This window comes from Promicromonospora sp. AC04, assembly GCF_003058225.1.
GTDB lineage: Bacteria > Actinomycetota > Actinomycetes > Actinomycetales > Cellulomonadaceae > Promicromonospora.
Genome location: NZ_QBUG01000002.1, coordinates 400,455 through 457,826, shown reverse-complemented (window position 1 = coordinate 457,826; position 57,372 = coordinate 400,455). Strand labels below are relative to the sequence as shown.

General features: G+C 71.2%; 49 protein-coding genes (2 of these 49 running past the window's edge). 27 read left to right on the top strand and 22 right to left on the bottom strand.

Annotated elements, in window-relative coordinates; all coding sequences use genetic code 11:
* The 6 genes from alr to C8K30_RS07490 all read left to right on the top strand — a co-directional run.
* Positions 1–993: the 3' portion of an alanine racemase gene (gene alr, locus C8K30_RS07515; protein ID WP_108492261.1), read on the top strand. 243 nt of this gene lie to the left of the window's left edge; only the last 993 of its 1,236 coding nucleotides appear in the window; the start codon falls outside the window, past its left edge; it ends in the stop codon at positions 991–993.
* On the top strand, positions 990–1,562 hold the full coding sequence (gene tsaE, locus C8K30_RS07510; RefSeq protein ID WP_108492260.1) for a tRNA (adenosine(37)-N6)-threonylcarbamoyltransferase complex ATPase subunit type 1 TsaE: 573 nt from the start codon (positions 990–992) through the stop codon (positions 1,560–1,562). Before alr ends, tsaE begins: the two co-directional genes overlap by 4 nt.
* A 53-nt stretch (positions 1,563–1,615) precedes the next feature.
* The gene (tsaB, locus tag C8K30_RS07505; protein ID WP_108492259.1) at positions 1,616–2,386 is read left to right on the top strand and encodes a tRNA (adenosine(37)-N6)-threonylcarbamoyltransferase complex dimerization subunit type 1 TsaB; all 771 of its coding nucleotides are present in this window, start codon (positions 1,616–1,618) and stop codon (positions 2,384–2,386) included.
* Positions 2,383–2,934: a ribosomal protein S18-alanine N-acetyltransferase gene (gene rimI / locus C8K30_RS07500; RefSeq protein ID WP_108492258.1), complete on the top strand. Its 552-nt coding sequence runs from the start codon at positions 2,383–2,385 to the stop codon at positions 2,932–2,934. The genes tsaB and rimI overlap by 4 nt, the downstream gene beginning before the upstream one ends.
* Before the next feature lie 90 nt (positions 2,935–3,024).
* Entirely contained in the window at positions 3,025–4,083 is a 1,059-nt protein-coding gene (locus C8K30_RS07495) for a Fic family protein (protein WP_108492257.1), read from the top strand.
* A gap of 12 nt (positions 4,084–4,095) precedes the next feature.
* Positions 4,096–4,971, top strand: coding sequence for a sulfurtransferase (locus C8K30_RS07490; RefSeq protein WP_108492256.1), 876 nt, complete (start codon positions 4,096–4,098; stop codon positions 4,969–4,971).
* 15 nt (positions 4,972–4,986) lie between these two features.
* Here the strand turns inward: C8K30_RS07490 and tsaD are convergent, their stop codons facing one another.
* Positions 4,987–6,030 (bottom strand): tRNA (adenosine(37)-N6)-threonylcarbamoyltransferase complex transferase subunit TsaD, encoded by a 1,044-nt coding sequence (gene tsaD / locus C8K30_RS07485; protein WP_108492255.1) that lies wholly within the window; start codon positions 6,028–6,030, stop codon positions 4,987–4,989.
* Between the two features lie 120 nt (positions 6,031–6,150).
* Between tsaD and C8K30_RS07480 the strand changes: the two genes are divergently transcribed.
* Positions 6,151–6,768 (top strand): malonic semialdehyde reductase, encoded by a 618-nt coding sequence (locus C8K30_RS07480; protein ID WP_108492254.1) that lies wholly within the window; start codon positions 6,151–6,153, stop codon positions 6,766–6,768.
* 10 nt (positions 6,769–6,778) lie between these two features.
* On the opposite strand, the gene C8K30_RS07475 is transcribed toward C8K30_RS07480, so the two are convergent.
* Together C8K30_RS07475 and C8K30_RS07470 are read right to left on the bottom strand one after the other, a co-directional pair.
* The gene (locus C8K30_RS07475) at positions 6,779–7,963 is read right to left on the bottom strand and encodes a glutamate--cysteine ligase (protein ID WP_108492253.1); all 1,185 of its coding nucleotides are present in this window, start codon (positions 7,961–7,963) and stop codon (positions 6,779–6,781) included.
* Complete coding sequence (locus C8K30_RS07470; protein ID WP_108492252.1) at positions 7,960–9,228, bottom strand: class I SAM-dependent methyltransferase; 1,269 nt, start codon at positions 9,226–9,228, stop codon at positions 7,960–7,962. The genes C8K30_RS07475 and C8K30_RS07470 overlap by 4 nt, the downstream gene beginning before the upstream one ends.
* 333 nt (positions 9,229–9,561) lie before the next feature.
* On the opposite strand from C8K30_RS07470, the gene groES reads away from it, so the two are divergent.
* Entirely contained in the window at positions 9,562–9,858 is a 297-nt protein-coding gene (gene groES, locus C8K30_RS07465; RefSeq protein WP_020016178.1) for a co-chaperone GroES, read from the top strand.
* Positions 9,859–9,981: 123 nt separating this feature from the next.
* Here the strand turns inward: groES and C8K30_RS07460 are convergent, their stop codons facing one another.
* Positions 9,982–10,269: a WhiB family transcriptional regulator gene (locus C8K30_RS07460; RefSeq protein ID WP_020016179.1), complete on the bottom strand. Its 288-nt coding sequence runs from the start codon at positions 10,267–10,269 to the stop codon at positions 9,982–9,984.
* A 191-nt stretch (positions 10,270–10,460) separates the two neighbouring features.
* On the opposite strand from C8K30_RS07460, the gene C8K30_RS07455 reads away from it, so the two are divergent.
* Both C8K30_RS07455 and guaB read left to right on the top strand, forming a co-directional pair.
* Positions 10,461–11,681 (top strand): MerR family transcriptional regulator, encoded by a 1,221-nt coding sequence (locus tag C8K30_RS07455; RefSeq protein ID WP_108492251.1) that lies wholly within the window; start codon positions 10,461–10,463, stop codon positions 11,679–11,681.
* Positions 11,682–11,748: 67 nt separating this feature from the next.
* Positions 11,749–13,263: an IMP dehydrogenase gene (guaB, locus tag C8K30_RS07450; RefSeq protein ID WP_108492250.1), complete on the top strand. Its 1,515-nt coding sequence runs from the start codon at positions 11,749–11,751 to the stop codon at positions 13,261–13,263.
* A gap of 149 nt (positions 13,264–13,412) precedes the next feature.
* Here the strand turns inward: guaB and C8K30_RS07445 are convergent, their stop codons facing one another.
* A complete protein-coding gene (locus C8K30_RS07445; RefSeq protein ID WP_108492249.1) occupies positions 13,413–15,026 on the bottom strand; it encodes an FAD-dependent oxidoreductase in 1,614 nt (537 codons plus the stop codon).
* Positions 15,027–15,380: 354 nt separating this feature from the next.
* On the opposite strand from C8K30_RS07445, the gene C8K30_RS07440 reads away from it, so the two are divergent.
* On the top strand, positions 15,381–16,019 hold the full coding sequence (locus C8K30_RS07440) for a Rid family hydrolase (protein ID WP_108492248.1): 639 nt from the start codon (positions 15,381–15,383) through the stop codon (positions 16,017–16,019).
* A gap of 72 nt (positions 16,020–16,091) precedes the next feature.
* On the opposite strand, the gene C8K30_RS07435 is transcribed toward C8K30_RS07440, so the two are convergent.
* Positions 16,092–16,814, bottom strand: a complete 723-nt coding sequence (locus C8K30_RS07435; RefSeq protein WP_108492247.1) for an exonuclease domain-containing protein — start codon at positions 16,812–16,814, stop codon at positions 16,092–16,094.
* A gap of 171 nt (positions 16,815–16,985) precedes the next feature.
* On the opposite strand from C8K30_RS07435, the gene C8K30_RS07430 reads away from it, so the two are divergent.
* The 4 genes from C8K30_RS07430 (at position 16,986) to C8K30_RS07415 (ending at position 20,879) form a co-directional block, all read left to right on the top strand.
* A complete protein-coding gene (locus C8K30_RS07430; RefSeq protein WP_108492246.1) occupies positions 16,986–18,110 on the top strand; it encodes a GuaB3 family IMP dehydrogenase-related protein in 1,125 nt (374 codons plus the stop codon).
* Positions 18,107–18,586, top strand: a complete 480-nt coding sequence (locus C8K30_RS07425) for a GNAT family acetyltransferase (RefSeq protein WP_108492245.1) — start codon at positions 18,107–18,109, stop codon at positions 18,584–18,586. The genes C8K30_RS07430 and C8K30_RS07425 overlap by 4 nt, the downstream gene beginning before the upstream one ends.
* A 114-nt stretch (positions 18,587–18,700) precedes the next feature.
* On the top strand, positions 18,701–20,335 hold the full coding sequence (locus C8K30_RS07420; RefSeq protein ID WP_108492244.1) for a succinic semialdehyde dehydrogenase: 1,635 nt from the start codon (positions 18,701–18,703) through the stop codon (positions 20,333–20,335).
* Between the two features lie 61 nt (positions 20,336–20,396).
* Positions 20,397–20,879 carry a hotdog fold domain-containing protein gene (locus C8K30_RS07415; RefSeq protein WP_108492243.1) on the top strand — a complete coding sequence of 161 codons (483 nt, stop codon included), beginning with the start codon at positions 20,397–20,399 and terminating at the stop codon, positions 20,877–20,879.
* Positions 20,880–20,883: 4 nt separating this feature from the next.
* Here C8K30_RS07415 and C8K30_RS07410 read toward each other — a convergent pair whose 3' ends face one another.
* The 3 genes from C8K30_RS07410 to C8K30_RS07400 are packed head-to-tail and all read right to left on the bottom strand — an operon-like array spanning position 20,884 to position 22,969.
* A complete protein-coding gene (locus C8K30_RS07410; RefSeq protein WP_108492242.1) occupies positions 20,884–21,372 on the bottom strand; it encodes a hypothetical protein in 489 nt (162 codons plus the stop codon).
* 13 nt (positions 21,373–21,385) lie between these two features.
* Positions 21,386–22,009 carry a vancomycin high temperature exclusion protein gene (locus tag C8K30_RS07405; RefSeq protein WP_108492241.1) on the bottom strand — a complete coding sequence of 208 codons (624 nt, stop codon included), beginning with the start codon at positions 22,007–22,009 and terminating at the stop codon, positions 21,386–21,388.
* Positions 22,010–22,057: 48 nt separating this feature from the next.
* Positions 22,058–22,969 (bottom strand): DUF4031 domain-containing protein, encoded by a 912-nt coding sequence (locus C8K30_RS07400; protein WP_108492240.1) that lies wholly within the window; start codon positions 22,967–22,969, stop codon positions 22,058–22,060.
* A 1,059-nt stretch (positions 22,970–24,028) separates the two neighbouring features.
* Between C8K30_RS07400 and C8K30_RS07395 the strand changes: the two genes are divergently transcribed.
* Entirely contained in the window at positions 24,029–24,457 is a 429-nt protein-coding gene (locus C8K30_RS07395) for a hypothetical protein (protein ID WP_108492239.1), read from the top strand.
* A 94-nt stretch (positions 24,458–24,551) separates the two neighbouring features.
* Here the strand turns inward: C8K30_RS07395 and C8K30_RS07390 are convergent, their stop codons facing one another.
* The 4 genes from C8K30_RS07390 to C8K30_RS07375 form a co-directional block, all read right to left on the bottom strand.
* A complete protein-coding gene (locus tag C8K30_RS07390) occupies positions 24,552–27,833 on the bottom strand; it encodes an RICIN domain-containing protein (protein WP_146197377.1) in 3,282 nt (1,093 codons plus the stop codon).
* 179 nt (positions 27,834–28,012) lie between these two features.
* Entirely contained in the window at positions 28,013–29,245 is a 1,233-nt protein-coding gene (locus tag C8K30_RS07385) for an acetate/propionate family kinase (RefSeq protein ID WP_108492237.1), read from the bottom strand.
* Positions 29,242–31,359, bottom strand: coding sequence for a phosphate acetyltransferase (gene pta / locus C8K30_RS07380; RefSeq protein WP_108492236.1), 2,118 nt, complete (start codon positions 31,357–31,359; stop codon positions 29,242–29,244). Before pta ends, C8K30_RS07385 begins: the two co-directional genes overlap by 4 nt.
* Before the next feature lie 16 nt (positions 31,360–31,375).
* Positions 31,376–33,868 carry a phosphoketolase gene (locus C8K30_RS07375; RefSeq protein ID WP_199230390.1) on the bottom strand — a complete coding sequence of 831 codons (2,493 nt, stop codon included), beginning with the start codon at positions 33,866–33,868 and terminating at the stop codon, positions 31,376–31,378.
* Between the two features lie 177 nt (positions 33,869–34,045).
* On the opposite strand from C8K30_RS07375, the gene C8K30_RS07370 reads away from it, so the two are divergent.
* Positions 34,046–34,948, top strand: coding sequence for an SURF1 family protein (locus tag C8K30_RS07370; RefSeq protein ID WP_233257041.1), 903 nt, complete (start codon positions 34,046–34,048; stop codon positions 34,946–34,948).
* A gap of 3 nt (positions 34,949–34,951) precedes the next feature.
* On the opposite strand, the gene C8K30_RS07365 is transcribed toward C8K30_RS07370, so the two are convergent.
* Entirely contained in the window at positions 34,952–36,121 is a 1,170-nt protein-coding gene (locus C8K30_RS07365; RefSeq protein WP_108492234.1) for a MalY/PatB family protein, read from the bottom strand.
* A 91-nt stretch (positions 36,122–36,212) separates the two neighbouring features.
* On the opposite strand from C8K30_RS07365, the gene C8K30_RS07360 reads away from it, so the two are divergent.
* Positions 36,213–37,028, top strand: a complete 816-nt coding sequence (locus C8K30_RS07360; protein ID WP_108492233.1) for a hypothetical protein — start codon at positions 36,213–36,215, stop codon at positions 37,026–37,028.
* A gap of 27 nt (positions 37,029–37,055) precedes the next feature.
* Here the strand turns inward: C8K30_RS07360 and C8K30_RS07355 are convergent, their stop codons facing one another.
* The gene (locus C8K30_RS07355; protein ID WP_108492232.1) at positions 37,056–37,463 is read right to left on the bottom strand and encodes a DUF3817 domain-containing protein; all 408 of its coding nucleotides are present in this window, start codon (positions 37,461–37,463) and stop codon (positions 37,056–37,058) included.
* 60 nt (positions 37,464–37,523) lie between these two features.
* Here C8K30_RS07355 and C8K30_RS07350 point away from each other — a divergent pair, with 60 nt between their 5' ends.
* The 3 genes from C8K30_RS07350 (at position 37,524) to C8K30_RS07340 (ending at position 41,846) form a co-directional block, all read left to right on the top strand.
* Positions 37,524–39,368 carry an ABC transporter ATP-binding protein gene (locus C8K30_RS07350; protein WP_233257040.1) on the top strand — a complete coding sequence of 615 codons (1,845 nt, stop codon included), beginning with the start codon at positions 37,524–37,526 and terminating at the stop codon, positions 39,366–39,368.
* Positions 39,365–41,110 carry an ABC transporter ATP-binding protein gene (locus tag C8K30_RS07345; protein WP_108492231.1) on the top strand — a complete coding sequence of 582 codons (1,746 nt, stop codon included), beginning with the start codon at positions 39,365–39,367 and terminating at the stop codon, positions 41,108–41,110. The genes C8K30_RS07350 and C8K30_RS07345 overlap by 4 nt, the downstream gene beginning before the upstream one ends.
* 127 nt (positions 41,111–41,237) lie before the next feature.
* Complete coding sequence (locus C8K30_RS07340; RefSeq protein ID WP_108492230.1) at positions 41,238–41,846, top strand: hypothetical protein; 609 nt, start codon at positions 41,238–41,240, stop codon at positions 41,844–41,846.
* A gap of 151 nt (positions 41,847–41,997) precedes the next feature.
* Here the strand turns inward: C8K30_RS07340 and C8K30_RS07335 are convergent, their stop codons facing one another.
* Entirely contained in the window at positions 41,998–42,846 is an 849-nt protein-coding gene (locus C8K30_RS07335; protein ID WP_233257039.1) for an IclR family transcriptional regulator, read from the bottom strand.
* Between the two features lie 69 nt (positions 42,847–42,915).
* Here C8K30_RS07335 and C8K30_RS07330 point away from each other — a divergent pair, with 69 nt between their 5' ends.
* The 4 genes from C8K30_RS07330 to guaA all read left to right on the top strand — a co-directional run bounded on the left by C8K30_RS07330 (position 42,916) and on the right by guaA (position 47,488).
* On the top strand, positions 42,916–43,932 hold the full coding sequence (locus C8K30_RS07330; protein ID WP_108492229.1) for a 2-dehydro-3-deoxygalactonokinase: 1,017 nt from the start codon (positions 42,916–42,918) through the stop codon (positions 43,930–43,932).
* Positions 43,929–44,531 (top strand): 2-dehydro-3-deoxy-6-phosphogalactonate aldolase, encoded by a 603-nt coding sequence (locus C8K30_RS07325; protein ID WP_108492228.1) that lies wholly within the window; start codon positions 43,929–43,931, stop codon positions 44,529–44,531. Before C8K30_RS07330 ends, C8K30_RS07325 begins: the two co-directional genes overlap by 4 nt.
* A 97-nt stretch (positions 44,532–44,628) precedes the next feature.
* Positions 44,629–45,777 carry a galactonate dehydratase gene (gene dgoD, locus C8K30_RS07320; protein ID WP_108492227.1) on the top strand — a complete coding sequence of 383 codons (1,149 nt, stop codon included), beginning with the start codon at positions 44,629–44,631 and terminating at the stop codon, positions 45,775–45,777.
* A 118-nt stretch (positions 45,778–45,895) separates the two neighbouring features.
* On the top strand, positions 45,896–47,488 hold the full coding sequence (gene guaA / locus C8K30_RS07315) for a glutamine-hydrolyzing GMP synthase (protein ID WP_108492226.1): 1,593 nt from the start codon (positions 45,896–45,898) through the stop codon (positions 47,486–47,488).
* Positions 47,489–47,555: 67 nt separating this feature from the next.
* Here guaA and C8K30_RS07310 read toward each other — a convergent pair whose 3' ends face one another.
* From C8K30_RS07310 to C8K30_RS07295, 4 genes are all read right to left on the bottom strand, one after another.
* Positions 47,556–48,119 (bottom strand): hypothetical protein, encoded by a 564-nt coding sequence (locus C8K30_RS07310; RefSeq protein ID WP_108492225.1) that lies wholly within the window; start codon positions 48,117–48,119, stop codon positions 47,556–47,558.
* A 179-nt stretch (positions 48,120–48,298) separates the two neighbouring features.
* A complete protein-coding gene (locus C8K30_RS07305) occupies positions 48,299–48,925 on the bottom strand; it encodes an A24 family peptidase (RefSeq protein ID WP_108492224.1) in 627 nt (208 codons plus the stop codon).
* A gap of 159 nt (positions 48,926–49,084) precedes the next feature.
* Positions 49,085–52,225 (bottom strand): M14 family metallopeptidase, encoded by a 3,141-nt coding sequence (locus C8K30_RS07300; RefSeq protein ID WP_199230389.1) that lies wholly within the window; start codon positions 52,223–52,225, stop codon positions 49,085–49,087.
* A gap of 104 nt (positions 52,226–52,329) precedes the next feature.
* Positions 52,330–53,493 (bottom strand): glycosyltransferase family 4 protein, encoded by a 1,164-nt coding sequence (locus C8K30_RS07295; protein WP_108492573.1) that lies wholly within the window; start codon positions 53,491–53,493, stop codon positions 52,330–52,332.
* Between the two features lie 80 nt (positions 53,494–53,573).
* On the opposite strand from C8K30_RS07295, the gene C8K30_RS07290 reads away from it, so the two are divergent.
* Positions 53,574–54,017: an aromatic ring-opening dioxygenase LigA gene (locus C8K30_RS07290; protein WP_108492222.1), complete on the top strand. Its 444-nt coding sequence runs from the start codon at positions 53,574–53,576 to the stop codon at positions 54,015–54,017.
* On the opposite strand, the gene C8K30_RS07285 is transcribed toward C8K30_RS07290, so the two are convergent.
* Positions 54,014–54,652, bottom strand: a complete 639-nt coding sequence (locus C8K30_RS07285; RefSeq protein WP_108492221.1) for a DUF308 domain-containing protein — start codon at positions 54,650–54,652, stop codon at positions 54,014–54,016. The genes C8K30_RS07290 and C8K30_RS07285 overlap by 4 nt on opposite strands.
* Positions 54,649–56,301 (bottom strand): PspC domain-containing protein, encoded by a 1,653-nt coding sequence (locus C8K30_RS07280; RefSeq protein ID WP_158280955.1) that lies wholly within the window; start codon positions 56,299–56,301, stop codon positions 54,649–54,651. The genes C8K30_RS07285 and C8K30_RS07280 overlap by 4 nt, the downstream gene beginning before the upstream one ends.
* Positions 56,302–56,437: 136 nt before the next feature.
* On the opposite strand from C8K30_RS07280, the gene C8K30_RS07275 reads away from it, so the two are divergent.
* Positions 56,438–57,372 carry the 5' portion of an ATP-binding protein gene (locus C8K30_RS07275; RefSeq protein ID WP_108492219.1) on the top strand. It continues 475 nt past the right edge of the window, so the window shows 935 of its 1,410 coding nt (coding positions 1–935); it begins with the start codon at positions 56,438–56,440; the stop codon falls past the right edge of the window.

The following is a 57,372-nucleotide window of genomic DNA, read 5'->3' as shown; positions in this document are numbered from 1 at the left end:
CGCATCCTGACCTGGCTCTACGCGCCCGGGGCACCCTTCGCCGACCTGGTCCGGGACGACATTGACGTCGCCGTCGCCGCGGCCTGGGCCCTCGACGAGGTGGCCGACGGCGCCCGCGTGGCCGGCCGCGCCGCCCGGGTGCACCTCAAGGTCGACACCGGGCTGGGCCGCAACGGGATCATGCCCGAGGACCTGCCCGCCGTCCTCGACCGGGCGGCGGCGCTGCAGGCCGAGGGCGCGCTCGCGATCGTCGGCCTCATGTCGCACTTCGCGCTCGCGGACGAGCCCGACGACCCGTCGGTGAAGATGCAGACCCACGTCTTCGACGACGCCATCCGGACCGTCGAGGCCGCCGGGATCGACCTCGAGGTGCGGCACATCGCCAACTCCGCGGCGACCCTGACCAACCCGTCGGTGCACTACGACCTGGTGCGCCCGGGAATCGCCGTCTTCGGGCTGTCGCCGGTTCCGCACCTTGGTGTGCCGGGCGACTTCGGGCTGCGGCCGGCGATGACGCTGGAGGCGCGGCTCGCCACCGTGAAACGGGTGCCCGCCGGGCACGGCGTCTCCTACGGCCACTTCTACACGACGGAGCAGGACACGGTGCTCGGCGTCATCCCCCTCGGGTACGCGGACGGGATCCCGCGGCACGCCTCCGGCGGCTCGCTCGGCCCGGGCGGACCCGTGCTGGTGGGCGGCAGCGTGGACGACGTCCCCGCACCCGACGCCGGTCACGGCACCACCCGCGTGGTGCGCGTCGCGGGCCGAGTGTGCATGGACCAGATAATGCTCGACCTCGGCCCGTACGCGTCCGAGCAGGCCGGCGACGTCGTGACCCTCTTCGGGGCTTCGGACGGGCTGACGCGCGCCGGCGCACCCAATGCCGAGGACTGGGCCCAGGCCGCCGGCACCATCAGCTACGAGATCGTGACGCGCCTCGGGGCTCGCGTGCCCCGCGTGTACGCGGGCACGGCAGGAAGGGAGACCGCGTGAGCGGGGCAGCGAGCGGACCGGGTAACACCACGACTTCGGAGGCAGTGATCCTGGAGCTGCCCGACGCCGACACGACACGCGCCCTCGGCGCCGCCCTCGCCGGGGTGCTGCACGCCGGGGACCTGGTGATCCTCACCGGCGACCTCGGCGCGGGCAAGACGACCCTGACCCAGGGCATCGGAGCGGCGCTGAACGTGCGCGGCCAGGTGGCATCGCCCACCTTCATCGTGGCGCGCGAGCACCCGGCTCTGCCGCGCCCGGACGGCACGCGCGGACCCGGGCTGGTGCACGTCGACGCCTACCGGCTCGGCGGGCTGGGCGAGCTGGACGCGCTCGACCTGGACTCGTCGCTCGAGGACTCCGTGACCGTCGTCGAGTGGGGGCGCGGCCTCGCCGAGACGCTCGCCGACGACCGGCTGGAGATCGACCTGGAGCGCCCGCGCGGTGCGCCGTCGTTCGACCCCGGCGTCACCGCTGAGGAGGACCCCGAGGCGGGGACGCGCAGGGTGACGATCCGCGCCGTCGGGCAGCGGTGGGCCGGGGTGGACCTCGGGGGACTGCTGGGCTGAGGTTCGTCGTCGCGACGAGGAACCTGCGTGGACCGCCGTAATAGGCTGGTCACGTGGCCGTTCTCGCTCTCGATACCTCAGCAGCCGTCGCCGTCTCGCTCGTCGACGAGGACGGCGCGCGCCTCGCGTCCCGCACCTCGGACGAGCGTCGCCGGCACGCCGAGTCGCTCGCGCCCCTGATCACCGAGGTCCTCGACGAAGCGGGGATCGAGCGGACCGACCTGACTGCCGTCGTCGCCGGAACTGGCCCCGCCCCGTTCACGGGGCTGCGCGTCGGGCTGGTGACGGCCCGGACGCTCGCGCTCACGCTCGGTGTCCCCGTGCTGGGCGTGCCCAGCCTCGACGCGCTGGCCGTGCAGGCCGTCAGCGACCTCGGGCTTCGGCCCGGCACCGAGATCCTCGCCACCTCCGACGCCCGCCGCAAGGAGGTCTACTGGGCGCGCTACCGCGTGGTCGCGCACGAGGGCCCGCACGGCTTCCCGGTCGTGGAGCGGATCGCGGGGCCCGACGTCGACCGGGCCGGCTTCGTCGCCCAGGCTCAGCTCTCCCCGACCGACGCGGGAGAGGGGCAGCCACCCGTGGTGATCGGCGAGGGCGCGATGCTCTACCCGGAATTCCTTCCCGTGGCCGACGACGCCCCCCTGGTCCCCGATGCGACGGTCCTGGCCCGGCTGGCGCTCGTACGCCGCGCCGCCGGCGAGGAGCAGCCCACCGAGCCCCTGTACCTGCGGCGTCCGGACGTGCACGAACCGACGCGGGCCCCGACCGGCTCGACCACCGGGACCGGCTCGACCACTGCTGCTGCCACTGGAGGCGTCGCATGATCACCGAGGTACGGCTCCGGCCGCTGCGCAATGCCGACTTCGACCGCGTGCTGGAGCTGGAGCGTCAGCTCTTCGGCCGGGGCGCCTGGTCCTACGGGATGCTCGCCGACGAGCTCGGCGCGCTGGGCCGCTGGTACATCGTGGCGGAGCCGGAGCGCCTAGACCGCGCGGGTGACCAGCCCGTCGTCGGCTACGGCGGACTGTGGTTCGACGGTGACGTCACGCAGATCATGACCATCGGCGTCGACCCGGCGGTCCAGCGGCACGGCGTGGGGCGGCAGCTCCTGACCGCGCTCATCGAGCGGTCGCGCAAGCTCAAGGCCGAGGCGGTGCTGCTGGAGGTGCGGGTCGACAACATGCCCGCCATCGAGATGTACCGGGACTTCGGGTTCCAGGTCCTGGGCGTCCGCAAGCGGTACTACCAGCCGGAGAACAAGGACGCGTACACGATGCGCCTCGAGCTGGCCGAGGCCGCGGGCACCGCGGCGGACGCTCCCGTGGACGCCCCCGTGGACGCCCCTGACGACGAGGCGGGGGACGCCGCCTGACACCGACGGCGGAACTACCTACCCGAACCCGCTAAACGTACTAATCTGAGCCTTGGATTAGTGCGTTTAGCAGGTTCAATGGGAGGTTGTATGCGTTCGTTCGTGGATCTTGATGCGCTTATCGGGCGCGTGCCCTTCGACGTCGTCAGTGATCTGAGAATCATCGACACCGGTCGTGGCAGTGAGGCGTTGTATCGCGACAAGCTCCCCGCTCTGCTGACGAGCCTCGCGCAGCGTGCCCGGGTGGCAAGCATCGAAGCGTCTTCTGCGATCGAGGGGATCGTGGTCGAGAGCCGCGAACGCGCAGATGTGATCCTGAGCGGGGAGCCGGTGACCCTCCGGGACCGGAGCGAGAAGGAGCTGGCCGGGTACCGGGCGGCGCTGGACTATCTCTACCAGGAGGACTGGCGGCCGCTGAATATGGGCCTTGTCCTGCACCTGCATCGGCTCCTCTTCTCCTTCACGGATGTACCAGGCGGCGGTTTCAAGACCTCGGAGAACGTCGTGGTCGACAGGCTTCCGGACGGAACACAGGTGAAGAGGTTCACCCCGGTCTCGGCGGCGAAGACACCGCAGTTCGTGGAGGAGCTCGTATGGAGGTACTCCGCGGCGATGCGGGAAGATCGGCACCACCCCGTCCTTCTCGTGGGGCTCTTCGTGCTGGACCTGTTGACCATCCACCCCTTCCTTGACGGCAACGGGCGGATCACGCGTGCCCTGACGAACGCGTTGTTGGAGGACAGCGGATACGAGGTGACGCGGTACGTGTCGCTGGAGTCGTCGATCGCGGCATCTGCGGACGAGTACTACGACGCACTTCAGGGTTCAACCGCGGGGTGGCACGACGGTAACCATGAGCCGTGGCACTGGCTCCGATACTTCGTGCGCGTGGTGCGCGGCGCCTACGACGAATTCCAGCGTGCGACGGAAGTAGCCCGAGCGGCTGGGAGCAAAAAAGAACGCGTCCAGCTGTACGTCCTGGACCACGCCCCGGCGTCGTTCAGGATGGCTGACATCCGGGCCTCGCTTCCGGGGGTCAGCGATGCGACGATCAGGAACGCACTGGAGGCGCTGCGTGCGGACGGCTTCGTCGAGGTCGACGGTACCGGACGTAACGCGGCCTGGAACCGGATAAGCAGCCGACGATGAGGAGCACCACGGATGAGGGAACGAGTACTGGTCGATGCCGCGACGCTGGCAGCAGACCTGAGGGTCGGCGGGGGAGCTGACCCGGCCGACGGGCGCCCCGTCGTCCTCGACGTCCGCTGGGCGCTCGGCATGACCGACGGCCACGACCAGTACCGCGCAGGCCACCTCCCGGGCGCCGCGTACGTGGACCTCGAGACCGAGCTCGCCGCGCACGCAACGCCGGCCGAGGGTCGGCACCCGCTGCCGTCGGCGTCGGCGTTCCAGGAGGCCGCGCGCCGGTGGGGTGTCTCGGACGACTCCCGTGTGGTCGTCTACGACTCCGTCGGCGGCACGTCCGCCGCCCGCGCGTGGTGGCTCCTGCGGTACTTCGGCGTCCAGGACGTGCGCATCCTCGACGGCGGCCTCGCCGCCTGGACCGCGCAGGGGCGCGCCCTCGAACCGGGCGACGTCACGCCCGAGCCGGGCGACGTCGTCGTGCGGCCGGGTGGGATGCCCGTCATCGACGCGGACGAGGCGGCGGCCCTGGCCGACGGCGAAGGTGTGCTTCTCGACGCGCGTGCCGCCGAGCGCTACCGCGGCGAGGTGGAGCCCGTCGACCCGCAGGCCGGGCACGTGCCGGGGGCGGCCAGCGCGCCGACCACCGAGAACCTGGGCGCGGACGGCCGGTTCCTGTCGACAGCGAACCTCAAGCGGCGCTTCGGTGACCTGGGGATATCCGGCGCGGACCCGACGACCGACGGAAAGGTCGGCGTGTACTGCGGGTCGGGCGTCACGGCGGCGCACGAGGTGGCCGCGCTCGCCGTCGTCGGCGTGGACGCGGCGCTGTACCCGGGCTCGTGGTCGCAGTGGTCGAACGACCCGGCGCGCCACGTGGCGGTCGGGGCGTGACCGCCCTGCCGCGACTCAGACGGTGATCGTCGTGAGCGGCATCGACGAGTCCACCGGGATGTCCAGGCTGCTCGGGGCGACGCCGGCACGCACGACCGCGGAGCCCAGCGCCGCGATCATCGCGCCGTTGTCCGTGCAGTAGCGGATCGGCGGGATGCGCAGGTCGATCCCGGCCTCGGCGCAGCGCTTGGCCGCCATCTCCCGCAGCTGGCTGTTGGCGGAGAACCCGCCGCCGACCACCAGCGTGTCGACGCCGTGCGCGTGGCACGCGGCGATCGTCTTGGCGGTGAGGACGTCGGCGACGGCCTCGGCGAACGACGCCGCGACGTCGTGCACCGGGATCTCCTGCCCGACGTCGGTGCGGGCCTCGACCCAGCGGGCCACCGCCGTCTTGAGGCCGGAGAACGAGAAGTCGTAGGCGTGCTTGGCCTGGTCCTTCGCTGCGGTGAGGCCGCGCGGGAACCGGATGGCGGTCGGGTCGCCCTCGCGCGCGAGGCGGTCGATGTGCGGGCCGCCGGGGTAGGGCAGGCCGAGCAGGCGGCCGACCTTGTCGAACGCCTCGCCCGCGGCGTCGTCCAGGGTGGAGCCGAGCTCCGTGACGTCGGTGGCGATGTCGTCCACCAGCAGCAGCGAGCTGTGGCCGCCGCTCACCACGAGCGCCATCGCGCGTTCCGGGAGGGGTCCGTCCACGAGCTGGTCCACGCACGCGTGGCCGATCACGTGGTTCACGCCGTACAGCGGCTTGTTCAGGCCGATGGACAGGGCCTTCGCGGCGGACGCGCCGATCGTGAGCGGCCCGACGAGGCCGGGGCCGGCGGTGACCGCGATGGCGTCGACCTCGGACAGGTCGACGTCGGCCTCGCCGAGGGCCTTCTGGATCGTGGGGATCATCGCCTCGAGGTGGGCGCGGCTGGCGACCTCGGGGATGATGCCGCCGTAGCGGGCATGCTCCTCCATCGAGCTGGCGACGGCGTCGACCAGCAGCTCGTTTCCGCGGACCAGGGCGACGCCGGTCTCGTCGCAGGAGGTCTCGATGCCGAGCACCAGGGGTTCTGCCATGGGCTCCAGCCTAGTTCCCTGTCTCCGTTGAGTGTGATCCGCGGGGTTGTGACCCACGGACGTGGCAGGAGTCACGGTTGAAACCGGAACTATCGCTTGGAGCAACTTGTTCCAGTCGGCATGACACAAGCACTTGAGGCCACCGCACCGCTCGCGATCGACGACGCCACGGCCGACCGTCTGTTCCGCACCGCACGCACCGTGACGACCTTCGCCGAGTCCGAGGTGACCGACGAGCAGCTCGCCGCGGTGTACGACCTCATCAAGTGGGGCCCCACCTCGATGAACGTGAGCCCGCTGCGCGTGCTGGTGGTCCGCACGCCGGAGGCGCGGCAGCGTCTCGTCGCCAACATGCCCGAGGGCAACCAGGAGCGCGTCGCGACCGCGCCCGTCACCCTCGTGCTCGCGTACGACCCCGAGTTCCACGAGCGCCTCGACGTCCTGATCCCGCACATGCCGGGCGCGCGCGAGATGTTCGCGGGCGACGACGAGGCACGGGCCGCCGCCGCGCGCACCAACGCCCTGCTCCAGGCGGGCTACCTGATCGTCGGCCTGCGCGCCGCTGGCCTGGCGGCCGGCCCGATGCACGGGATCTACGACGCCATCGACGCCGAGTTCTTCGCCGAGAACGGCTGGAAGAGCATGCTGGTGATCAACGTCAGCGCGGCCGAGGGCGCCGACACCACCCGCCCCCGCGCCCCGCGCCTGAGCTTCGACGACGCCGCGCAGGTCATCTGAGCCGCGCGGGTCAGCCGACGAGCGGGCGGCCCGTCCGCATCTCCTCGATCATCGCGCGCACGACGGGGACCAGGTCGCCGTCGTGCGCCGCGGCCACCGCCTGCTGCCGCTGGTAGGACGCCCCGGTGCGGACGATGTCCCGGATCCCGGCCAGCTCCGCGGCGCAGCCGAGGCGATGCGCGACGGGCTCGAGCTCGACCAGCAGCTTGGCGATCGCGTCGAGGATCGACCCCTGGTTGCCCTCGGCATCGAGGATCACCGTGGCGTCCAGGCCGTAGCGCGCCGAGCGGAACTTGTTCTCCTCGACGAACCACGGCGGCAGCACCGGCAGGGTGCGGCCCTGGTCCAGCTGCGTGGAGAGGTGCTCCACGAGGCAGTGCACGAGCGCGGCCAGCGTGAGGGCCTCCGTCAGGTTCGTCGGGCCGTCGCAGACCCGGACCTCGAGCGTGCCGAACCGCGGCGAGGGGCGGACGTCCCAGTGGACCTCGTTGAATGCCTCGACCGCGCCGACGTGCAGCATGTCGCCCGCGTACGCCTCGAGCTCCGGCCAGGTCTCGAAGGCGATGGGCAGCCCGGAGCTCGGGATCTGCTGGAACAGCATCGACCGGTTCGAGGCGTATCCGGTGTGCTCGCCGGCCCAGTACGGCGACCCGGCCGACAGCGCCTGCAGGTGCGGGAAATAGGTGAGCATCGCGCGCATCAGCGGCAGCGCCTTCTCCCGGTGCTCGACCCCGACGTGGACGTGCAGCCCCCAGATGATCAGCTGGGCGCCCCACGCCCCCGTGCGTTCGCGGATGCGGGCGTAGCGCTCCTTCTCGCCGACCACCTGGTCGGCGGCCCGGGCGAACGGGTGCGTGCCGCCGCCCATGAGGTCGAGGCCGAGCGGGTCGGTGACCTTCCGCACGCGTTCGATAGTGCGGGTCAGGTCCGCCCCGGCGTCGGCGACGGTCCGACAGACGCCGGTGACCAGCTCGATCGTGTTGTTCATGAACTCGCCGGTGACGTGCGGGGCGTAGACGACCGAGTCGTCCCGTTGGTCGGCCCACCTGCCGCCGTCGCGCGCGAGGGCGTCGAGCACCTCGGGCCCGGCCTGGGACAGGTTCGCGGTGCCGGGCTCGACGAGCCCGATCTCCCACTCGAGACCCACGGTCGAGCGCGGGGACTCACCGAACCCGAGCCGCGCCGGCGAGCTCATGCGGCTCCCAGCGGTTCGACGAGGAGCACCTGTTGGTTGCCTGCCACGCGTGTGAGCACGATCGTCGCCTCCTCGGTCCCGGTGAGCACGAGCTGCTTGCGAAGTTGTTCGGGCACGACGGCGGTGCCCCGCTTCTTGATCGTGATGCGCCCGACGTTGCGGTCGCGCAGGTAGGACTTGAGCCGCTTCAGGCCGAACGGCATCGTGTCCAGCACCCGGTATCCGGTGGCGATCGGGGCCAGCGCCCCCGCGGCCTCGTCGGGCCGCGCCGGCGGCAGGTCGGCCGGGTCGTCGGTCGTGATGTACGCGATGGTCGGGTCGACGAGGCGTCCGCCCAGCTCGGCGGCAGCCTGGCCCACGAGCCCGGCGCGGATGACGGCCCCATCGGGTTCGTAGAGGTACTGCCCGACGCCGCCGACGTCCGGCTCGACGTCGTCGCCCCGCACCGTGCGGCTCAGGGTGTGCTCCTTGCCGTCGTCGTCCGTGAACGCGCGCAGCACGAGCGCCGAGCGGCCGGGACCGTCGGGTGCGAGCGGGCCGAACCAGAGCCCGGCCTCGACCACGTCGCCGTTGACGGACACCCACTGCGTCTCGGCGTCGTCGGGCAGCCCCTCGTGCGGGATGCCCGGGCCCACCTTGATGCCGACGGCGGGCACCGTCTCACGCAGCGCCCAGACGGAGTCGAGCGGAGGCTCGTAGGCCCGCGGGTCGAAGACGCGGCGGCTGCGCGCCCCCGAGCCGCCGCGCACCCGGCGGGCCGGGTCGGCGTACACGCCCTCGACGCCCTCGGCGCGCAGGTCGAGCGTGAGGCCGTCGGTGTGCCGCACGTCCGCCTCGGGGAAATGGCGCAGGTTCCACTGCGCGATGGCGGCGGTGCACTCGTCCAGGTCGGTCGCGACGACGCGGAGCCCGGTCCCGGCGAACGCTAGGGAATCCGCACCGATGCCGCAGGTCAGGTCCGCGACGGCGGTGATGCCGGCGGAGAGGTAGCGTCGGGCGTGCAGCGCCGCGACGACGAGCCGGGTGGCCTGCTCCAGGCCGTCCGCGGTGAACAGCATGCCGTCCGCGAAGTCACCGAACTTGACCCGCGCCCGGGCGCGCAGCCGGGACTGGGTCACCACGGCGGCCGCGAGGTCCGCCGCGACGCCCTTGGCGCGCAGGGTCGTGACCGTCTTCATCGCGTCGCGCTCGTCGTAGGGCGGAAGGGCGCCAAGCAGGGCCCAGCCGTCGGAGCTGAGGAGTTTGCTCAGAATCGCCGCATCCATGGGAAGATCTTTCCATGTTTGTCCTGGTCGTGACGAGTGCCACGACGCAACCTTTTCATGGAGATGGCGAGATCCCGGTGTGCGGGCGGCCCGCCGGCCGCTCAGGGTGTGAGCCGTTCCACCCGATTGGCACTCGCCTTGACCGAGTGCTAGCGCCGACCTAGATTTGGGGTTGTTCACCGCCGTGGAACCCGGTATCCGGGAGCCACGGCGGAGGATCCAGACGTTCGTGCCCGCCGGCACCCGCGACGACGGCGGACCGTCGAACGTTCGAGCCACTCAGTCAACCACGCAGCTGATCTCTCGATCCGCTCACGAAAGAGGAGGTCCGACGTGTCGGTCCCCATCAAGCCGCTCGAGGACCGGATCGTCGTCAAGGCTCTCGAAGCCGAGACCACGACCGCTTCCGGCCTGGTCATCCCGGACACCGCCAAGGAGAAGCCCCAGGAGGGCGAGGTCCTGGCCGTTGGTCAGGGCCGCATCGACGACAACGGCAACCGTGTGCCGCTGGACGTCGCCGTCGGTGACAAGGTGATCTACTCCAAGTACGGCGGCACCGAGGTCAAGTACGCGGGCGAGGAGTACCTGGTGCTCTCGACCCGCGACGTCCTCGCGGTGGTCGTGGGCTGATCTCAGCCCACGTCAGGTAGAAGACAGGGCCCCGCACCGAAAGGTGCGGGGCCCTTGTCGCGCCCGGCTGACTGCTTCGGCAGCGCGGGCGATCAGGCTGTGGACGATCAGGCTGCAGGTGATTCAGGCCGAGACCGACTTGCCGGCGAGGATCGCCGACCGCTCGTCCTCGCTGAGCCCGCCCCACACGCCGTACGGCTCGCGTACGCGGAGCGACTGCTCGCGGCACTGCATCATCACGGGGCAGGAGCGGCAGATCGCCTTGGCGGCCTCGGCGCGTCGGCGCCGAGTTGAGCCACGCTCGCCCTCGGGGTGGAAGAACAGGGTGTCGTCCGCATCGCGGCACGCTCCCTGGTACTGCCATTCCCAAAGTTCCATTACCGGACCGGGAAGCCTCGAGATCTCCGTCATGGCGAACAACCTACAAGTTGTGCAGAAGTTGTTCAAGGGGCAGTTTTTCGGCATGCGACTCGAATCGTGTCAGGTCGAAGCGCGTCAGGACTGACCGGATTTGTTCATATGTGAACCGAAATCCACCGAGATCGGCGGCACGCCGGGTTTCGCAGTGGCGCAGAGAGGGTCCGGTCGGCAGAATCGAGTCCATGACATCTTCGCGACCCGCCCAGAACTCGGGCGGGTCACGTACATCCAGCCCCGGACTGGCCGTCGCTGCGGTAGCCAGACGCCTCGGGGTTGCCCCCGCGACCCTGCGCACCTGGGACCGCAGGTACGGGCTCGGCCCATCAGGCCGCACCGCTGGATCACACCGCCGCTACACACCGGACGACGTCGCCCGGCTGCTCGTGATGCGTCGGCTGACGCTCGAGGGCGTGGCGCCGGTGGACGCCGCCCGCGCCGCCGTCGAGGCGGGGGACGCAGAGCTGGAGGTCGCCACCCGGTCCGCGCCGGCGCTCCCCACCGTGCGGGTCGAGGGCGAGCCCGATTCCGAGACCGAGCCCGACTTCGCGGAGAAGTTTCTCGGTACGGTCGAGGCGCCGACCGAGGCACGGAAGGGCGCCGGCGGAGCCGCGCCGGCTTCGGGCAGCGAGCAGGCGGACGAGCCGCGCGGCCGTGCGCGCCTGCGGGCCCTGCCCGGTGGCGCGACGGGCGGCGGTGCCTCGGCCCCGGCCGGGGGTGGGCCTCGGTCGGCCGCGTCCCCCGCGCCGACGTCGGGCCGGGTGTCCGCCCTGGTCGACGCCGCTCTGGCCTACAGCCGGACCGCCTGCGACAACCTCCTCTTGCTGGGCCCGGACGGCGACCCGGCTACCTGGTGGACCGAGCTCGTGGAGCCCGCGTGGCTGCGGCTGTCCGAGCGGACGGTCCTGGCCGGCCCCGGTGAGATGCCCGAGGTGGTGCTCGCGACGTCCGCGCTGCGCGCGCTGCGCAACTACACCGAGGAGTTCGAGCGGGTGATGGTCGAGGCGGGCGGCCCGCCGGCCAACCACCCGAGCCGGATGCGCAAGATCGTCCTGGTGTTCGCCGCCCCCGACGAGGTGGTGCCGCTCTCCGCGCACGCGCTCGCCGCAGCGCTGGCCGCGCAGGGTTCGATGGCGCGCATCGTGACGGGTCCCGCGAGCACCCACCGCTCGGTCGAGCTGGTGACCATGGTCCGTCCGACGGCGGTGGTGCTGGCCACCACGCAGAACAAGCCGGACCTCGACGTCGTGCACGCGGTCAACGAGAGCTACCCGGAGCTGCCGATCTTCGTCGGCCTGCGGGCCGACGCCGCCGCGACGGACCTGCCGTTCGGGCCGACGGTGCAGCGGGTGCGCTCGTTCACCGGGCTGCTGCACGAGGTGCTCGCCGTCATCAAGGCGAGGTGACGCACGCCTCGGGCTGGTATCACCGCCCGGCCAGGATCCGCGGCCGCTCCGGCCGTAGACTTGCTGCATGACGGACCAGACCTCGCCGGCCGACCCGTTCGGTTTCCTCGGGCTCACCTACGACGACGTCCTGCTGCTACCGGGTTACTCCGACCTGGCGCCGTCGGACATCGACACGACGTCTCGCCTGACGCGCGAGATCTCGCTCAAGATCCCGCTGCTCTCCGCGGCGATGGATACGGTCACCGAGTCGGCCATGGCCATCGCCATGGCGCGCCAGGGCGGCCTCGGTGTGCTGCACCGCAACCTCTCCATCGAGGACCAGGCCTACCAGGTCGACCTCGTGAAGCGGACGCAGACCGGCATCATCACCAACCCCGTCACGATCGGCCCGGACGCCACGCTCGAGGAGCTCGACACCCTCGCGGGCCAGTTCCGGATCTCCGGCTTCCCGGTGGTCGACGCCGAGAACAAGCTGATCGGCATGGTCACCAACCGCGACCTGCGCTTCACGCCCGTCGCCGAGTGGGCCACCACCAAGGTGGACGAGGTGATGACGCCGCAGCCGCTGATCACCGGCCCGGCCGGCATCTCTCGGGACGACGCCACGCTGCTGCTGCGCAAGCACAAGCTGGAGCGGCTCCCCCTGATCGACCCCGACGGCCGCATCACGGGGCTCATCACCGTCAAGGACTTCGTGAAGTCGGAGCAGTTCCCGAACTCGTCCAAGGACGGCCAGGGGCGCCTCATGGTCGGCGCGGCGATCGGCTACTTCGGCGACGCGTGGCAGCGCGCCACCGCCCTGATCGACGCCGGCGTGGACGTGCTCGTGGCCGACACCGCGCACGGCAACGTGCGCATGCTGATCGACATGGTCAAGCGCCTCAAGACCGACCCCGCCACCAAGGACGTGCAGGTGATCGGCGGGAACGTCGCCACGCGCCAGGGCGCGCAGGCGTTCGTAGACGCCGGGGCCGACGCCGTGAAGGTCGGCGTGGGACCGGGCTCGATCTGCACCACCCGCGTCGTGACCGGCGTGGGCGTGCCGCAGATCACCGCCGTCTACGAGGCGTCGCTGGCCTGCAAGCCGGCGGGCGTGCCCGTCATCGCCGACGGCGGCCTCAAGCACTCGGGCGAGATCGGCAAGGCCATCGTGGCCGGCGCCGACACCGTGATGCTGGGCTCGCTGTTCGCAGGCTGCGAGGAGACGCCGGGCGACCTGGTGCTCGTCAACGGCAAGCAGTTCAAGACCTACCGCGGCATGGGCTCGATGGGTGCCATGTCCTCGCGGGGCAAGAAGTCCTACTCCAAGGACCGGTACTTCCAGGCCGAGGTCACGAGCGACGACAAGATCGTGCCCGAGGGCATCGAGGGCCAGGTCGCGTACAAGGGGCCGCTGTCCACAGTGGCGCACCAGCTCATCGGTGGCCTGCACCAGACGATGTTCTACACCGGCTCGCGGACCGTCCCGGAGCTGCAGACCGACGGCCGGTTCATCCGCATCACGTCGGCGTCGCTCAAGGAGAGCCACCCGCACGACGTGCAGATGACCGTCGAGTCGCCGAACTACAGCGGCTTCTGACCGACCCAAACCTCTCCTTGTTGATGAGTGCCTCAAAATGCCGGGGTAGTCGTCTGGCGAGGTAGTCACGTACACGACTACCTCGCCAGACGACTACCCCGGCATTTTGAGGCACTCTCGGGTCCGGTCGAGCCGCCCGGGCTAGCTCGTCAGCTCGACATGACGCGCTCGTGCAGGGTCTGTACCGCGTACCGGGCGGACCAGAAGGCGCCGTGCTGCCACGCGGAGACCTCCGACATCCAGTCGCCCGCGAAGTAGACGTTGCCCGCACCCTGCTGCAGCAGCTTGAAGCCGGCAGAGGTGGTGTTCGGGAAGGCCCAGGCGCCCTCGATGTAGGGCATCTTGTGCCAGGCCATGGAGAAGGAGCTGTCCAGCTCGGTGCGGTACTTCTCCCCGTGGATCTTCACGCCCTGCTCGACGGCCCGCAGCTCGCGCTGCCTCGGGGTCATGTCGGCGTACGCGCGGGCGTTGGCGCCGGTGTTGTAGTAGCCGACGATCAGTCCCTTCCGCTCGCCGTAGCCGTAGGACGGGTACCACAGGTGGGCGAGGTCCATGTCGGTCTCGGTGATCCCGCCGAAGATCCGGTGGTCGTCCTCCCACCACCGCGACCGATACTGCAGGCCGATCTTTCCGGCGGGGGAGCCGACGGCGAACTCGCCGAGCGCCGCGTCGATCGCGGGCCCCCAGTTGGTGTCCCACCGCCGCATGATGCCCGCGGGCGCGGCGACGACCACGAAGTCCGCCTCGATCTGACGCTCACTGCCGCCCGGGGCGGTGTAGGTGACCTTTGCCCCGCCGCTGGTGTTCTCGACACCGGTGACGGGGGACCTGAACTTCACGTTGTGCTGGCCGATTGCCCGGACGAAGTACTGGTAGATCGTGTCCATGCCGCCCTTCGGCTGGAACATGAGCATCGACTGCTCCCAGTTGATCTCGAACGGGAAGTACTGGCCCACCTTCGAGGCCAGCACCTCGGAGACCGTGCCGGGTCCGGGTAGTGGCGTGCCGTGCTCGTTCCATGCCGACGGATAGACCTCGAAGCCGCGGTTGCTGCCGCCGGCGTACGCGCCGTCGGACCCGAGCGAGCCCCAGCTGCGCAGGTAAGAACGCAGGTTCTCCTTGTCCTCTTCCGTCAGCTTCTGGTCCAGGGCGCCCTGGTCGGTGGCGTAGTGCAGCAGCTCGGAGGTGTAGCCGTGGACGTCCGCCTTGGCGGTCCGGTAGCGCACCGGGTTGCCCGGTGTCGCGCCGGACCGCTCGTTGTAGATATAGGCGTCGGCGTTCGCGTTCGTGAAGACCTCGTACGGCACGCCCAGCTCGCGCAGGTAGTCCATGGTGACCATCCACTGTGCGATGCGGGCGGCGCCGGCGTTCATGTAGATGCCGTCGGCGAACCGCGCGGTCTGCGTGACGCCGTCGACGTCGGTCTCGGAGTCGCCGCCGCGGATCGTCAGAGTCCGACCGCCGGGCCGGTGCCTTGCCTCGAGCACAGTCACCCGGTAGCCGGCCTTCTGCAGCTCGTAGGCGGTTGCGAGGCCGGCCGGGCCGGCCCCGACCACTACTACCTTCTTCGCGGAGCGGCCGGTCAGCGTGAAGTCGCTGCCGCGCGGCGGGACCCAGGACTCGGCCCTCGGCTGGGCGGCGGCCGTCGGCGCCAGCCCCATGGCGCCCATGGTCGCGAACATGACGCCGGCGCTGGAGCCCGCGCCGACAGCCTGCAGGAAGTTGCGGCGGGAGACGCCGGGGGTGCTCTCTTCGGTGACCACGGTCCCTACCTCTCGTTACGACGGGCCTGACGGGCGGAAGGACCCGGCCTGGACGCCAGAAGCCGCCGTCAGCACCACGCTGGACGCTATGCACGGCAGGTCACGGGGCCGGGTCTGCGCGGTTTCTATGCAATTGCCCGCAGTAACCATGTTGTTTCGGGGCTTTCGCGCAGATCGCCGTCTTTCCAGGGAAGGGCCGGTCACCGCCGTCGGACGTGTTCCTGGCGCGACCCGCGACGGTCATCCTCCGGAAATGCTCCCCGGCTAACGTCACCCGCCACCCAGTGCACGCCCAGCCGGGTCGCAGCATCCGGGCGCCGTCGGGGCGCCCGGCGGGCCAACTCGAGGAGCGCCATGAAGAACCGCACGAAGCTCATCGCCGCTATCGTCGTCACCGCCGCGGTCGCCGTTCCGAGCACCGCCTTCGCCGCCGGCCACGTCTTCCGGCCCGATCCCTACCGAGCCCACTCCTTCGTTACCGGAGACACCCCGCTCATCGCCGACGGCGTGGCGATCGGCAAGAACGTCTCCTGGTACAAGTCCTCCGGCCTTGGCCCTGCCGCGAGCAACACCGCGCCGGGCGCGTCCCCGGAGGAGCGCTACATCCCTACTGACGTCTTCCCGGGCGGCGAGCTGTCCGACGGTGTGACCATCACCGAGGCGCAGGGCATCAACGCCCTCACGCGAATCGGCGCGAACCTGGAGAGTGCCGGCCTCGACTACGACGACGTCATCTCCATGCGCGTGTTCCTGCAGAACCCCGCGGGCGAGGAGAAGATGGACTTTGCCGGGTGGAACCGGGCCTACCGCCAGTTCTTCGCCAACACGAACCTCGCGACCGGCGAGGTGCTCGACGTGCAGCTCGGTTCGTCGACGACCGAGCCGATGGTCGTCAACGGCGCTCGCCCGTCGCGCTTCGCCCTGGAGGTCGAGAACCTTCCGGTGGACGGGTGGCTCGTCGAGGTCGAGGTCGACGCCGTGTATCCCCGCTGAGCCGCCGGTCTGTCCGGCTGAGCCCGGCCACGCCTCGATATCCGGGGCGTGGCCGGCGTGCAAGGTGCCCCGTCAGGCGCCGGCGGCGTGCTGTACCGGCCACGCCCCGGAGGCGCCGGGGCCCTCGAGGCCCTGCTCGCGGCGCCACTCGTTGAAGCTCACCGCCCACTGGCGGTGCGCGCCGATCTGCTGCTGGTGCAGGTCCGCCAGGGACATGCGGGCCAGATGCGGGAACCGGAGGGCCAGGGCCTCCAGCACGTCGAGCGTGGCGAGCACGTCGACCTCCGCGGTGTGCAGGTCGCCGTCCGACGTGACGCCGTACCACTCCGACAGGTCGCCGAGGCGGCGCTTGCCGGGGCGGTACCGGTCCAGCCAGCGGTCGATGACCAGCGGGTCCACGACCGGCTCGACCGGGCGGCCCAGGCGCTGGGGGAGGGTCTTGAGCCCGTGGCGCAGCAACTCGGAGTCGAGCAGCGAGAGGTCGAAGGCCGCGTTGTAGGCGACCACGGGGACGCCGTCGGCCAGGTGGGCGGCGAGCTCGGCGGCGATCTCTTCGAGCGCCTCCAGGGGCTGCACGCCGTGGGCGCGCGCGTGCTCGGTGGAGATGCCGTGGATGGCGGCGGCCTCCTCCGGTATCTCCACACCCGGGTCCATCAGCCAGGTGCGGACCTCGGTGCCCGCTCCGGGCGTGCGCAGCACCAGGGCTGCCGTGACGATGCGGTCGCCCGCGACGTCGACCCCTGTGGTCTCGGTGTCGAAGCCCAGCAGCGGCCTGTGGATCCAGGTCTCGTTCATGGTGTCCTCCCTGCTCGTCCGGGTTTCCGCCGCTGTGCCGTCCAACGGTGCGCGGCCTCCCGGTGCGTCCACGGAGAACCTTGCCACCGGTCACTGACACTCAGGCTCATCACACCCCGCACATCACCGGATGCTGCGCGCTTTGTCAGGTCGGATGGGTAGGCTTGGCGGGTGAGCAACGAGATCGAGATCGGACGCGGCAAGCGCGGGCGGCGCGCCTATTCCTTCGACGACATCGCGGTGGTGCCGTCCCGGCGTACGCGCGACCCGAAGGACGTCTCGGTCGGCTGGCAGATCGACGCCTACCACTTCGACCTGCCGATCCTCGCGGCACCGATGGACTCCGTGATGACCCCGGACAGCGCCGTCGCGCTGGGCCGGTTCGGTGGCCTCGGGGTGCTCGACCTCGAGGGCCTGTGGACCCGCTACGAGTCGCCCGAGCCGCTGCTCGCCGAGATCGCGGCCCTGCCCGCTGACGAGGCGACCCGCCGCATGCAGGCGATCTACTCGGAGCCCATCAAGCCGGAGCTCATCACGCAGCGTCTCAAGGAGATCCGGGCCGCGGGCGTCACGGTCGCCGGTGCGCTCACCCCGCAGCGCACGCAGGAGTTCTACAAGACGGTGGTCGACGCCGGCGTCGACCTGTTCATCATCCGCGGCACCACGGTCTCGGCCGAGCACGTCTCGGGCAACGCCGAGCCGCTCAACCTCAAGCGGTTCATCTACGAGCTGGACGTGCCCGTCGTCGTCGGCGGGGCCTCGACGTACACCGCGGCGCTGCACCTCATGCGCACGGGCGCCGCGGGCGTGCTCGTCGGGTTCGGCGGCGGTGCCGCCCACACCACCCGCGTCAGCCTGGGCATCCACGCACCCATGGCCACCTCGGTGGCCGACGTCGCGGCGGCCCGCCGCGACTACCTCGACGAGTCCGGCGGCCGGTACGTGCACGTCATCGCCGACGGCGGCGTGGGCCACTCGGGCGACATCGTCAAGGCCGTGGCCTGCGGTGCGGACGCCGTCATGCTCGGTGCCGCGCTCGCCCGCGCGGCCGAGGCGCCCGGCCGGGGCTTCCACTGGGGCCCCGAGGCGCACCACCCGCAGCTCCCGCGCGGCGAGCGCGTCGAGGTGGGCACGGTCGGCACGCTGGAGGAGATCCTCTTCGGGCCGGGCAAGCAGGCCGACGGCACCCTGAACCTCGTGGGCGCGCTCCGGCGCGCCATGGCCACCACCGGCTACTCCGATCTCAAGGAGTTCCAGCGGGTCGAGGTCGTCGTGTCGCCGTACCAGCCGCGGTGACGGCGTTCCCCAGCGGCGAGCAGCTCGCCCCGGTCCTCGCCGCGGCTCCCGCGGCCGACGGTGAGTTCGTCGAGATCACGGATGCCGACGTCGACCAGGTCGTCGAGCTGTGGCGGGCCTGCGGGCTGACCCGGCCGTGGAACGACCCGCACCTCGACATCGCCGACGCCCGGGCGGGCGACACGTCGACAGTCCTGGTCGCGCGGGCCGACGGCCGCGTGACCGCCTCCGCGATGGCCGGCTACGACGGGCACCGCGGCTGGCTCTACTACGTGGCCGTCGCGCCCGGGCTGCGGAGCACGGGCCTGGGCCGGGCGGCCGTCGTCGCTGCCGAGGCGTGGCTGGTCGCGCGCGGCGCGCGCAAGATTCAGCTCATGGTGCGGACCACCAACACGGACGTGCTCGGCTTCTACGGGCGGCTCGGTTACACCGACCAGGAGTGCACGGTGCTGGGCCGCTGGGTCGAGTCGGACTGAGCGGAAGGCACCGCGTGCCGCGCTCGTGCGGCCTCCGCGATGAAAACGCTCTGAAAGTCAGTTTCACACACCTATCAATACGTGGTGCAGGGTTTTGCGCGTAGGGTGGCCGCCATGATCGACGACGCAGCAGCCGACGCAGCCGCGAGTGGTGCCGTCGGCGGCGTGCTCGACCCCGAGCACCCGCAGGGGACCTTTGTCCTTGAGCCCGGGGTGATGGCCCCGCTCGTGGCACGAATCGCGACCTCCGAGGGGTCGGGCACCCACCGGTCCATGTGCCCGTTCTCGGGCGCGCCGCTCGTGACGTTCCCGGTCTCCTCGGCCGAGGACGTCGCCGCGTCGGCCGTCCGGGCGCGGGTCGCGCAGCGGACCTGGGCGCGCGTGCCGGTACGTGATCGCGCCGGCGTCCTCCAGCGGCTCGGTCGCATCGTCCTGGAGCGGCAGTCCGAGGCGCTCGACCTCATCCAGCTCGAGACCGGAAAGGCGCGCCGCGCCGCCTTCGAGGAGGTCGCGGACATCGCCCAGGTCGCTCGGCACTATGCCGTGCGTGGTGAGCGCTACCTCGCGTCCCGCCGGGTCCGTGGCATGGTCCCGCTGCTCGCGGGTGTGCAGGTGCACCGGCGGCCCGTGGGCGTCGTCGGCGCGATCTCGCCGTGGAACTACCCGCTGGTGCTCGCGCTCTCGGAGGCTCTGCCCGCGCTCCTGGCCGGCAACGCCGTGCTGCTCAAGCCGGACCCGCAGACCACGCTCACCGCCCTGTGGGCGGCCGAGGCCCTGGACGACGCGGGCCTGCCCGCGGGCCTGTTCCAGGTGGTCGCGGGCGGTCCCGAGGTGGGCGAGGCCCTGATCGAGCACGTGGACCACATCGCGTTCACGGGCTCCACCGCCACGGGTCGCAAGGTCGCGGCGCGGGCGGGCGAACGCCTCATCGGGGCCACGCTCGAGCTGGGCGGCAAGAACGCGCTCTACGTGACCGAGGACGTCGACGTCGACGCGGCGATACCCGGCATTGTTCGGGCCTGCTTCTCGAACGCGGGCCAGCTGTGCGTCTCCATCGAACGTCTGGTGGTGCACGAGGCCGTCGCCGAGGAGTTCGTCGCGAAGTTCGTGCGCGCCGTGCGGAACCTGCGGCTCAGCCCGGCCCTGGACTACTCGGCGGACGTCGGATCGCTCACCTCCGCCGCGCAGCTCGACAAGGTGACGGCGCACGTGGACGACGCGCTGGCCCGCGGCGCACGGGTGCTCGCCGGCGGGGTGCACCGCGCCGACGTCGGCCCGTATTTCTATGCCCCGACGGTGCTCGACGACGTCCCGGCGCAGGCCGTGGTCGGGCGCGAGGAGACCTTCGGGCCGGTCGTCACGATCACCCGCGTCGACTGTGACGAGGACGCCGTCGCCGTCATGAACGACACCGAGTACGGGCTGCACGCCGCAATCTGGTCGCGGGACGTCGGTCGGGCGCGGCGCGTGGCCGCGCGCGTCGAGACCGGGTCGGTGGCGATCAACGACGGGTACACGATGACCTGGGGCTCCGTCTCCGCGCCGCTCGGCGGCTGGAAGGCTTCCGGCCTGGGCGGGCGGCACGGGGCGGCGTCGATCACCGGGCTCACGCGGCAGCAGACGGTGGTGACGTCCCGTGGCGCCCGGTTCGGCGCGACGCTCGACAGCCTCTACGGCCTGGGCGGAGACACCCCGAGCCGCGTGCTGACCACCGCCCTGGAGGCGATGCGCAAGCTGCGCATGGCGTGAGGCGGAGGTGCGGCGCGGCGTGAAGTGAACGGTCGTCACTGGGCCCGGTACGCTCGCCCGCATGACGACGCAGCTCCACGCCTTCTGGAAGTCCGCCAACTCGCTGCCGGTGATCGGCGGGCTGCTCGGGAAGCGGATCTTCACCACTGCCTACAGCTTCAAGGCGCCGTACTTCGGCAGCATCGCGCCGCGCGTGGTCGACATGCGCCCGAACTACGGCGAGGTAGTCGTGCCCAACCGCTGGCGCAACCGGAACCACATCGGCACGGTGCACGCGATCGCCGTCTGCAACGGGCTCGAGATGGCCATGGGCTCGCTCGCCGAGGCCACCGTGCCCGACGACAAGCGGTGGCTGCCGAAGGGTATGGAGGTGGCCTACCTCGCGAAGTCGACCGGCGACGTCACCTGCGTGGCGGAGACGGACCAGGCCCAGTGGGACGGGGACGAGCCGGACCTGCCGGTCCGCGTGCGCGGCGTCCTGGCCGACGGGACCGTGGTGGTCGAGGGCACCATCCACCTCTGGGTCACGCCGAAGAAGAAGTGACGGTTCAGGACTTCCCCACGAGGTCTGTCAAACCCGGCCAGGGTAGGTATCCGGTCGCGATGATGACCGCCTGACGCACCCTTGGGTCTTCATCCATGGCCGCCATACGGAGCTCGCCGACAAAATCGTCGTCTTGTGTCCCAGGTGCGGTGAGGGCGGCGGCGTAGAGAGCAACAAGCTTCTGGCTCCTGTCTGCTGCCTCCTTGAGCCCTCGTCGGGCTTCCTCGTGGCTCCACAGGTCGCACTTCTCCTGAATCTGCTGAGTGACCTCATCCCGCCCTTCGCCTCGCACGGTGAGGTAGCGCATACCGATTGGTTCATCGTCGACATGGTGAATCTCGGCGCGCTTGTCATAGGTGATCCAGATGTCGACAAAAGCGCCGGCTTCTTCCCGACGGAAGTCGACAACATCCCAGTCAAGGTCCCAGGCGAGCCGTTTAACAGCCCGGACGGAATAGTCTTGCTTGAGGACAAAGCGACTGGAACTGATCATCGTATGTCCGCGCTCAGCCCACGCGCCTGCGCCCCAGGGAGCGGACCGCGGCCTTCCAGCTCGCCGGCAGCTCCCGCACGTGCCACCAGGCCCACTGCGCCGGCTGCACGCTCGCGGCGCTCACGCCCACCCCGACGGCGTCCAGCCCGGCCTCGACGCAGGAGTAGAGGGTGCGGCGCAGGTGATAGTCCTGCGTGACGACGACGGCGGTACGCACCCCGTACAGGTCGTGAGCGCGGCGGCACGTGGCAGTGGTGTTGAAACCCTCGCGGTCCAGCACTATCGCGTCGTCGGGGACGCCGAGGTCGTTGTCCAGGATCCAGCTGCGCATCGAGCCGGGCTCGTCGTACCTGGTGCCGTCGGCGTTGTCGTGCGCGTCGCCGCTCAGGATCACCGTGGGCGCGACGCCCGCGCGGTAGAGCTCGGCGCCGGCCTCGACGCGGCGGCGCAGGTACGTCGACGGGGTGCCGTCGGCGCGGAGCCCGGCCCCGAGCACGACGACGGCGTCGGCCTTCTCGATCTCGCTCGAGTCGTGCCGCACCCGGACGTGGCCGGTGGCCTGCACGATGGCGACGGGGACGGTGAACGCGACGGCGAGCACACCCGCGACGATCGCGGTGGCCTTGAGAGGAGTCACGACCGGAACGCTACCGTGTCCTCGCGCTGCTCCGGGTGATCACCCAGGTCAGGCAGCCAGGAGCGCCAGCTCGGCGCGGAGGTTCGCCTCCGCCGCGGCCTGCCAGCGAGCCGCGCCCGGTGCGGTGCGGAACAGCGGGCCGCCGGCCAGGAGCATGCGCAGCACCTCGGACCGCCCGGCGCGGAACAGCGGGTCGGGCACGTCGCAGTACTCGGCGCGGACCTGGTGGGTGTACCGCGTGTAGACGGCGGGGCTGCCGCCCAGCACGGCCAGGTCGGCGTCGCTGACCAGGCCGCCAATGACGTCGTCGGGCGCCGGGTCGTGGTCGGCGGTGACCATGACCAGACGTGCGATCTCGTCGACGTCCTCGCCGGAGACCCCGGTCCCGGCGAGGGGGCCGAGCAGCTCGGTCACCAGCGCTGCCGAACGTTCCTCGTCCTGCCGCGCGACGCCGTCGTGCACCGCGTCGTGGAACCACAGGGCGAGGCGGGCGCGCCAGAGCGCGCGCTCGGAGACGCGGGCGTCGGCCGCGACGGTGTCCAGCGCGTCCAGGGCGACGGCCAGGTGCAGGGTCGAGTGGTAGACGCGGTGCGGCTCTCGCCAGCGGTCGACCAGGTCCTCGCCGGCCTTGCGGGCCAGGCCCGGGTCGGCCCACAGGGTGTCCCAGCGGGTCAGGAGCGTCGCCCGCTTGGCGCGGTTCCGCTCGGCACCCGACACGCGCAGCCCTGAGGCGGCGAGACGCCGGGCCAGGTCGCCGCCCTCGATGGGCACGGCGCCCGCCGCGACCAGCGCGTCGTACCGCGCGGCCGGGACGTCGTAGTGGTCGAGGTCGAGCGCGCGATCCGGCACCTCGGCCGCCCGGGCGAAGAGGCGGAGCTCCTGCAGCGACCCGTCCGAGACCAGGTGGGAGAACAGGGTCCCGTGCGCGGGCCAGACCGGCGGGTCGATGAAGAGAGTCACGGAGCGAGGTTAGCGCTCGACGGTGCGGGTGATCTTTGGATCTCACCCGCCCCAGGGTCGGTTTTGGTCACGCGCGCCCCATTCAGCCCCTTAGATTCCTCCTCGGTCTGATGGCGTCACGTGGTGTGGCGTCCTTGAGCGAGAGGCGGGCGGTGGCTGTTCGGCCTGGTGCGGGTGGCAGCGACCTGGTTGCTGGAGTGATCGCATTGACACTTGCGGTCTCGAAAAGCCCGCATCGATGGTGGCGCATTTACTGATGAGTAGACCAAAGACGAAATTGCAACTAATCCGTGATCTGCAGGGGCAGGGGTTAATCGACCCCGACGCTTCAGTTTCACGCACCGGTTCGGTCGTTTGGGACAACGGGGTTATGGAATACATGCTCACCGTCGCTCGGGCGGGTGACGGTACTGTGGAGTGGCGCCTCGCTGTTGACGACAAGAAACTTGGTCAGCGCCTGACCAAGTTCGGCAGATTCGCTGTTGGGGTGCACCCTGTTCGGTCGAACAGATTCGAGTGGCCCGGTGCGAGAGAATTATTGGAGCCGATGGCTTTAGAGATTTGTTCTGGTCTTCAGCAGGTGAAAGATCGGAACGAATTGTGTCTTGCTTTCATGAGCGAGGCTGATGTGAACGGCGATGAGACATTCATCTGGCTTCCTCCTGCGAGTTATCCATCGCGCCTCGTTAAGTCCCTTATTCTAGCTCGTGAATTGGCTGATCCGGCGCTAGTTGCGGCTGTTGCGGATAGGATTGAAGCACTTCCGGGGTCACGTGACAATGCGGGTAGGCCGGAGTCGGGCCGCGACGTCGTAGGTAGGTACGCTCAGCAGTACTCGAAGGAGCTCGGGTTTGAGGTCGCGATCCCGTAGTTTCATCTCGTGACCTCAGCAGGGGCCTCCAGGAGTGCAATTTTGCGGAGGCTCGTGGAAACGGTGCCGTGATAATCGCGGGACGACGAATGTGTTGTTCGCCACGGGTGTGGATGTGCGGAGTAATTTCGTTGTGTTGAGTGAGTTCGTTCGGTGGCACATTCGGTTCAAGTCAGGAAGAACTTCATATGGATACCGTGATCGGGTTTGTGATCATCGCTTTGTTTGTCGGCCTCGCCGCGATCGGCGCGCAGTGGCTTTTCCGCCGGGCAGCCGCCAAGCGCACAGGCACCGGCCTCGTGCAGATCATCATCTGGGCGCGCTCCGGCCGGGTTCCTGGCCTGTCCCGGCAGAAGAAGTGGACCAAGGCCAAGGTGAGCGTGGACGAGTCCGGCCGCCTGGTGTGGACCAAGCCGGCGGGCGACTCGCTGGCGGTAAAGCTGCAGAGCCGGGACTCTCGCCCGCGCAACAAGAGCGATCTGTGGTTCCTCGACCCAGGCACCCCGGTCTGGGATGCCGTCACCGAAGACGGCCAGGATCTGGGGATCGTCATTCCTCAGGCGCGTGAGCGTTCGATCGTCGAACGGCTTCCGGTCGTAGAGCACACGACGGCCTAGTCAGCTTGCAGCCCTCGCGCTGGCACAGATGACGGCGAGAGCCGGTGGCGATGCGCATATGCCTCGCCACCGGCTCTCGCCGTCCGCACCCGGTTCAGCCCTGCACCACCTGCCACGGCGCGTGCCGCCCACCGGGCTCCTGCCCACGCGTGATCCGCGTCGCCCGGTACCGGTCGCCGTCGTGCACCACGACGTCGCCTCTCGTGAAGATCCGCGACGCCGTCCAGACCGCGGTGCCGTCCCCGGACCGGACGATCTCCTGCCACGCGCCATATACCGAGGTGCCCGGTTCCTGCTGGGTGCGCCAGGCCGCCCGGTAGTGCGCCCCGTCGTGGAACACCTCGTCGCCGGCGCGATACGTCGTCGACGCCGCCCAGACCGGCGAGGGTTCACCCGGCGCCTTCGCCATGACCTCGATCTCGCTGACGATCATGTGCGTGTTCTCCCGGGCGGTCAGCACCACCCGGACGGCGTCGGCGCGCAGGTCGGCGGGGATGTCGACCACCGGCGCGGCGCCGTCGGACGTCACCGGGACCGGGTCGCCGACCGCCTGCCACGCGCCGTCGACCCGGGCTTCGAGCGCCACGGCGCTCGCCCAGCTGAGGTGCGAGCCGTCCCGGTAGAAGCGGGTGACGACGCGGGTGACGTCGCGCTCCGTCGGCAGGGTCACCGTCAGTGTGTCCGAGACGTTCTTGGCGTCGGGGCGCCAGTTGGACCAGCCCTTGTCGCTCAGGTCGCCGTTGATCACTCGTTCGACCGGGTAGCCGGGCTCGGTGTAGGTGGCCGACGCCGTCGTGCCGGCCACGAGCGCCGCGTTCGTCTCGCCCGGCTCGGTGACCAGCACCCGGACGGTCGCCGGCAGCGTCGTGGAGTCGCCGGCGTCGGCGGCCCCGGTCAGCTCGACCACGCCGATCTCGTCGAACGCGCCGGCGGGCGCGTCGTCCCACGTCACCGGCCGCACCACTGTCGCGCCACGGGACGCGACCGCGGAGACGACGGCGGGCAGCTCCGCATCGCCGCCCACGTACGCCGCGCCGCTGGCGGGCAGGGTCCGCACCAGGGTGTCGACGACGACGGTGGCGGTGGCCTCGACCGTGCCGCCCGCCGGGACGGCCACGGTGCCGGGGACCTCGACGGTCCCCTTCTGCGCCCACGCCTCGTCCCCGGGCACGTCCCAGGTCACGGGCAGCGCTCCCCGCGGGCCGCCCGGGTACACGGGAGTGACGGTCTGCGGCAGCTCCGGAGTGGTGCCGGGGACGGTGAACACGTCGACCGGGCTGGTGCCCAGCACGGTCTCGTCTCCGATCGCCCAGCGCTGGTTGGCGTTGGAGTTGGCGAGGTAGGTGCCGACCGGCGACCCGTCGCCAGTGGCCTCCCCGCCCACCTCGAGCAGGGTGCCCGATACCGCGTTGACCAGGGTGTACGTGCCGTCTCCGGTGGTGGACAGGACCCAGCGGGCGGCGTCCGGGGTGTCGGCGGGGTCGGCCGGGGCATCGACGAGCACGGCGGACGTGTCCGCGCTGATCGCCAGCTGCTCGCCGGTGCCGACGTTGGTCACGGCGTACCGCGTGCGGTGGGAGCCGGAGCCCTCGGGTGCGCCGAGGGCGTCGAGCGTCCACAGCTGCTCGGCCGCGGTGGGGTCGTCAGTGGCGATCTGCACGCCGCCGTCGCCGTCGGGCGTCAGGGAGCGGCCGGACTGGACGCCGTCGAGCCGGTACACGTGGCCGTCCTGCGCCAGCTCGGCGTCGTCCGCGACGCCGGAGGCGCCGTCGACCACGAACGTGGTGACCGACTCCGCCGGCACGGTTAGCGTCGCCGCGGCGTCCTGCACGGCCACCGGCTCGCCCTCGACGAGGTAGCCGTCGACGCTGGTCACGACGGGGGTGACGGTCGCGCCCGCGGCGATGTCCGCGAAGCCGGAGAGGTCGAGGGTGACCTCGCGCTCCGCCGTCGTGTCGTTGACGTGCACCACGGTCGCACCGGAGCCCGAGGCGGACACCGCCGCGGTGCTGTCGGCGTCGTCCACGCCGATCAGCCGGTCACCCGGCGCGATGTAGTGCGTGAAGTTCTGGGTGACCCAGTACTTGGTGTTCGTGTAGATGGGGCAGGTCTCCAGCGTGTCCTGCGCGGTGCAGGAGAACGGGATCTGGATCTCGCCCCAGTTGCCGCCCTCGGGGCTCTCGCCGCCGGGCGCCATGTTGTCGTAGTCCTCGACGGGCTGCCAGAAGACCCACGCAGACGGTTCCAGCTCGCGCAGGTCGTCCACTATCTGGTGCGCGCTGCCCAGGCCGGACTCCATCGACTCGAAGTCCTGGCCGGTGCTGGACCAGGAGCCGCCGACCTCGCTCATCCACAGGGGCTTGTCCTCGCCCTTGGCGATGTCGCGCACGGTGGTGCGCTGCCCGGTGCCGTAGGTGTGCACGTTGAGCTGGGACACCTGGTCGCGCACCGCCGCCGGGTAGGCGTTCCAGTTCGTGGCGAACCGGCCCGGGTTCGTCTCGTCCATCGCGGCGATCGCGGCGTCCGTCGTCGAGCCGCCGATGGCGTCCGCGAGTGCCGGGATCACCTGCTGCTGCAGGCCGGGGCCCATGTGGGCGCCTTCCTGGCGGCCGCCGGTCGGGTTGCCGTCGGCTCCGAGCTGGGTGCCCCAGTAGTTGGTGTTCGGCTCGTTGAACGGGTCGATCGTGTCGACGTCGATGCCGTGTGCGTCCTCGAGCCGCTCGGTCGCGCCGACGACGTAGGCGGCGAAGTCGTCGATGCTCTCGGGCTTGAGCTGGTCGGTGTTCGCGTTGAAGCCGCCGGAGACGTAACCGCTGACGGTCTGGAACCACGGCGGGGAGTTGCTGAACGTCTCCCAGTGGGTGATGTCGTCCTTGATGCGGTCCACCCACCAGCGCTGGGTGGCGTCGGCGTCCGGGTTCCAGTGGTCCGGGTTCGCCGGGTCCCACCAGTCGACGTCGTCCCTCGTGGTGCCGTCGGGCGCCTGCCACCAGCCGTCGACGGCGGCACCGGCGCGCAGGTAGTCGGGCACGTCGGGGGCGTTGCCGCCGCCGATGTTGTACCGGGCGATGTTGAGGTTCATCCCGTCGTCGCCGAACAGCATGTCGGCGAGCTCGTTCTTGATCTCGTCGGGGTAGCCGCCGGTGGCGTTGGCGAACCACACCAGGCTCGTGCCCCAGCCTTCGAAGGGCTCGCCCGCGTACGACGGGTCCGGCCGCACGGTCACCCCTGGCGCGGCGGTCGTCGAGGCGGCGTCGGCGACGGCGCCGGGCTGGGCGCTCGCCGTCGCCGGGACCAGCCCGGCCGCGAGCAGCGCGCTCGCCGCCATGACGACGCCTGCGCGCCGTCGTCCTGCAATTCGGGTACTCGAGCTCATCAGTGAGCCCTCCTCTCGCGCCAGTGCGATGGGTCAGGACGTGCGGTGCGGATGCCGGCGTGAACAGCAGCTCGTCAGCGAACGGATGTTGACGTCATCATTTCCGGGTGCGATCTTCCTCGGCGGCGCCGCGGACGTCAAGCCCCGGGCGCCGCCTCCTGGTTGGGGACCGAGGGGTGTCAGCCCTCGACGAGGGCGGCGGCCTGCCGCGCGATAGCCAGCTCCTCGTTGGTCGGGACGACCATGACCAGGGGAGTCTCGACCGGCTCGACCCGCGGCCGGGGCTCGACCGAGATCACCCGAGCCTCGTCCGACCGGGCCTCGTTCAGCACCGGATCCACGGTCAGGCCGAGGAACTTCAGGTCCCGCACCACCCCCGAGCGGACCCGGTGATCGTTCTCGCCGACGCCGGCGGTGAAGGTCAGCACGTCGATGCCGCCGAGCACCGCCGCGTAGGCGCCCACGTACTTGCGCAGCCGGTGCAGGTAGACGTCCAGCGCCAGGCGCGCGTCCGCGTCGCCGTCGACCACGAGCTTGCGCAGCTCGCGCATGTCGCTCACCCCGGACAGGCCGAGAACGCCCGAGCGCTTGTTGAGCAGGGTGTCGACCTCGTCGCCGGACATCCCTCCGCGCACCAGGTGGAAGATGACGCCCGGGTCCACGTCACCGGAACGGGTGCCCATGACGAGGCCCTCGAGCGGGGTCAGGCCCATCGACGTGTCGAGCGGCCGGCCGCCCAGGATCGCCGACGCCGACGCCCCGTTGCCCAGGTGCAGCACCACCTGCCGCAGCGTCTCGGGCCCGCGGCCCGCGGCCGCCAGCTTCTCGACGACGGCCGGGTGCGCGGCCACTGCGGATGACACGAACTGGTGCGACGTGCCGTGGAAGCCGTAGCGCCGCACGCCGTGCTCGGCGGCGACCTTGCGGTCCAGCGCGTACGTGGAGGCGGCCGGCGGGAGCGTCGCGAAGAACGCGGTGTCGAACACCGCGACGTGCGGCACGTGCAGCAGCTCGCGCGCCACCTCGATGCCGGTCACGTTGGCCGGGTTGTGCAGCGGGGCGAGGGGGATCAGCGCGCGGATCGCCTCCACGGCGTCGTCGTCGATCAGGGTGGGGGCGGAGAACACCTCGCCGCCGTGCACCACCCGGTGCCCGACGGCGACGATGCCTGCCTCGGCCAGCGACGGCCCCACCTCGTCGAACAGGCCGACGACGGTCCGCAGCGCCTCGTCGTGGTCGGACACCGCCTGGTCGCGCACCACCTGCTCGCCCTTGCTCTCGTGCTCGACCGTGCCCGCGGCCTGCCCGATGCGATCGACGATGCCACCGGCCACGGCCTCCCCCGAGGCCGGGTCGACCAGCTGGTACTTCAGGGAGGAGGACCCGGAGTTCAGGACGAGGACGGTGCTCATGCGGTGGGCTCCTTGCTCTGCGCCTGGATGGCGGTGATCGCCACGGTGTTCACGATGTCCTGGACCAGCGCGCCGCGGGACAGGTCGTTCACGGGCTTGTTCAGACCCTGCAGCACCGGCCCGACGGCGACCGCGCCCGCCGACCGCTGCACCGCCTTGTACGTGTTGTTGCCCGTGTTCAGGTCTGGGAAGACGAACACGGTGGCGCGCCCGGCGACGTCGGACCCGGGCAGCTTGGACGCGGCGACCGAGGCGTCGACGGCCGCGTCGTACTGGATGGGGCCCTCGACGTGGAGGTCCATGTCGGCCTTGGCGATGCGCTCGCGAACGAGCTCCGTCGCGGTGCGGACCTTGTCGACGTCGGCGCCCGTGCCGGAGGTGCCCGTGGAGTAGGACAGCATCGCGATGCGCGGCTCCACGCCGAACTGCCTGGCGGTGGCCGCCGACGAGACCGCGATGTCGGCGAGCTCGTCCGACGTCGGGTCGGGGATGACCGCGCAGTCGCCGTACACAAGCACGCGGTCCTCGAGGCACATGAGGAACACCGAGGACACCGAAGACGTACCCGGCTTCGTCTTGATGATCTCGAACGACGGCCGGATGGTGTGGGCCGTCGAGTGCGCGGCGCCCGAGACCATGCCGTCGGCGAGGCCCAGGTGCACCATCATCGTGCCGAAGTAGGAGACGTCGGTGACGATCTCGCGCGCACGCTCGACCGTCATGCCCTTGTGCGCGCGCAGCCGCGTGTACTCGGCGGCGAACTTCTCCACGTGGTCGGGGTCGTGCGGCGACAGCACGCGGGCGGCCTCGATGTCGAGGCCCAGCTCGGCGGCGCGGGCGCGGACCGGCTCCGCCTCGCCCAGGATCGTGAGGTCCGCGATCTGCCGGGCCAGCACGGTGGACGCGGCGCGCAGGATCCGGTCGTCCCCGCCCTCCGGGAGCACTATGTGGCGGCGGTCGCCGCGGGCCCGCTCGATCAGCTGGTACTCGAACATGAGCGGCGTGACCACCTGCGGCCGCGGCAGGTCGAGGCGGGCCGCCAGCGCGCCGGAGTCGACGTTGCGCTCGAACAGGGCGCGGGCGGTCTCCACCTTGCGCACCGAGCTCTTGTCCACGCGTCCGCGGGCCTCCGCCGCCGCGCGGGCCGTGCGGTAGGTGCCCAGGTCGGTGGTGATGATCGGCAGCTTGGGGCGCATCGCCTCCAGCAGCTCCGCCGGGCGGCCCTTCGGATAGAACCCGCCGTTCAGGATGATCCCGGCCAGCGACGGGAACGACGGCGTCATGTGCGTGGCGAGCAGGCCGATGAGCAGGTCGGTCCGGTCGCCCGGGGTGATGATGACGGCGCCGTCGGTCAGCCGCTCCAGCAGGTGCTCGAAGCTCATGGCGCCCACCTGCAGCTCGAGCGCCTCGCGGCCCAGCAGCTCCGGGTCACCCAGGACGAGCTTGCCGTCCACGGCCTCCAGCAGCTGGCCCACCGTCGGGGCCTGCAGGAACGGCTCCTCCGGGATGGTCCACACCGGGAGGTCGGGCTGGGCCTCGGCCAGCAGGGTCCGCACGTCCAGCGCGCTGTGCGTGTCCGCGCGGTTGACGACCAGCCCGATCGCCTGCGCGTGGTGGGCCGCCAGCTCCGCGAGGCTCACGTCGGCCAGGGCGCGTACGCCCTCCGGCGTGCGCTCGCGGCCCGACACCACGAGCAGCACGGGCGCGCCCAGGTTGGCCGCGATGCGCGCGTTGAACGAGAGCTCGGTGGGGCCCGCGACGTCGGTGTAGTCGGTGCCGAGGATCACCACCGAGTCGCAGCGCGCCGCCAGCTCGTGGAACCGGGCCACGATGCGGCTCAGCGCATCCTCCGGGTCGGTGTGCAGGTCGGCATACGTCACGCCGACGGCGTCGTCGTACGCGATGTCGACGCCGTCGTGCTCCAGGAGGAGCTCCAGCACGTGGTCGCGTTCGCCGCTCGTGCTCTCGGCCTCGGTCGCGCGCGACACCGGCCGGAAGACCCCGACCCGCTGACCCTTGCGGACGAGCAGGTCGAGGACGCCCAGCGCGACCGTCGACTTTCCGCTCTCGCCCTCGGGGGATGCAATGACGATGCTGCGGGTTTCGCCGGTCAAGTTCAGCTCCGTGGTTCTACTCGTTGTCTCCGCCGGTGTCGAGCGTAGCCGCGAGTACCTGAGACCCGGTACCACCCTCGAGCGCCGCCGGCCAGACCCAGTCGCGCACCTCGGGGATGTCGTCGCCGTGCTCGCGGGTCCAGGAGCGGGCGCGCAGCCGCGCGTCCTGCATGCGCTGGCGCAGCCCGGCCTGCGCGCTGCCGAGCGACGGCACCCGGTCGATGACGTCGATCACCAGGTGGTACCGGTCCAGGTCGTTGAGCATGACCATGTCGAACGGCGTCGTCGTCGTGCCCTCCTCCTTGTAGCCGCGCACGTGCCAGTGGACGTGGCCCGTGCGGCGGTAGGTGAGGCGGTGGATGAGCCACGGGTAGCCGTGGTAGGCGAACACCACCGGCCGGTCGTTCGTGAACAGCCCGTCGAACTCGGAGTCGGTGAGGCCGTGCGGGTGCTCCTTGGCGTCCTGCAGCCGCATGAGGTCGACGACGTTCACCACGCGCACCTTGAGGTCGGGCAGCTCCCGGCGCAGGATGTCCGCCGCGGCGAGCACCTCCAGGGTCGGCACGTCGCCCGCGCAGCCCAGGACGACGTCGGGCTTCTCGCCCGCCACCTCGGTGCCCGCCCACTCCCAGATGCCGAGGCCGCGCGTGCAGTGCTCGATCGCCGTCGGCATGTCGAGGAAGTTGGGCGCCGGCTGCTTGCCCGCGACGACGACGTTCACGTACTGGCGGCTGCGCAGGCAGTGGTCGTAGGTGGACAGCAGGGTGTTGGCGTCCGGCGGGAGGTAAACCCGGACGATCTCCGCCTTCTTGTTCACCACGTGGTCGATGAACCCGGGGTCCTGGTGGCTGAACCCGTTGTGGTCCTGGCGCCAGACGTGGCTGGACAGCAGGTAGTTCAGGGACGCGATGGGCCGCCGCCACGGGATGTCGTTGGTTACCTTGAGCCACTTGGCGTGCTGGTTGAACATCGAGTCGACGATGTGGATGAACGCCTCGTAGCTCGTCAGCAGGCCGTGCCGGCCGGTCAGGAGGTAACCCTCCAGCCAGCCCTGCACCTGGTGCTCGCTCAGCATCTCCATGACACGGCCCGCGCGGGCCATGTGCTCGTCCACCTCCGGCCCGATGTACTCGGCGTTCCACTGCTTGTTCGTCACCTCGTACACGGCCTGCAGCCGGTTCGACGCCGTCTCGTCCGGCCCGAAGATGCGGAAGTTGTCGGGGTTCAGCCGGATCACGTCGGTGAGCCACTGGCCCAGCACGCGCGGCGCCTCCGACGTCGACCCGCCGGGGACCGGGACGTCCACCGCGTAGTCGCGGAAGTCCGGCAGGCGCAGGTCCTTGAGGAGCAGCCCGCCGTTCGCGTGCGGGTTGGCGCTCATCCGCAGCGCGCCCTCCGGCGCGAGCGCGGTGATCTCGGGCAGCACGCGGCCGTCGGCGTCGAACAGCTCTTCCGGCCGGTAGGACCGCAGCCAGTCCTCCAGGACCTTCAGGTGCTCCTGGGTGTCCCGCGCGTTCGCGAGCGGCACCTGGTGCGCGCGCCACGACCCCGTGGTCTTCTTGCCGTCGATCTCCGCCGGGCCGCTCCACCCCTTGGGTGTGCGGAACACGATCATCGGCCACATCGGGCGGCTGAGATCGCCCTTCGCGGCCCGGCTCTTGATCGCGGCGATCTCGTCGAGGACCTCGTCGAGCAGGGCCGCGAACCGGCGGTGCGTCTCGAGCGGCGGCTCGGCCTCGTCGTACCCGCCGTCGAAGAAGTACGGCCTGTGCCCGTACCCGACCATGAGGTCGTTCAGCTCCCGTGGCGCGATGCGCGCCAGGACCGTCGGGTTCGCGATCTTGTAGCCGTTGAGGTGCAGGATCGGCAGGACGACGCCGTCCTGGGCCGGGTTGATGAACTTGTTCGAGTGCCAGGAGGTGGCGAGCGGCCCGGTCTCGGCCTCGCCGTCGCCCACCACCGCCGCGACCAGCAGGTCGGGGTTGTCGAAGACCGCGCCGTAGGCGTGGCTGAGGGAGTAGCCGAGCTCGCCGCCCTCGTGGATCGACCCGGGCGTCTCCGGCGCGACGTGGCTCGGGATGCCGCCCGGGAACGAGAACTGCCGGAACAGGCGCCGCACGCCCTCGGCGTCCTCGGTGATGTCGCTGTAGACCTCGGAGTAGGTGCCGTCCAGGTACGCGGAGGCGACCAGGCCCGGCCCGCCGTGGCCGGGGCCCGTGACGTAGACCGTCTCCTGCTGCCGCTCCTTGATGGCGCGGTTCAGGTGCGCGTACAGGAAGTTCAGGCCTGGCGTCGTGCCCCAGTGGCCGAGCAGCCGTGGTTTCACGTGGTCGGGGGTGAGGGGCTCGCGCAGGAGCGGGTTGTCGAGCAGGTAGATCTGGCCGACCGAGAGGTAGTTGGCGGCCCGCCACCACGCGTCGATCCGTTCCAGCTCGGCGGGCTCCAGCTCGGCGACGCCGGTGGCGCGCCATCGGGTGGCCGGAGAGTCGGGGACTGCTGTCGTGGTCATCGCTCACGCTCCTACTGCGAGTTACGTGCGGGATCCGTGCCGGGTTGCTGCCCGTTCATTCGAACGCAGAACCGTCCTGCCCGCGAGACGACCGCGCGGCTCGCTGATCTGTGACGTGTGCAGGTTGTCCCGGTCACCTGTGCCGCCGACCGGTCCGCGGCGGTTACCGTTGAGGTTATGCCTGCCAGTGCCCCCAGCACACCCGATCCGAGGGTGATCGACGCCGACCCGAGCACCGAGCGACGCACCTTCCTCCAGGTCGCCCGGCAGCCCCGCATGATCGGGCTGCTGCTCGTGTTCGTGCTGGCAGCGCTCGTGTGCGGCCGGCTGGGCGCCTGGCAGCTGGACCGGGCGTACGAGCGAGCGGAGCTGGCCGCGCAGCAGGAGGCGGCCGAGGCCGCGGCGGCCGGGCCGTCCGCGCTGGGCGACGTGCTCGCACCGCAGGAGAGCTTCCCCGGCGAGCTCGTGGGCCGCGAGGTCCGGGTGACCGGCGAGTTCGAGCCCGCCGGATCGCTGGTGGTCCCCGGCCGCGCACTGGAGGGGCGCACCGGCTACCTCGTCCTGACCCCCTTCCGGGTGTCCGACGACGGGACGGGCGGCGCGTCCTGGGCCGACCTCTCCGGCGCCCCCGTGCTCGCGGTGGTCCAGGGCTGGGTGGCCACACCCGCCGACGCCGAGGCGCTCACCCTGCCGACCGGCGAGGTCACGCTGACAGGGTGGCTGCAGGTGGGCGAGTCGACGTCGGGCAGCGCCGCCGTGGTGGACGGGCAGACCGAGCAGATCGCCCTGAGCGCGCTCGTCAACGAGTGGGGCGGGCCGATCTACACGGGCTACCTCGTGGCGACCCAGGGGCCGGGCTCACCCGAGGACGGCGGGGTCGCCGCCCTGCCGCGCCCCACCATCGACGGCGGCTCGGGCGCCAACCTGCAGAACATCTTCTACGCGTTGCAGTGGTGGGTGTTCGGCGGGTTCGCCGTGCTCCTGTGGGTCCGCCTGGTGCGCGACGAGATGGCCGGCGGACGCCGGGGCGGCGAGCCCACCGACGCCGGCACGGGCATCGCGGGCCTGCCGTCGGCCTGAGCCTCAGCTCTTGATGCTCTCCAGCATCCGGCCGACCGCCCGCTCCAGGATCGGGCGGGGCATCGCCGCGTTGAGCCGCACGAAACCCTGACCGGCCGCGCCGCACAGGGCGCCGTCGATCAGGGCGACGCCCGCCTGCTCGTGGAACCAGACGGCCGCGCTCGCGGGCCCGCCCGGGAGGTCCAGACCCCGGCAGTCCAGCCAGGTCAGGTACGTCCCCTCGGGTGCGCGGTAGCCGATCCCGGTCCCGTCGAGCAGCTCGCCCAGCCGCGTGACGTTGCCGTGCAGGTAGGCGACGAGGTCGTCCAGCCAGTCCCGGCCCTCGGCGTAGGCGACCCGGTTGGCCAGCACGCCCGGCGTCGACGCGCCCTCCTCGATGCGTTCGGCGCCCGCCTCGTTCCAGAGCTTCACGTCCGTGTCGTTGGACAGGACGACCTGCGCGCACTTGAGGCCCGGCAGGTTCCACGCCTTCGAGGCCGAGGTCGCGGTGAGGGTGTGGCCCGCCGTCGTCTCGTTCAGGGATGCGTACGGGACGTGCCGGCGGCCCGGGTAGACCAGCGGGGCGTGGATCTCGTCGGAGAAGACGCGCCCGCCGTGGCGGTCGACGACCTCGGCGACGGCCAGCATCTCGTCGGGCTCGAGGACCCGGCCGATCGGGTTGTGCGGGTTGCACAGCACCAGCAGGTGCCCGCCCGCGCGGAACGCGGCGTCGAGCGCGTCCAGGTCGTACGTGTACCGGCCGTCGGCGTCGCGCCGCATCGGGACCTGGATGAGCTCGCGGCCCAGCTCGCCCGGCAGGGTCTGGAACGGCATGTACGAGGGGGTGGGCACGATGACCGGCGAACCGGGGCGCGAGAAGTGCTCGATGGTGTGCACCAGCGCGGTCAGCACGTCGGACACCGCGCGCACCCGTTCCGGGTCCACCGTCCAGGAGTACCGGTCGGCGGCGAACGCCGCGTACGCCTCTGACGTGCCCGTCACGAGGCCGTGCGGGAGATAGCCGAGCATGCTGCGGTCCACGGCGTCGTGCAGCGCGGCGGCGATCGGGGGCGCGATCGGGAAGTCCATCTCCGCGACCCAGGCCCCGATCGCGTCGGGAAAGGCCGTCCACTTGAGGCTGCCGTTCTCGCGGAGGCGGTCGGCCGTGAGGGCGTCAAAAGCGTGGGCGTTCACGCTTGCATTGAAGCAGGTGCCGCTCGTTTCCTGTGCGGGTGCCCACGGATGCGCGAGGATGGGCGAATGATCACGTTCGGCGGTGCCGACGATGACTGACACCGGATCCTGGACCGGATCCGCCTGGTGGGCGGATCTGGCGCGCGCAGTGCCGCTCGCGGGGGAGGTCGCTGGGAGCGAGGTGCGGGCCGCTACCGACGCCGGGCTCGAGGCCGAGCTGATGACCGACGGGTTCGTCATGGAGCTGGTCTCGGCGGAGCTCATGGTCCGGGTGCGGGCGGGAGACCCGGCGGCGCGGGACGCGATGATCGCGCTGGGCACGGAGCTGGAGGCCGGGCGGCCGGTCGTCAGCGAGGACGTCGTCAGCGCCTACCTGATCCACGTTCCCTCGCCCGGCGAGCCGCACGGCGAGATCGCCGACGCGCTCGGTACGCGGCTCCGCGCGGCTCTCGACCAGGACCGTGACCACCGCAACGAGCCCGCGGTCGCCGCATTCCTGGACCGGCTGCTCCGGGCGGTGCCCGCGCTGGGGCCGCTCGCCGACGAGCAGCGGTACGGGTACCACCGCGAGGTGCTGGCCCACCCGTTCCTGGGCGACGTCGCGCAGCGCGAGGTCGCGCTGCTGACCGGCGGCGCGTCCCTCGGGATCGACGACGACTGGCCCGAGGAGGACCGGGCCGAGGCGCTCCGGCTGTACACCTCCACGAGCCCGGACCCCGCGGTGGAGGTGCGGGCCGTCCTCGGGCTCCTCGAGGCCGAGCTCGGGTCCGACGCCGACGTCGACGACCTGATCGCCGTCGGGCTCGTCGAGATGCTGCCCTACGAGGACGAGCCCGGCGCAGCGGAGATCACCGCGCTGCTCGGCCCGAGGCTGCGGGCGGAGCTGGACCGGCGGCACGAGGCCTGACGCCGTCGGGCCACCGGGCCGGCCAGGTCAGGACAGGTAGCGCGCCTCGAGCGCGGCGAGCTTCGCCTCGGCCTCGCCGTGGATCTTCTTCTCCAGTACGAACGACATCACCGGGACCACGCCGGCGAGCACCATCGTGATCAGGCGGCCGAAGCCCCAGCGCATCTTCGACCACAGGTCGGCGACGGTGACCAGGTACGCCACGTAGATCCAGCCGTGCGCGAACGGCACCCACGCGATGAACGGCATCACGCCGTCGACGTCGGTCAGCGCGCCCAGGCCGTACTTGATGCCCAGCTCGACGCAGAGGATCAGCAGCATGACACCGGTCAGGATCGCCATGAAGCGGTACCGGGCCATGGCGCCACGGGCCTTGCGGATCGCGGTAGCGGCCGCCTCGGCGGAGATCTCGGGAGCAGTCTGAGGGGTACTCACAACATTCGAGGATATGCCTTTTCCGGGGTGGCCTCTGCCGTGTGGATAAAGCGTGGATCAATGTCAGTGGTCCTCCGTACGGTGGTTGTCGTGCGCCCCCTCCCCTTTGCCGATCCCGGCACCCCGCCGCTGCGCGGGCCCCTCACCCTGCTCCTGTGGCTTGCCCGGAAGCAGGTGCGGGTGCTGCTCGTGGCGATGTTCTTCGGCGTGTTCTCGTTCGCGTGCAGCGCCTTCCAGCCGTTCCTGCTGGGGCGGATCATCGACAGCGCGAGCGCGTCCGGTCTCGACCGCACCACGTGGACCTGGGCGGGCACCATGCTGGGTGTCGGCCTTCTCTGGATCGCCTCGAACGCGATCGGCCACCGGTGGGACATCACTGCCTGGATGCACGCCGCGTTCCGCACGTCGCAGCTCGTGACGCGCACCGTGTCCCGGTCGGGGCAGAACATCACCAAGGAGCTGCCCACGGGCGAGGTCGTGTCCTCGGTGGCGAACGACACGATGCGCATCGGCGAGGTCTTCGGCATCGCCGCGCAGACCATCGGCAGCGTCGCCACCTACGGCATCGTGGTGGTGCTGATGCTCACGCAGTCGCTCACGCTGGGCCTCGTCATCGCGCTCGGCCTGCCCGTGGTCGCCGCGATCCTCGCGCTGCTGGTCAAGCCGCTGCAGAAGCACCAGAAGAACCAGCGCGACGCGCAGGGGCGGCTCACCACGCTCGGCGCGGACACCGTCTCCGGGCTGCGCATCCTGCGCGGCATCGGCGGGGAGAAGGTCTTCACGGGCCGGTACCGGACGCAGTCGCAGAAGGTCCGGCAGGCGGGCGTCGACGTCGCGGGCACGCAGTCGGTGCTCGACGCCCTGCAGATCCTGCTGCCCGGGCTGTTCATCGCGCTGGTCGTGTACCTCGGCGCGGCGGAGGCCATCGCCGGGCGGATCACCACGGGCCAGCTCGTCGCGTTCTACGGGTACGCGTCGTTCCTGTCGTGGCCCGTGCACCTGCTGGTCCAGTCCGTCAACGTCGTGACCAAGGCACACGTCGCCGCGGGCAAGGTCGTCAAGGTGCTGCAGGTCGTGCCCGCCACCGGCGCCGAGCAGCCGACGGCGACCATGCCGCCGGCCGACGTGCCGCTGGTCGACGAGACGACGGGCGTCGCGCTCCAGCCCGGCCGGGTCGTCGCGCTGGTCAGCGCCGACCCGGACGAGTCGGCGCAGGTCGCGATCCGGATGGGCCGGTACGACGACGAGGCGGAGACCGGCACCCCGGTCACGCTCGGCGGCGTCCGGCTGACCGACCTCGACAAGCAGGAGCTGCGGGACCGGATAGTGGTCGCGGACGCGACCCCGGCGCTGTTCTCGGGCCGGCTCGCGGGCGAGCTCGACGTACGGGACACCGCGAACGCGGAGGCGCTGCTGCGCGCCATGCACATCGCCGACGCGCACGACGTGCTGGAGTCCCTGCCGGACGGCATCGAGGGCGAGATCCCGGAGAAGGGGCGCTCGCTGTCCGGCGGTCAGCGGCAGCGGGTGGCGCTCGCCCGGGCGCTGCTCACCGACCCGGAGATCCTGGTGCTGATCGAGCCCACCTCGGCGGTCGACGCGCACACCGAGGCGCGCATCGCGCAGCGCCTCACCGAGTGGCGTCGGGGCCGGACGACCCTGATCGTCACCGCTAGCCCCCTGGTGCTCGACCACGTGGACGACGTGATCTTCCTGGACGACGGGAGCGTCGTCACGCACGGGACGCACCGCGACCTGCTGGACCTGCCACCGAACGCCGAGGGCGGGCGCGAGGCCGCCCGCTACCGGCGGGTGGTAGGCCGCTCGCTGGACGACGACGACCTGGACGCCGAGCTCGACGAGCTGCTGGGCGCCACCAACGCACAGGAAGGAGGCGCGGCATGAGCACGGGAAAGATCCTGCCGATCGCCGATGCCGCCGAGACCTGGCGGTACACGCGCAAGCTGCTCGGACGGCACCGGGCGCCCCTGATCGTCATCACCGTGGCGAACACGGTGGCGGCCCTGGCCGGTCTGGTCGGCCCGTTCGTGCTGGGCAAGCTCGTCGACGCCGTGACGAACGGGACCACCCTCGAGGTGGCGCGAAACCTGGTGCTCGTGGCCGCCGCCGCGATCGTGCTGCAGGCGCTGATCACCCGGTTCGCGCAGCGCCGCGCCATGGTGTTCGGCGAGACGGTGTTCGCGGACATGCGCGAGGAGTTCATCGAGACCATCACGTCCCTGCCGCTGTCCACGGTCGAGACCGCCGGGACCGGCGACCTCATCGCCCGCACGACCCGTGACGTCAGCCGCATCCAGAACGCGGTGCGCTTCGGCGTCCCGCGGCTGGTGATCGCGGTGGTGACGCTCGTGCTGACGTCCGCGATGAGCCTCCTGGTGTCGCCGCTCGTGGCGATCGCGATGTTCGTCGGCGCGCCGGTGCTGGTCGTGGTGGCCCGCTGGTACCTGAAGCGGGCCACCCCGGCCTACCAGCGGGAGTCCGCGGCGTACGCGCGGCTCGACGGCACGGTCACCGAGTCCGTCGAGGGCGCGCGCACGATCGACGCGCTGAAGATCGGCCGACGGCGCACGACGCGCGGCGACGACGACCTGCACGAGGCGTTCGAGGCCGAGCGCGGGACGCTCAACCTGCGGACCGTGCTGTTCCCGGGCGTGGACTTCGCCTTCATGATCGCGCCCATCGCGGTGCTCGTGTGGGGTGGGTTCCTGGCCTCCGAGGGCACCGTGACCATCGGCATGGTCGCGACCATCGTCATGTACACCTATCAGCTGCAGGGCCCGGTCTGGGAGCTCATCTTCTGGCTGGACGAGATCCAGGTGGCCGCGACGTCCCTGTCCCGCATCATCGGCGTCCGGCTCGTGCCGATGGACCGCACGGCGGGCGAGGCCGTGCCCGAGGACGAGCAGGTGCGCGGCGCCGAGGTGCGCTATGCCTATCGCGAGGGCACGGACGTGCTGCACGGCATCGACCTCGACCTCAGGGTGGGGGAGCGGCTGGCGATCGTCGGGCCGTCGGGCTCGGGCAAGTCGACCCTCGGCCGCATGCTGGCCGGCATCCACCCGCCCACGGGCGGCACGGTGAAGGTCGGCGACGTACCGCTGGTGGACCTGCCGCTGGAGGACCTGCGCAAGCACGTGGCGCTCGTGACCCAGGAGCACCACGTGTTCGTGGGGTCGCTGGCGGAGAACCTGCGGCTGGCCAAGATCGAGGCGGACGACGCCGAGCTGATGGACGCGCTGCGTGCCGTGGACGCGCACGGGTGGGTGGAGGCGCTCGACGACGGTCTCGCCACGGAGGTCGGCTCCGGTGGGTACAAGCTCACCCCGGCGCAGGCGCAGCAGGTCGCGCTCGCGCGGCTGGTGCTGCTCGACCCGCACACGCTCGTCCTCGACGAGGCGACCTCCTTGCTGGACCCGCGCGCGGCCCGGCACCTGGAGCGCTCGCTCAACGCGGTGCTCGACGGGCGCACGGTAGTGGCCATCGCCCACCGCCTGCACACGGCGCACGACGCCGACCGGGTCGCGGTGCTCGACGGCGGCCGCATCACCGAGATCGGCCCGCACGAGGAGCTGGTCGCGGCGGGCGGCGACTACGCACGGCTCTGGCACAGCTGGCAGCACGAGTAGCGGGCCGCCTCCGGGGCGGTTGCTAAGCGGCTGCAAGTACGACCTTTGCGACCTACATGTTAGGTGTTGCGTATATGCAATAGCTACTGAACTGGTATGAGGGCGTTTGCTGGGGGATGATCCTGCAGTGGATCCCCAATCTCCTGACGCCGACGAGTTCACTCTGCACGCTTGGGTGGACGAGTCGATGCGGGGGCCGATGGATGGCCGTCCGGGGATTTATCTGATGGCGGCCGTAGTAGCCGACCCTTCCGCTTGTGAGCAGACCCGGGACAGTCTGCGTGCCTTGCGGCAAGGGAAGGCGAGGCGGCTCCACTGGAGGCACGAGTCGGAGCTTCGTCAGGAGAAGATCGCAGCGCTCGTCGCCGAGCTAGATGCATTCAACATTGTGGTGGTGGGAGTTCCGCTGGACTCCAAGCGGCAGGAACGTGCGAGGCGCCAGTGTATGGAGCGGCTCTTGTACGAACTCGACCAGATCGGTGTGACCGCTGTTCTTCTCGAGTCCCGCCATCCGGCGTTGAATGCACGGGACAAGACGATGGCAGCCGCCCTCTACAGCAAGGCGGTGGTCTCATCGGCGCTCCGTGTCGAGTTTGCGCTGCCCAACGAGGAGCCGATGCTCTGGGTGCCGGACGCCGTTGCGGGCATCGTCAACGCTTACCGATCCGACGGGGACGATGCGTTGCGCCTGATCGTAGGAAGCGTGATTCGGGAGATCGACATCAAACTCTCCTGAAATGCGCGATGCCGGGCTCCTGACGTCCATCAGGGGGTCCCGGCTTCACTTCCTCACACCCCTTGGGGGGAGGCTGTAACGAGATTAGCACGCGGTCTTCGGAACGGGTCATCGGAGCGCCAATGCTGCGTTCAGTGATCCGCGGCCCACCCTACGTCGCTCGCCAGCCCAGGCCCGTCGAGATCCGGGCGGCGGCGTCCTGCACTATCGGCGCGAGCGTCTCGAGCCGCTCGGGCGGCATGTAGGGGCGGGTCGCCGTGACGCTGATCGCGGCGACTATCGAGCCCGACGTGTCGCGCACCGGCGCCGCGACGCAGAGGATGCCCGGCTCGTTCTCCTCGAGGTCGAAGGCCACCCCCCGACCGGCCGAAGCCTCCATGACCTGCACGAACGCGTCGGCGGTGAGCACGTCGTGCTCCAGCCCGTGCCCGGCCCCCGCCGGCCGCTCGGCGAGGAACCGCTCGCTCCAGCGCCCGGGGCTGTCCAGGAGGAGCGCCTTGCCGATCCCCGTACGGGTCAGCGGCATGCGGTGCCCGATCTGCGAGCGCATCACCGCCCCGCGCGTTCCCGGGATCTTGTCGAGGTAGAGCACCTGCCCGCGGCCCTCGATGGCGAGGTGGACCGTGTCGTGCACACGGTCCGCGAGCGCGCGCAGCACCGGGGCGGCCACACCGGTGACCGGGTTCTCCTGCAGGGCCTGGTAGCCGAGCTCGATGAGGGCGGGGCCGAGCGCGTAGGCGCCGTCGTCGAGCTGCCGCAGGTAGCCGGTCGCCAGGAGGAGCTGGAGGAGGCGGTGGGTGGTGCTGCGCCCGACGCCGGTCTCCTCCGCGATGTCGCGCAGGCGGGTCCGGCCGCGGGAGACGGCGTTGACGATCGCGATGCCCCGCGCGAGGGTCTGCGTGCCCGGGGGAGCGGAGGCGATCCCGTCGTGTGCGCGCGACACCGGCTCGCCCGTGGGGGCGAGCGCTCGCGGCGCGGGGGCGTCGGGTGGGACGGCCATCGGCACACCGTATCCCGATAATCGGGACGCGGTTCAGATAGTCGGGATCCCGCCTCTAACGTCCGGAGCATGGCTGATGACGCACCGAGGCGCGACGCCGCACTGGTAGCCCTCGACTGGGGAACGACGACGTTTCGCGCGTGGCTCCTGGACGGCACGGGCTCGGTGCTTGACAGCGTCCGGACGGCCGACGGCGCCCTGACGGTCTCGGAGCGAACCGACTCCGCACGGGCGCGGGCCGCGGCGTTCGAGGCGACGTTCGCGTGGCTGTGCCGGCCCTGGCTCGATGAGCATCCCGGCATCCCCGTCCTGTGCGCGGGGATGGCGGGTTCGAACCACGGCTGGGCCGAGGCCGGGTACCTCGACGTCCCCGCTGAGCTCAGCGGCCTCGCGGACCGGCTGACGGTGGTGCCCGCCGGCGACTCCGTGGTCCACATCGTTCCCGGCCTGCGGGACGCCGGACCCGACCCGGACGTCATGCGGGGCGAGGAGGTGCAGCTCGTCGGTGCGCTCGCCACTGCCGCGGACCGCCCCGAGACCGTGGTGCTTCCCGGCACGCACTCGAAGTGGGTGCGCCTCGACGGCGACCGCGTCACCGGCTTCACCACCGCGATGACCGGCGAGCTGTACGGCCTGCTGATGCGGGACAGCATCCTCGCGCGGCTGGCGACCGGGGAGGTCGGCCCCAAGGCATCGGCCGCCTTCGCGCGCGGGCTCGAGGCCGAGGCGGCGCACGGGGACGAGCGCGGCCTGTCCGCGCTGCTCTTCACGGCGCGACCGCTCGTGCTGGCCGGCCGGCTCGGCTCCGCGGAGGTGGCCGACTACGTCTCCGGGCTGCTGATCGGCGCCGAGGTCCGGCATGCGCTGCGCGGCGACCCGGCCGCCGTCGTCGCGCTGTGCGGGCCCCCGTCGACCGAGGACCGGTACCGCCTCGCGCTGGAGCGCGGCGGCGTGTCCGTCCGCATCGTCGAGGAGGACGCCGCGGTCCACGGGCTCTGGCGCATCGCCCTCGACGCAGGCCTGGCCTCGCTCACCCCGACGGCCACCCCGGCATCTGTCCTGACGGCGGAGGAGCAGCCCTCATGACGTCCCGTCCCACCGGCCTCGTCGCCATCCTTCGCGGGGTGTCGCCCGCCGACGCCGTCGCCGTGGCGGAGGCCGTCTTCGCGGCGGGGTTCGACGCCGTCGAGGTGCCGCTCAACTCCCCGGACCCGCTGGAGTCCATCCGCCGGATCCGCGCGGCCGGTCCGGCAGGGCGCCGGGTCGGGGCAGGCACCGTGCTCACCCCGGACGACGTCCGGCGGGCCGCCGACGCCGGTGCCTCGCTCATCGTCTCGCCGAACACCCGGGCCGACGTCGTCGCCGAGACGGTGCGGCTCGGGCTGGAGAGCTACCCGGGGGCGGCGACGCCGACCGAGGCGTTCGCCGCGCTGGAAGCCGGCGCACGCGCGATCAAGCTCTTTCCCAGCACGGCCGTCGGCATCGACGGGATGCGGGCCTGGGCCAGCGTCCTGCCTCCAGGCACCGGGCTCGTCCCCGTCGGGGGTGTCGACGCCGCGAACCTCGCCGACTGGGCACGCGCCGGCGCATCCGGCGCAGGCATCGGCACGTCCCTCTACCGCCCGGGCGACGCACCGGACGTGGTCGGGGCGCGGGCCGCCCACCTGGTGGGGATCTGGCGCTGAGATCTGGTGATCCCGGTGAGATCTGGCGGCGCACCACCAGATCCCGGCACCAACACCAGATCTCGACGAACCCAAGACCGTTGACGAAAGGTAAGCCGTGAAGATCACGTCGATGACGACATTCGCCGTCCCGCCCCGGTGGCTCTTCCTCAAGATCGAGACCGACGAGGGGATCGTGGGCTGGGGCGAGCCGGTCCTGGAGGGGCGCGCGGCCAGCGTGGCCGCCGCCGTCGAGGAGCTGTCCGACTACCTGATCGGCAAGGACCCCCGCCGGATCGAGGAGCACTGGACCGTCCTGTACCGCTCCGGGTTCTACCGCGGCGGCGGCATCCACATGAGCGCGCTGGCCGGCATCGACCAGGCGCTCTGGGACATCAAGGGCAAGGCGCTCGGCGTGCCCGTGCACGACCTGCTGGGCGGCCGCCTGCGCGACCGGATCAAGGTCTACTCGTGGATCGGCGGCGACCGCCCCGCCGAGACCGCTGCCCAGGCGAAGGACGCCGTCGAGCGGGGCTTCTCCGCGGTCAAGATGAACGGGCCGGAGGAGCTGCAGTACGTCGACTCGCGCGACAAGGTGGAGAAGGTGGTCGCCAACGTCGCGGCGGTCCGCGACGCCGTCGGGCCGGACATCGGCATCGGCGTCGACTTCCACGGGCGGGTGCACCGCCCGATGGCGCGCGTGCTGCTCGACGCCCTGCAGCCCTACCACCTGATGTTCGTCGAGGAGCCGGTGCTCTCCGAGCACGTCGACGGGATCGCCGACGTGCTCCGGAACTCGGCCACGCCGATCGCCCTCGGGGAACGGCTGTACTCCCGGTGGGACTTCAAGCACGTCATCACCTCGGGCGTCGTCGACATCATCCAGCCCGACCTCTCCCACGCCGGCGGCATCACCGAGGTCCGCAAGATCGCCGCGATGGCGGAGGCCTACGACATCGCCGTCGCCCCGCACTGCCCGCTCGGCCCGATCGCGCTGGCCGCCTGCCTGCAGCTCGACGCCGTCGCCTACAACGCGGTGATCCAGGAGCAGAGCCTGGGCATCCACTACAACAAGGCGAACGACCTGCTGGACTACCTCGTCGACCCGGGTGTGTTCGCGTACGAGGACGGCTCGGTCACCATCCCCCGGGGGCCCGGCCTCGGCATCGAGGTGAACGAGGACTACGTCCGCGAGCGGGCCGTGGAAGGGCACCGGTGGCGCAACCCGGTCTGGCGGCACGAGGACGGCTCGTTCGCGGAGTGGTGATCCCCGGCCCGGCCGTGGCGAGCAGCCGGGCCGGGCCGGCGGACGGGCCGGCGCCGGCGTGCGGGAGGTAACTCCGCTGTGGGGCGCCGGGGCGTCGTCGGGCACATAGACTTGCCGGGTGTCGTCCACTGCCCCTGAGAACCAGCCGCAGACCCCCCGCCCGGTCATCGTCGTCGACTTCGGCGCGCAGTACGCCCAGCTGATCGCGCGCCGCGTGCGCGAGGCCAAGGTGTACTCGGAGATCGTGCCGCACACGTTCACCGTCGAGCAGATGCTCGCCAAGAACCCCGCGGCCATCATCCTGTCCGGCGGCCCCTCGTCCGTGTACGCGGCCGGCGCCCCGTTCGTGGACCCCAAGCTCTTCGAGGCCGGCGTGCCCGTCATGGGCATCTGCTACGGCTTCCAGGCCATGGCGCAGGCGCTCGGCGGCGAGGTGGCGCAGACGGGCCTGAGCGAGTTCGGCGGGACCGAGGTCGAGGTGTGCTCCTCCGGCGTGCTCCTCGCCGACACCCCCGAGCACCAGACCGCCTGGATGAGCCACGGCGACGCCGTGCACAAGGCGCCGGTCGGCTTCGAGGTGCTCGCGACGTCGGACGGCTCGCCCGTCGCCGCGTTCGAGGACACCCGCCGCCGCCTCTACGGCGTGCAGTGGCACCCCGAGGTGCGGCACTCCGCGCACGGCCAGCAGGTGCTCGAGCACTTCCTGTACGACGGCGCCGGGCTGGCCCCCGACTGGACGCCCGGCAACGTCATCGCCGACCAGGTCGCGGCCATCAAGGCGCAGATCGGCGACGCCCGCGTCATCTGCGCGCTGTCCGGCGGCGTCGACTCCGCCGTCGCCGCCGCGCTCGTGCAGCAGGCCGTGGGCGACCAGCTCACCTGCGTGCACGTGGACCACGGCCTCATGCGGGCCGGCGAGGTCGAGCAGATCGAGAACGACTTCGTGGCCTCGACCGGCGTCCGCCTGATCGTCCGCGACGAGAAGGAGCGCTTCCTGACGGCGCTCGCCGGTGTCAGCGACCCGGAGACCAAGCGCAAGATCATCGGCCGCGAGTTCATCCGCGTGTTCGAGGACGCGCAGCGCGACATCGTGGCCGAGGCGGGCGCGCACGGCGAGGAGGTCAAGTTCCTCGTGCAGGGCACGCTGTACCCGGACGTCGTGGAGTCCGGCGGCGGCGAGGGCGCGGCCAACATCAAGAGCCACCACAACGTGGGCGGCCTGCCCGACGACCTGGACTTCGAGCTGGTCGAGCCGCTGCGCACCCTGTTCAAGGACGAGGTCCGCGCGGTGGGTCGCGAGCTCGGCGTGCCCGAGGAGATCGTTTCGCGCCAGCCGTTCCCCGGCCCGGGCCTGGGCATCCGGATCGTCGGCGAGATCACGGCAGAGCGCCTGGAGATCCTGCGCCGCGCCGACGCGATCGCCCGCGAGGAGCTGACGAAGGCCGGCCTCGACAACGAGATCTGGCAGTGCCCCGTGGTGCTGCTCGCCGACGTCCGCTCCGTGGGCGTCCAGGGCGACGGCCGCACCTACGGCCACCCGATCGTGCTGCGCCCGGTCTCGTCCGAGGACGCGATGACGGCGGACTGGACCCGGCTGCCCTACGACGTGCTGTCGACCATCTCGACGCGCATCACCAACGAGGTGCGTGAGGTCAACCGTGTGGTGCTCGACGTGACGAGCAAGCCGCCGGGCACCATCGAGTGGGAGTGACGTCCTGCGGCCCCGTCCCTTCTTCGGGGCGGGGCCGCAGGTCTCTCCTGGCTGGGAGATCAGAAGATCACGAGATCCGGAAGGAATTCGCCCGGTCGTTGAACGTGCCGAGGTTGTTGTCGCGGTCGATGAATGCGGTGCTGGCGCCGGTCTTGTTGTTGCTGTCGAAGAGCTTGACGTCGCAATGGTTGTACGTCTTCACCGAGCTGACCTGGTTCGCGTATGTGCCGAGGTTCGCGCCGCCCTCGTTGTCGGCGGTACCGCTTGTGCACCCGACCGAGTAGGCCGGGTTGAAGACGACGATGCGCCACCCGCCGAACTCGGCGCTCTGGAACAGCTCGGTGACCACGAGGCCGTCTCCGGGGGTGCCGCTCTGACACCCGAACGTGCCGTCGCGGACCGCGCAGTAGTACGTCGCGGTCACGCTGGCGGGCGCGGCCTCCAGGTCCTCGACCATCACCGGCGAGCTCGAGGTGACCTCTTCGACCTGCACGTCTGCGGGGCTCTGGTCGCCGGCGGTCCGCGCCGTCGCGGGGGCTGCGGCGCCGAGTGCCACCAGCAGCAACGCCCCGGAGGCCACGGCCGTCAGCCGGGTCCGGAGCGTTCGGGTAAAGCGTCCGTCGTTCCTCATGAGTGCTCCTCATGTCAGCCGGCAACGTGGTGATGCCGGTCAGTGAATCACGAGGAACATGGGCGATAATTGATACCCAGAAGCCAATTTCACCCCCGAATGTGTCTATTATTTGGTGAATTATCCTTTCGGCAATTCCTTCTTCTGCTGCGCCCTTTCGTGCGTGCGATGCCGGCGGATCACCAGCCGGTCATCCGCGCCCAGGTCAGTCCCACCACGGTGCCCAGCAGCAGGTACGGCCCGAACGCGATGCCCGTCTTCCAGCCCGCGCGCCGCCCGAGCAGCAGGACCATCGCGACCACGCCGGCCAGGATGTGTGCGGCGAAGACGCCGACCAGGAGCATGGCCCACGAGTGCCAACCCATGAACGCACCCAGGCTCAGGGCGAGCTTGACGTCGCCGTACCCGATCCCACCGCGCGGGGCCACCAGGTACAGCACCTGGTAGAGGGCGAAGAACGCGAGCCCGCCCAGCACTGCCCGGCCGAACGTCCCCCACGTGCCGGCGCCGAGGGCGGCCACCGCCAGCAGCGCCGCCGTCGCCCAGGTCAGGGGAAACACCAGCGCGTTCGGCAGCCGGTGGGTGTGCGCGTCGATCACCCCGAGCGCCGAGCCCGCGATCGCGAGCACGAGATACGCCGGCGTCAGCCAGCCCGGGCCGCTCGCCCAGACGGCCCACACCACTGCCACCATGGCAACGACGCCGATCGTCCGCGCGTACGGACCCACCTCGGCCCGGGCGCGCCGGTAGTGGCGGACGACGAAGGGCTCAGCCGGGCTCGTCGCAGCCGGTTCGGTGGGACTCATCCCGGGAGGCTATCGGCGCGTCAGCGCCGCCGCACCAGAAACTGGCCGGCGCGACACTCTGACCCGCAGAACCTCCGCGTTCCAGAATGTTCAAGTTCTAGAAAGGATCATGCCCTGGGAAGCCCTCGCTTCAGCGGCCACGTACAGGTCTGACTCCTCCTACTCCAGCAGATGGTCGAGCGCCCGTTCCATCACCGCGTTGCGTTCGGCGTCGGTCGTGACGCCCTCCAGTCCGAACCCCAGCAGCAGCGAGTGCGGCGTGGAGATCGCGTTGCCGACCGGGAAGCCCGAGGCGTCGGTCCGGGTGAAGGTGTTGACGTTGGGTGCGCTGCCCTCAGGCGGTCCAGCGATCGTCCAGCCGTCCAGGCCGGTCTCGAACGAGGTGCTGGTTCCGTCGGGGAGCGTGATGTCGTCGAGGAAGACGCCGATGCCCTGTACCCCCCAGTCGCTGGCGTAGGCGATGGAGATCTCGACGGTTTCGCCGGCGTATGCCGAGAGGTCGACGCTCCACTCCTGCCAGCCGCCGGAGTTGCCGCTCGCGGCGTTCCAGGCCCCGGTGGTACCGGTCGCGGTGCACGTTTCGACGCCGTCCCAGGTCTGGTAGTACGCGAGCTGCGGGTGCAGCGTGACCCACCCCGCGGCGCAGCTGTCGCCGGTCGCTGTCGTCGTGTGCCCGTTGGCGTCCGGCAGTGTCGTCCAGTTGTCCCCGCCAGGCGTGCGCGCCTCCACGAACAGGTGGTCCCATGCCGCCTCGGTGTCGTACGACGTCCAGAACGTCAGCGGCCCACCGGCTGCCGGCACGGCGATCTCGCGCGTGAGCCGCTTGTAGGAGACGTCAGCGATCTGCGAGTAGACGTACTGCTCGCCGGTGTGTGGGTCGAACGGCCCGCCCGGCTTGTCGTACCGCGCCGACGGCCAGCTCTCGAACTGCTTGTACTGGTCGACCGGAAGGATTCCGCTGGTGGCGAGGAACGACGACCTACGCAACGGGTTACCTGCGAAGTCGGGATCGTCGAGGCCCCACTCGAGGCCCGTGAACGGGTCGTCGACGCCCACCGAGTCGAACGCGACGCCATCGACGTGACCGTCATTGGCCACGGCGACGTACCCGCCCAGGTAGTACTGCAGAACGTCGTTGGTGCCGTCGCCACCGAAAAACGAGCCGAACGAGGGCAGGCAGCGCCGCGGGTCCGTACCCGCCGGAAGCGGGTTGCAGGCGATCTCGCCCTTGGGGTCGTACAACTGGCTGCTGATGGCGGCATTGGAGTACTGCTGGCCGGCGGAGTCGCCTGCGAGGAGCACCTTGCCTCCCTCGTTCAGGTACGAGCGGAACTCCAGCAGCTCGTCGATCGCCAGCCGGTCCACGTTGCCGCCACCGCGCCCGGCGGTGCGGGTCACCAGGTCGTTGCCGGTCTCCCAGATCACCGCGTCGTAGTGGCTGAGCACTCCGAGGGCATCCGGGGCGATCCGCCCGGCGGCGTCGATGTCGTAGACGTCGGCCTCCTGGCCGTTGGCGGCCAGGGCATCGACGTACTGGTCCGCGAAGTGCGGGCCCGCCGGATCCTGCGCCGGAGAGGCCCCGGTGTAGTCCTCGGCCGCCACCACGAGCGTGCGGTGACCGTTCTCGGACACGGCCTGGTAGGTGAACGAATCACTCCGCTGACCGCCGCCCTCGAACCAGACCTCGACCGAATCGCCCGGGTCGGTGCCGGTCACGACGCCGCGCATCTGGCGGTAGTAGACCGACGCCGGGTCGTACGTCGACCCGCCGTCCCACTCCGATGTGGGCGCCGACTGCGTGGCCCCGCCGTTGATGCGGTACTTCACCTCGACAGCGCCGAGGCTGCGCTTGGCGATCACCGCAACGGGCTGCGGGTCGCCGTACGACCTGGCGAAGCTCAGGTGGACTCCCGGATTGCCGCGCTTGTAGGGGTCGTCGCTCTCGATGTAGAACGGCTCGGTCTGGATCCCGGTGACAGTCTTCGGGTCGTCGGGGTCGACCGCCGAGCGGGCCACCGAGTGCGCGAACGGGAGGTTGCGCTGGAACTCCGCTTCCACCAGCGCCGGGTCGTCAGGGAACACGAAGCCGCAGCCGTCGCAGCCCTCGGACAGCTCCGGTGTCCACGCCAAGGCGCCGGTCGCCGCGTGCGCGTAGTCGGTGGTCTCACCGTTGGTGACATACAGAACGTCCGAGCTCAGACCCGGATGGAACTCGTCGATCGCCGGGTCGTCCAGGTTGCCGGACATCGCGTAGTAGATCGGGTCATCCGCGGTCGGTGTGCCGGTCTGCCAGCCCTCGGCGTAGAGCAGCCACTGGCCGGCCGAGTGCCAGTTGACCTGGAACGCGAACCCGATCCGGTCGAGAAGCCCGACCATCGCCCGGGTCTCCGGCTCCGACAGCGGCGCCGGGCCTCGGTAGGTGTCGCTGGACTGGATCGAGGACGACCCCTCCTCGTCGTAGCCCCAGTGGCTGGGGAAGTTGCGGTTGGGGTCGACGCCGTCGCCGACCTGGGTCTGCCCGTCTCCGTTGTTGTCGCGGAGGTTCTTCCGCCACAGCCGCTCGTGCTCGAACGTGTACTGGTAGCCGTCGGGGTTGGCCACGAGGACGAACCAGAGCTCGGTCGTCTGCAGGAGCTTGCGGATCTCCCGGTCGTTGGCCCGCCACCCGTCGATGTAGTGGTTCATCAGCCGCCGGTTGACCTCGGTGGAGATCCATTCCCGCGCGTGCTGGGTCGAGCTGTAGAGGGCCGCCGGCCGCGCACCGTCCGGTACCTCGCGAGCGCCCTGGGTCAGCTTGACCGCGATGATCTCGCGACCCTGTTCGGTGTGGCCGAGGACCTCGAGCTTCACCAGCTGGGGGTTCCTGCGGGCCGCGGCGTAGAGCTGGTCACGGATGCCGCCGGTCTCGTCGAACGAGCGCCAGACGCTGAAGCCGTCGGCGGCCTGTTGGGCCGCGAACTGGCGGACGGTCTTGCCACCCTTGACACGGGTGAGCTCGACGTCGACGCCCCGGGCCTCGAGCCGGGCGGCCTGCCCCTTGGTCAGGACGAGGTCGAGCTCGACCCCGCCCTCGACGAGACGCCGGCCGCTCAGGTCGAAGCCCTCCTGGGCGATCGCCGCCATCTCGGACGGAGCGACGGTCGCCGTGTAGGCATCCAGCCGATCGGGATCTCGTCCCGCCGCCGTGGGTGTAGCCGCCGCGGCCGTCAGTCCCGCCGCGCACATGACGGTCACGACCGCACCTGCCAGAGATCCGATGAGCCCGCCGCGCATCCTCTCCACCTCCTTGTAGAGACCCACGCCAATCGCCAGTCTGGCACTGGTGCGCGGCACCGGCAACGAGTAGAACGCGGGAGAGCAGCCCAAGAGGGAGAAGTTCCGAAACAGGCCCTAGCAACCGTCGTCTACGCGCGGGCCAGCACCGCCGCCTCCTCGTAGGCACGATCCGTCGCGGCCAGGACCTCCGGCCACGCCACGCCCGACGGCGGGGTAGCGGCTCGCGCCAGCAGCGCGTCCAGCAGGCCGGGTTCGGTCACGAGCCGTACGAGCGCCGGCGCCAGGGCGTCGTCGTCTGGCACCAGGAGGCCGGTGGCGCTGTCGACCACGCGCTCGGCCACGCCCGAGTCGGCGTGGGCGATCACGGTGAGGCCTGCGGCCTGGGCCTCGAGCGCGGCGATGCCGAAGGCCTCGTCGGGGGACGGCGCGGCGAAGATGTCGGCGCGTGCGTAGAGCCGCTTGAGCTCGGTGGCGGTGAGGCGCCCGGGCAGGGAGACGACGTCGCGCAGCCCGTGCTCCTCGATGAACCGCCGCATCGCCGTCCGCTGTGGGCCGTCGCCCGCCAACGTCACGAACAGCGCGCCGTCCGGGAGCTCGGCGACGGCAGCGGCGGTCGCCGCGAGCAGCGGCAGCATCCGCTTGCGCGGCGCGAAGCGCGCGGCCGCCACGACGTGCACGGCCGAGCCCTCGGGCCGCGCTCCCCGTTCGGTGCGCGGCACCCGCCAGGCATCCAGGTCGAGGCCGTTGGGCAGGATCGCGACGTCGGCCCCGCCGGCCGGGGTGCGCACGAGCCGGCGCAACGGCGCCGCGGTCAGCTCGCTCACCGCCGACCAGCGCACGGGCCAGCGCGACCACCCCGCGACGGCGTCGGCCGCCGCGAACAGCCGCCATGCCCCGTTCCACACGCTGTGCACGGTCAGCACCGCCGGCAGCCCCAGCCGGGTCACGGGCCGCAGCGCGCCCTGCACGGTGGGGGCGAGCACACCCATGTGCAGGTGCACGACGTCGGGCCGCTCGCCCCGGGCGATCGCCTCCCGGAGGTGGCGGGTCACGTGGGCGGTGGAACGCGGGTGGATCGGCCAGCCACCTGGGACGCGCGCGGCGATGCGGTGCACGGTGACGCCGTCCTCGACGGCCGTGCTCACCCCGCGCACGCCGGGGGCGGCAGGGGTGGTGGTGATGACCTCGACGTCGTGCCCTGCCGCGACCTGCTGGGCGGCGAGGCGGCTTACCTGGGCCTCGATCCCGCCGAGCAGCGGCAGGTAAGTGTCCGACACGTGGGTGATGCGCACGCTGGTCATCCTCGCACCGGCGGCCGCCCCGCTCGGGGTCACGCCGCGCGGTGCGGCCGATGCGAACTTAGCGTGGATGCATGACCGACTACACGAACGTCCCTGTCAAAGGCGTCAAGGGCGCCGGTTCGTTCTCGATCGTCGCCGGGATCGTCATGATCCTGGCCGGGATCGCCGTGTGGATCCTCGTGGCGAGCCAGCTCTCGGCCGAGAACATCACGGTCTCCGACGACTCCACCTTCCTGGGCGGGGTCTTCGCAGGTCAGCAGGTGCAGGGCCCGCTCACGGCCTACGCGCAGGCGGACATCATCAACCACCATGCCCTCGAGGCGTCCGGCGGGGCCACCTACGCCGAGCTGGAACAGGACGATCCCGTCCGCGACACCGTGATGAACGCGTCCTTCCTGCGGGCGTCGCTCTTCACCTCGGTGGTCGCGTTCGGGATCTGCGCCCTGGTGATCGGGCTCGGGATCGTCCTGGCAGTGATCGGGGGCGCACTGCGGAAGCTGGGCGGGACGCCCTAGCGTCGCTTGAAGCTGGAGACCACCGAGCCGACGACGAGGATCACGCCCGCCGCGCCCAGCAGCACGATCAGGGCGGCGCCCAGGTCGAACACCACGCCGGCCGCGATCGCCAGGATCCCCAGCCCGACCGCGATCACGATCAGGCCCCACACCGCCGTCCCTACACGCGGGCCGCGCTTGGGGGCGACCTGGGTCGCCTGCTGGCCGGGCTGAGCAGGCTGAGCAGGCTGCGTCAGCGTGGGCTGGGCCGGATCCGGCCCGCTGCCCGACGCCGGAGTGGTCGCCGCGGGCGTGGCCGGCACCTGGGGCACCGGGTCGCGCAACGGGGCGAGCAGGTCGGTGTCGTCCGCCGCGGGGGCGTCGTGGACGGTGGCTGCCTCAGCCTCCGCCTCGACCCGTGCCGCGGCGACGCCGTAGGCGGGGTGCACCTCGCCCTCGGGCGCCGGGCTCTCCGGCGTCTGCGGGGTGGCGTCCAGCGCGATCTTCTGCGTGGGCGGGGTGGCCTGAGCAGGCAGCACCTCGGTGGTGTCGGGGTCTTCTGTAGTCTTGTGGTCCATGTCTTCGCTCGTGTCCTGGCCCTCGGGCCGGCCGGGGATCTCGCTCTGGTTCTCGCGGTCGTTCTTGTTCTCGGTCATGGCGTGCTCCCTGAGGTGGTCTCGGACACGACGACCTCGCCCGCGCCGGCCTCGATCTGGAGGCTGAGCACGGCGCCGTCGTCGCCGACTTCGTCGCTCGCGAAGTAGTCGTCGGAGCCGACGCCGCTCGCGGAGCGGTCCTGGTCGTCGACGTTCCACTGGACGGTTCCGGCGGCGAGGTAGGCGTTCGCCTCGACCGGCACGTCCTCGGGGACGATCACGACGGTCGAGCCGGCCCCGAGCTGGATGGGCACCACGACGGGATCGCCGGGCTCGACCTTGGACAGGTTGAGCTCCGACAGATCGATGGTCGGGTCGCCCCAGCGGACGTAGAAGCCGTCCTCCGCCTCGCGGATGGTGTTCACGGTGATCGTGCCCTCGGTGATGGCCGCCGCGTCCGGGTTGTTGTTGTCGGTCACGAGGCCCTCGATCTCGCGGCCGCTCACGACGGCGTCGTCCACCCAACGCGCGTCGACGCTGTCCGCGACGACCACGTACCCGAAGCCGAACAGCAGGGCGACGATCGCGAAGAACCCGAGCACGCCGCTGGTGCGGCCGCGCAGGCCCGACACGAGGATCGCGAAGCCGAGCACGACGGTCCCGATGCCCAGCCATGCCGCCATGAACTCGACGCCGTCGGGCAGGTAGCTCCCGCTGTTCAGGCGGTGGGCGGCCAGGAGCAGGGCTCCCGCCAGCAGGATCACGCCGAGCGTGATGCCGACGGCGGCGCCGCCGGGGCCACGCGAGACCCGGGGGCGCGGGGGCGCGGTGTAGACGGGCTGCGGGGGGTGGACCGGGCCGGGCCGGTACTGCGGCTGCGGCTGCCGGTACGGCGCGGGGCCGGCGCCGGTCGCGTAGACCAGGCCGTCGGTCCGCCGGGGATAATCGACCGGCGGTGCGGGGGTGAACGGTGCGGGCGTGCCGGTCCCGGACGTGGCGCCGGGCGCGGGGGTACCGGGCACCGGCGTGCCGGTCGAGGTGCCTGCCGGGGGCGTGCCGGGGCTGCCTGCGACGGCGCCCTGCTGCCTGGTCGCGTTGTTGTCGCGCTGGCGCTGCACGCCCTGGACGATCAGGTAGAGCAGCACACCGAGGACGGCCAGCCAGAAGAAGACGGAGAGCCAGCCCCAGCCGTCGCCGTCGTCCCACCAGCCCAGCGGGCCGCCCCAGGCGAAGCCGCTGAGGAGCACGGCCACCGCGCCGAGCATCGCGACGTCGAAGTTGCCGCGCATCGCCTCCTGCAGGTGGATGCGGCCGTCGCGCTCGGGGAGCAGCGCCCAGCCGACGCCGTACAGGATCAGGCCGAGCCCGCCGAGGAAGAAGCTCACGATCAGCAGGCCGCGCACCAGCAGCGGGTCCCAGCCGATCCGCTCGGCGAGGCCGCCGGCGACGCCGCCCACCCAGCGCTGGTCGGAACGCGGGAACAGGCCGCGGCGGATCGAGGCGAAGAAGCCGGACTCCGGGTAGGGGCGCTGCCCGGGGGCGACAGGTGCAGGGTCGACCGTCGGGCCGGCCGCTGGGTCAACTGCTGGGTTGGCTGCCGGTTCTACTGACGGGCCGGCATAACTGGCGTCCGGGCCGACCGACCCGGCGTCCGCCGGGCCGCCCGGCTCACTCGTGGCGTCCTCGGGACGCGTCTCGTCGGTGCTCATGACATCCATGCTGGTCGCCCGGCGGCGCATCCGGCATCGGGACCTGCCCTGAACCGACCCTGGTTACCCCGGCGCGAGACCCTGAGATCCGCCCCTAGGCGTGTTCAGGGGCCTTCGGACATGTGACGATCAGGGGGTGAACCAACGACTCACCCTCCGCCGGCCCGGCAAGGCCGGACCGGGTTACAGCGGCCGCTGGGTGGCCGGCGTGGCCGCCGGCCTGGCAGCGCACACGGGCCTGCCCGTGTGGGTGGTCCGGATCGTGTTCATGGTGCTCACCGGGTTCGCGGGGGCCGGCCTGGTGGCCTACGTCTTCTGGTGGGTGACGATCCCCGCCGGCGTCCCCTCCGTGCCCGACGTCGTGCCCACCGAACGCCGTCGGCTCGCCCCGCGCCTGACCCCAGGTGCCGAACCCGATGCCGCGGAGGCGCGGTCCGCCGCATCGCTCGCCGAGCGCATGCGGCTGTCCGGGCCGGTGTCGCGGCTCGCGGTGCGGGACATCTGGATCGGCGTGGTGCTGCTGTCGAGCGCGGCGCTCCTGGTCGCGATCCGCGCCGACTGGGACCCGGTGGCGTCGTGGGTGCTTCCGGCGCTCATCGGGCTCGGCGGCGTGGCTCTGGCGTGGAGCCAGATCGACGCGACCGAGCGGGACCGGTGGGTGGGTGGCACTGGCACCGGCCTGCGGTCGCGGACGGCGCTGCTGCGGCTCGCCGGCGGCGTCGTGCTCACCATGCTCGGCGTCCTGATGCTCGTGGGCCAGGACACCCCCGTGAGCGTGCTGATGCAGGCCACCGTCGCGTCGGTGGCCATGGTCGCCGGCGTGGTGCTGGTGTCCGTGCCGTGGTGGATCCGGCTCGTGCGGCAGCTCGGCGACGAGCGCGCCGCCCGCGCCCGCGAGTCCGAGCGCGCCGACATCGCCGCCCACCTGCACGACTCGGTGCTCCAGACCCTCGCCCTGATCCGTGCGCAGGCCTCCGACCCGGAGGCCGTGTCGCGCATGGCCCGCGCCCAGGAGCGGGAGCTGCGCGGATGGCTGTACGACGACCGGCGCGAGCCCGGCACGTCGGTGGC

Bases quoted from the DNA above. Each gene is read 5' to 3' on its own strand.
- C8K30_RS07310 (WP_108492225.1), bottom strand. From the start codon at position 48,119: ATGAGGAACGACGGACGCTTTACCCGAACGCTCCGGACCCGGCTGACG.
- C8K30_RS07435 (WP_108492247.1), bottom strand. From the start codon at position 16,814: ATGAACGAGACCTGGATCCACAGGCCGCTGCTGGGCTTCGACACCGAG.
- C8K30_RS07360 (WP_108492233.1), top strand. From the start codon at position 36,213: ATGACTGACACCGGATCCTGGACCGGATCCGCCTGGTGGGCGGATCTG.
- C8K30_RS07385 (WP_108492237.1), bottom strand. From the start codon at position 29,245: ATGAGCACCGTCCTCGTCCTGAACTCCGGGTCCTCCTCCCTGAAGTAC.
- C8K30_RS07440 (WP_108492248.1), top strand. From the start codon at position 15,381: ATGAAGAACCGCACGAAGCTCATCGCCGCTATCGTCGTCACCGCCGCG.
- C8K30_RS07285 (WP_108492221.1), bottom strand. From the start codon at position 54,652: ATGACCGAGAACAAGAACGACCGCGAGAACCAGAGCGAGATCCCCGGC.
- C8K30_RS07290 (WP_108492222.1), top strand. From the start codon at position 53,574: ATGACCGACTACACGAACGTCCCTGTCAAAGGCGTCAAGGGCGCCGGT.
- guaB (WP_108492250.1), top strand. From the start codon at position 11,749: ATGACGGACCAGACCTCGCCGGCCGACCCGTTCGGTTTCCTCGGGCTC.
- C8K30_RS07410 (WP_108492242.1), bottom strand. From the start codon at position 21,372: ATGATCAGTTCCAGTCGCTTTGTCCTCAAGCAAGACTATTCCGTCCGG.
- C8K30_RS07395 (WP_108492239.1), top strand. From the start codon at position 24,029: ATGGATACCGTGATCGGGTTTGTGATCATCGCTTTGTTTGTCGGCCTC.
- C8K30_RS07460 (WP_020016179.1), bottom strand. From the start codon at position 10,269: ATGACGGAGATCTCGAGGCTTCCCGGTCCGGTAATGGAACTTTGGGAA.
- C8K30_RS07470 (WP_108492252.1), bottom strand. From the start codon at position 9,228: ATGGATGCGGCGATTCTGAGCAAACTCCTCAGCTCCGACGGCTGGGCC.
- C8K30_RS07305 (WP_108492224.1), bottom strand. From the start codon at position 48,925: ATGAGTCCCACCGAACCGGCTGCGACGAGCCCGGCTGAGCCCTTCGTC.
- C8K30_RS07370 (WP_233257041.1), top strand. From the start codon at position 34,046: ATGCCTGCCAGTGCCCCCAGCACACCCGATCCGAGGGTGATCGACGCC.
- C8K30_RS07325 (WP_108492228.1), top strand. From the start codon at position 43,929: ATGACGTCCCGTCCCACCGGCCTCGTCGCCATCCTTCGCGGGGTGTCG.
- C8K30_RS07455 (WP_108492251.1), top strand. From the start codon at position 10,461: ATGACATCTTCGCGACCCGCCCAGAACTCGGGCGGGTCACGTACATCC.
- C8K30_RS07490 (WP_108492256.1), top strand. From the start codon at position 4,096: ATGAGGGAACGAGTACTGGTCGATGCCGCGACGCTGGCAGCAGACCTG.
- C8K30_RS07480 (WP_108492254.1), top strand. From the start codon at position 6,151: ATGACACAAGCACTTGAGGCCACCGCACCGCTCGCGATCGACGACGCC.
- rimI (WP_108492258.1), top strand. From the start codon at position 2,383: ATGATCACCGAGGTACGGCTCCGGCCGCTGCGCAATGCCGACTTCGAC.
- C8K30_RS07350 (WP_233257040.1), top strand. From the start codon at position 37,524: ATGTCAGTGGTCCTCCGTACGGTGGTTGTCGTGCGCCCCCTCCCCTTT.
- C8K30_RS07390 (WP_146197377.1), bottom strand. From the start codon at position 27,833: ATGAGCTCGAGTACCCGAATTGCAGGACGACGGCGCGCAGGCGTCGTC.
- C8K30_RS07475 (WP_108492253.1), bottom strand. From the start codon at position 7,963: ATGAGCTCGCCGGCGCGGCTCGGGTTCGGTGAGTCCCCGCGCTCGACC.
- C8K30_RS07335 (WP_233257039.1), bottom strand. From the start codon at position 42,846: ATGGCCGTCCCACCCGACGCCCCCGCGCCGCGAGCGCTCGCCCCCACG.
- C8K30_RS07345 (WP_108492231.1), top strand. From the start codon at position 39,365: ATGAGCACGGGAAAGATCCTGCCGATCGCCGATGCCGCCGAGACCTGG.
- C8K30_RS07330 (WP_108492229.1), top strand. From the start codon at position 42,916: ATGGCTGATGACGCACCGAGGCGCGACGCCGCACTGGTAGCCCTCGAC.
- C8K30_RS07420 (WP_108492244.1), top strand. From the start codon at position 18,701: ATGATCGACGACGCAGCAGCCGACGCAGCCGCGAGTGGTGCCGTCGGC.
- C8K30_RS07495 (WP_108492257.1), top strand. From the start codon at position 3,025: ATGCGTTCGTTCGTGGATCTTGATGCGCTTATCGGGCGCGTGCCCTTC.
- C8K30_RS07415 (WP_108492243.1), top strand. From the start codon at position 20,397: ATGACGACGCAGCTCCACGCCTTCTGGAAGTCCGCCAACTCGCTGCCG.
- tsaD (WP_108492255.1), bottom strand. From the start codon at position 6,030: ATGGCAGAACCCCTGGTGCTCGGCATCGAGACCTCCTGCGACGAGACC.
- C8K30_RS07280 (WP_158280955.1), bottom strand. From the start codon at position 56,301: ATGAGCACCGACGAGACGCGTCCCGAGGACGCCACGAGTGAGCCGGGC.
- C8K30_RS07375 (WP_199230390.1), bottom strand. From the start codon at position 33,868: ATGACCACGACAGCAGTCCCCGACTCTCCGGCCACCCGATGGCGCGCC.